This window comes from Micromonospora sp. DT43 (genome assembly GCF_049841645.1).
Lineage (GTDB): Bacteria > Actinomycetota > Actinomycetes > Mycobacteriales > Micromonosporaceae > Micromonospora.
In genome coordinates, this window is record NZ_JBNCKR010000001.1 from 822,381 (window position 1) to 875,941 (window position 53,561).

43 protein-coding genes and 3 pseudogenes (1 of these 46 only partly in view) are annotated in these 53,561 nt (G+C 71.0%); 29 read left to right on the plus strand and 17 right to left on the minus strand.

Features of this window, described 5'->3' with window-relative positions; genetic code table 11:
• A protein-coding gene (locus tag ACLQ26_RS03845; RefSeq protein ID WP_425743091.1) for a molybdopterin-dependent oxidoreductase crosses the window boundary here: on the plus strand, positions 1 to 1,059 show its 3' portion. Its footprint begins 591 nt before the window's first position; 1,059 of the gene's 1,650 nt are visible here — the last part of the coding sequence; its start codon lies beyond the left edge, outside the window; it ends in the stop codon at positions 1,057 to 1,059.
• A gap of 197 nt (positions 1,060 to 1,256) precedes the next feature.
• On the opposite strand, the gene ACLQ26_RS03850 is transcribed toward ACLQ26_RS03845, so the two are convergent.
• A complete protein-coding gene (locus ACLQ26_RS03850) occupies positions 1,257 to 1,640 on the minus strand; it encodes a WhiB family transcriptional regulator (RefSeq protein WP_266246147.1) in 384 nt (127 codons plus the stop codon).
• Between the two features lie 256 nt (positions 1,641 to 1,896).
• Here ACLQ26_RS03850 and ACLQ26_RS03855 point away from each other — a divergent pair.
• Both ACLQ26_RS03855 and ACLQ26_RS03860 read left to right on the plus strand, forming a co-directional pair.
• Positions 1,897 to 2,334: pseudogene (locus ACLQ26_RS03855) on the plus strand (helix-turn-helix transcriptional regulator); the annotation flags it as partial.
• Between the two features lie 183 nt (positions 2,335 to 2,517).
• Positions 2,518 to 2,715, plus strand: a pseudogene (locus tag ACLQ26_RS03860) (response regulator transcription factor); the annotation flags it as partial.
• A gap of 40 nt (positions 2,716 to 2,755) precedes the next feature.
• Here the strand turns inward: ACLQ26_RS03860 and ACLQ26_RS03865 are convergent.
• Positions 2,756 to 3,175 (minus strand): DUF5319 domain-containing protein, encoded by a 420-nt coding sequence (locus ACLQ26_RS03865; RefSeq protein WP_425743092.1) that lies wholly within the window; start codon positions 3,173 to 3,175, stop codon positions 2,756 to 2,758.
• A 194-nt stretch (positions 3,176 to 3,369) separates the two neighbouring features.
• Between ACLQ26_RS03865 and guaB the strand changes: the two genes are divergently transcribed.
• The 4 genes from guaB to ACLQ26_RS03885 all read left to right on the plus strand — a co-directional run bounded on the left by guaB (position 3,370) and on the right by ACLQ26_RS03885 (position 9,226).
• The gene (gene guaB / locus ACLQ26_RS03870) at positions 3,370 to 4,932 is read left to right on the plus strand and encodes an IMP dehydrogenase (RefSeq protein ID WP_425743093.1); all 1,563 of its coding nucleotides are present in this window, start codon (positions 3,370 to 3,372) and stop codon (positions 4,930 to 4,932) included.
• A gap of 27 nt (positions 4,933 to 4,959) precedes the next feature.
• Positions 4,960 to 6,078, plus strand: a complete 1,119-nt coding sequence (locus ACLQ26_RS03875) for a GuaB3 family IMP dehydrogenase-related protein (RefSeq protein ID WP_363680331.1) — start codon at positions 4,960 to 4,962, stop codon at positions 6,076 to 6,078.
• A gap of 157 nt (positions 6,079 to 6,235) precedes the next feature.
• Positions 6,236 to 7,657, plus strand: a complete 1,422-nt coding sequence (locus ACLQ26_RS03880) for a M1 family metallopeptidase (protein ID WP_425743094.1) — start codon at positions 6,236 to 6,238, stop codon at positions 7,655 to 7,657.
• 108 nt (positions 7,658 to 7,765) lie between these two features.
• Positions 7,766 to 9,226 (plus strand): M1 family metallopeptidase, encoded by a 1,461-nt coding sequence (locus ACLQ26_RS03885; protein WP_425743095.1) that lies wholly within the window; start codon positions 7,766 to 7,768, stop codon positions 9,224 to 9,226.
• Between the two features lie 49 nt (positions 9,227 to 9,275).
• Here ACLQ26_RS03885 and ACLQ26_RS03890 read toward each other — a convergent pair whose 3' ends face one another.
• On the minus strand, positions 9,276 to 10,394 hold the full coding sequence (locus ACLQ26_RS03890) for an LCP family protein (protein WP_425743096.1): 1,119 nt from the start codon (positions 10,392 to 10,394) through the stop codon (positions 9,276 to 9,278).
• Between the two features lie 146 nt (positions 10,395 to 10,540).
• On the opposite strand from ACLQ26_RS03890, the gene ACLQ26_RS03895 reads away from it, so the two are divergent.
• Together ACLQ26_RS03895 and guaA are read left to right on the plus strand one after the other, a co-directional pair.
• A complete protein-coding gene (locus ACLQ26_RS03895; RefSeq protein WP_425743097.1) occupies positions 10,541 to 12,238 on the plus strand; it encodes an FAD-dependent oxidoreductase in 1,698 nt (565 codons plus the stop codon).
• Positions 12,239 to 12,304: 66 nt separating this feature from the next.
• Positions 12,305 to 13,861, plus strand: a complete 1,557-nt coding sequence (guaA, locus tag ACLQ26_RS03900; RefSeq protein WP_425743098.1) for a glutamine-hydrolyzing GMP synthase — start codon at positions 12,305 to 12,307, stop codon at positions 13,859 to 13,861.
• A gap of 7 nt (positions 13,862 to 13,868) precedes the next feature.
• Here the strand turns inward: guaA and ACLQ26_RS03905 are convergent, their stop codons facing one another.
• Positions 13,869 to 14,225, minus strand: coding sequence for a PspC domain-containing protein (locus ACLQ26_RS03905; protein ID WP_425743099.1), 357 nt, complete (start codon positions 14,223 to 14,225; stop codon positions 13,869 to 13,871).
• A gap of 144 nt (positions 14,226 to 14,369) precedes the next feature.
• Here ACLQ26_RS03905 and ACLQ26_RS03910 point away from each other — a divergent pair, with 144 nt between their 5' ends.
• From ACLQ26_RS03910 to ACLQ26_RS03920, 3 genes are all read left to right on the plus strand, one after another.
• Positions 14,370 to 15,320 (plus strand): NUDIX hydrolase, encoded by a 951-nt coding sequence (locus ACLQ26_RS03910; protein WP_363680317.1) that lies wholly within the window; start codon positions 14,370 to 14,372, stop codon positions 15,318 to 15,320.
• Positions 15,321 to 15,415: 95 nt separating this feature from the next.
• Positions 15,416 to 16,351, plus strand: a complete 936-nt coding sequence (locus ACLQ26_RS03915) for an NUDIX hydrolase (protein WP_425743145.1) — start codon at positions 15,416 to 15,418, stop codon at positions 16,349 to 16,351.
• A gap of 346 nt (positions 16,352 to 16,697) precedes the next feature.
• Positions 16,698 to 17,636, plus strand: coding sequence for a CDP-alcohol phosphatidyltransferase family protein (locus ACLQ26_RS03920; protein ID WP_425743146.1), 939 nt, complete (start codon positions 16,698 to 16,700; stop codon positions 17,634 to 17,636).
• Positions 17,637 to 17,693: 57 nt separating this feature from the next.
• Here the strand turns inward: ACLQ26_RS03920 and ACLQ26_RS03925 are convergent, their stop codons facing one another.
• From ACLQ26_RS03925 to ACLQ26_RS03935, 3 genes and pseudogenes are all read right to left on the minus strand, one after another.
• On the minus strand, positions 17,694 to 18,947 hold the full coding sequence (locus tag ACLQ26_RS03925) for a phosphatidylserine decarboxylase (RefSeq protein ID WP_425743100.1): 1,254 nt from the start codon (positions 18,945 to 18,947) through the stop codon (positions 17,694 to 17,696).
• 526 nt (positions 18,948 to 19,473) lie between these two features.
• A pseudogene (locus tag ACLQ26_RS03930) lies at positions 19,474 to 19,767 on the minus strand (hypothetical protein); the annotation flags it as partial.
• Complete coding sequence (locus ACLQ26_RS03935; protein WP_425743101.1) at positions 19,764 to 21,689, minus strand: PspC domain-containing protein; 1,926 nt, start codon at positions 21,687 to 21,689, stop codon at positions 19,764 to 19,766. The gene ACLQ26_RS03935 and the pseudogene ACLQ26_RS03930, both read right to left, overlap by 4 nt.
• Before the next feature lie 159 nt (positions 21,690 to 21,848).
• Here ACLQ26_RS03935 and ACLQ26_RS03940 point away from each other — a divergent pair, with 159 nt between their 5' ends.
• From ACLQ26_RS03940 to ACLQ26_RS03975, 8 genes are all read left to right on the plus strand, one after another.
• Positions 21,849 to 23,114, plus strand: a complete 1,266-nt coding sequence (locus ACLQ26_RS03940; RefSeq protein ID WP_363680527.1) for a PspC domain-containing protein — start codon at positions 21,849 to 21,851, stop codon at positions 23,112 to 23,114.
• A gap of 2 nt (positions 23,115 to 23,116) precedes the next feature.
• Entirely contained in the window at positions 23,117 to 23,803 is a 687-nt protein-coding gene (locus ACLQ26_RS03945; protein ID WP_363680525.1) for a response regulator transcription factor, read from the plus strand.
• 190 nt (positions 23,804 to 23,993) lie between these two features.
• On the plus strand, positions 23,994 to 25,157 hold the full coding sequence (locus ACLQ26_RS03950) for a thioester domain-containing protein (protein ID WP_425743102.1): 1,164 nt from the start codon (positions 23,994 to 23,996) through the stop codon (positions 25,155 to 25,157).
• Positions 25,158 to 25,825: 668 nt separating this feature from the next.
• Positions 25,826 to 27,466 (plus strand): peptide ABC transporter substrate-binding protein, encoded by a 1,641-nt coding sequence (locus ACLQ26_RS03955; RefSeq protein ID WP_425743103.1) that lies wholly within the window; start codon positions 25,826 to 25,828, stop codon positions 27,464 to 27,466.
• 149 nt (positions 27,467 to 27,615) lie between these two features.
• On the plus strand, positions 27,616 to 28,542 hold the full coding sequence (locus ACLQ26_RS03960) for an ABC transporter permease (RefSeq protein WP_007465043.1): 927 nt from the start codon (positions 27,616 to 27,618) through the stop codon (positions 28,540 to 28,542).
• Positions 28,535 to 29,494: an ABC transporter permease gene (locus tag ACLQ26_RS03965; protein WP_007465041.1), complete on the plus strand. Its 960-nt coding sequence runs from the start codon at positions 28,535 to 28,537 to the stop codon at positions 29,492 to 29,494. The genes ACLQ26_RS03960 and ACLQ26_RS03965 overlap by 8 nt, the downstream gene beginning before the upstream one ends.
• Positions 29,495 to 29,519: 25 nt before the next feature.
• Positions 29,520 to 30,548 carry an ABC transporter ATP-binding protein gene (locus ACLQ26_RS03970; protein WP_039909015.1) on the plus strand — a complete coding sequence of 343 codons (1,029 nt, stop codon included), beginning with the start codon at positions 29,520 to 29,522 and terminating at the stop codon, positions 30,546 to 30,548.
• Positions 30,541 to 31,554, plus strand: coding sequence for an ABC transporter ATP-binding protein (locus ACLQ26_RS03975; RefSeq protein WP_425743104.1), 1,014 nt, complete (start codon positions 30,541 to 30,543; stop codon positions 31,552 to 31,554). The genes ACLQ26_RS03970 and ACLQ26_RS03975 overlap by 8 nt, the downstream gene beginning before the upstream one ends.
• A gap of 194 nt (positions 31,555 to 31,748) precedes the next feature.
• Here the strand turns inward: ACLQ26_RS03975 and ACLQ26_RS03980 are convergent, their stop codons facing one another.
• Positions 31,749 to 32,135, minus strand: coding sequence for a chorismate mutase (locus ACLQ26_RS03980; RefSeq protein ID WP_425743105.1), 387 nt, complete (start codon positions 32,133 to 32,135; stop codon positions 31,749 to 31,751).
• A 314-nt stretch (positions 32,136 to 32,449) separates the two neighbouring features.
• Here ACLQ26_RS03980 and pcrA point away from each other — a divergent pair, with 314 nt between their 5' ends.
• Positions 32,450 to 34,855, plus strand: coding sequence for a DNA helicase PcrA (pcrA, locus tag ACLQ26_RS03985; protein ID WP_425743106.1), 2,406 nt, complete (start codon positions 32,450 to 32,452; stop codon positions 34,853 to 34,855).
• An 86-nt stretch (positions 34,856 to 34,941) separates the two neighbouring features.
• On the opposite strand, the gene ACLQ26_RS03990 is transcribed toward pcrA, so the two are convergent.
• Together ACLQ26_RS03990 and ACLQ26_RS03995 are read right to left on the minus strand one after the other, a co-directional pair.
• Positions 34,942 to 35,709: a M23 family metallopeptidase gene (locus tag ACLQ26_RS03990; protein WP_425743107.1), complete on the minus strand. Its 768-nt coding sequence runs from the start codon at positions 35,707 to 35,709 to the stop codon at positions 34,942 to 34,944.
• A gap of 273 nt (positions 35,710 to 35,982) precedes the next feature.
• Complete coding sequence (locus tag ACLQ26_RS03995) at positions 35,983 to 36,690, minus strand: M23 family metallopeptidase (RefSeq protein ID WP_425743108.1); 708 nt, start codon at positions 36,688 to 36,690, stop codon at positions 35,983 to 35,985.
• Between the two features lie 427 nt (positions 36,691 to 37,117).
• Here ACLQ26_RS03995 and ACLQ26_RS04000 point away from each other — a divergent pair, with 427 nt between their 5' ends.
• The 3 genes from ACLQ26_RS04000 (at position 37,118) to sucD (ending at position 40,026) form a co-directional block, all read left to right on the plus strand.
• Positions 37,118 to 37,522 carry a cobalamin B12-binding domain-containing protein gene (locus ACLQ26_RS04000; protein WP_203178796.1) on the plus strand — a complete coding sequence of 135 codons (405 nt, stop codon included), beginning with the start codon at positions 37,118 to 37,120 and terminating at the stop codon, positions 37,520 to 37,522.
• A gap of 435 nt (positions 37,523 to 37,957) precedes the next feature.
• Complete coding sequence (gene sucC, locus ACLQ26_RS04005) at positions 37,958 to 39,136, plus strand: ADP-forming succinate--CoA ligase subunit beta (RefSeq protein WP_007465023.1); 1,179 nt, start codon at positions 37,958 to 37,960, stop codon at positions 39,134 to 39,136.
• A gap of 2 nt (positions 39,137 to 39,138) precedes the next feature.
• Positions 39,139 to 40,026: a succinate--CoA ligase subunit alpha gene (gene sucD / locus ACLQ26_RS04010; RefSeq protein WP_425743109.1), complete on the plus strand. Its 888-nt coding sequence runs from the start codon at positions 39,139 to 39,141 to the stop codon at positions 40,024 to 40,026.
• Positions 40,027 to 40,089: 63 nt separating this feature from the next.
• On the opposite strand, the gene ACLQ26_RS04015 is transcribed toward sucD, so the two are convergent.
• Positions 40,090 to 40,350, minus strand: a complete 261-nt coding sequence (locus tag ACLQ26_RS04015; RefSeq protein WP_363680290.1) for a DUF4190 domain-containing protein — start codon at positions 40,348 to 40,350, stop codon at positions 40,090 to 40,092.
• A 200-nt stretch (positions 40,351 to 40,550) separates the two neighbouring features.
• On the opposite strand from ACLQ26_RS04015, the gene ACLQ26_RS04020 reads away from it, so the two are divergent.
• Complete coding sequence (locus ACLQ26_RS04020; protein WP_425743110.1) at positions 40,551 to 41,870, plus strand: DUF6350 family protein; 1,320 nt, start codon at positions 40,551 to 40,553, stop codon at positions 41,868 to 41,870.
• A 166-nt stretch (positions 41,871 to 42,036) separates the two neighbouring features.
• Here ACLQ26_RS04020 and ACLQ26_RS04025 read toward each other — a convergent pair whose 3' ends face one another.
• The gene (locus ACLQ26_RS04025; RefSeq protein ID WP_344354619.1) at positions 42,037 to 42,624 is read right to left on the minus strand and encodes a DUF4190 domain-containing protein; all 588 of its coding nucleotides are present in this window, start codon (positions 42,622 to 42,624) and stop codon (positions 42,037 to 42,039) included.
• A 207-nt stretch (positions 42,625 to 42,831) separates the two neighbouring features.
• Here ACLQ26_RS04025 and purN point away from each other — a divergent pair, with 207 nt between their 5' ends.
• Positions 42,832 to 43,452: a phosphoribosylglycinamide formyltransferase gene (gene purN / locus ACLQ26_RS04030; protein WP_266246093.1), complete on the plus strand. Its 621-nt coding sequence runs from the start codon at positions 42,832 to 42,834 to the stop codon at positions 43,450 to 43,452.
• A complete protein-coding gene (gene purH, locus ACLQ26_RS04035) occupies positions 43,449 to 45,020 on the plus strand; it encodes a bifunctional phosphoribosylaminoimidazolecarboxamide formyltransferase/IMP cyclohydrolase (protein ID WP_425743111.1) in 1,572 nt (523 codons plus the stop codon). The genes purN and purH overlap by 4 nt, the downstream gene beginning before the upstream one ends.
• Positions 45,021 to 45,081: 61 nt before the next feature.
• On the opposite strand, the gene ACLQ26_RS04040 is transcribed toward purH, so the two are convergent.
• The 5 genes from ACLQ26_RS04040 to ACLQ26_RS04060 form a co-directional block, all read right to left on the minus strand.
• Positions 45,082 to 46,116: an ABC transporter ATP-binding protein gene (locus ACLQ26_RS04040; protein ID WP_425743112.1), complete on the minus strand. Its 1,035-nt coding sequence runs from the start codon at positions 46,114 to 46,116 to the stop codon at positions 45,082 to 45,084.
• A complete protein-coding gene (locus ACLQ26_RS04045) occupies positions 46,100 to 47,128 on the minus strand; it encodes an ABC transporter ATP-binding protein (protein ID WP_363680280.1) in 1,029 nt (342 codons plus the stop codon). Before ACLQ26_RS04045 ends, ACLQ26_RS04040 begins: the two co-directional genes overlap by 17 nt.
• A 66-nt stretch (positions 47,129 to 47,194) precedes the next feature.
• The gene (locus ACLQ26_RS04050; RefSeq protein WP_425743113.1) at positions 47,195 to 48,151 is read right to left on the minus strand and encodes an ABC transporter permease; all 957 of its coding nucleotides are present in this window, start codon (positions 48,149 to 48,151) and stop codon (positions 47,195 to 47,197) included.
• Positions 48,152 to 48,223: 72 nt separating this feature from the next.
• Positions 48,224 to 49,162, minus strand: coding sequence for an ABC transporter permease (locus ACLQ26_RS04055; RefSeq protein ID WP_425743114.1), 939 nt, complete (start codon positions 49,160 to 49,162; stop codon positions 48,224 to 48,226).
• A 201-nt stretch (positions 49,163 to 49,363) separates the two neighbouring features.
• Complete coding sequence (locus tag ACLQ26_RS04060; RefSeq protein ID WP_425743115.1) at positions 49,364 to 50,965, minus strand: peptide ABC transporter substrate-binding protein; 1,602 nt, start codon at positions 50,963 to 50,965, stop codon at positions 49,364 to 49,366.
• 444 nt (positions 50,966 to 51,409) lie between these two features.
• On the opposite strand from ACLQ26_RS04060, the gene ACLQ26_RS04065 reads away from it, so the two are divergent.
• Together ACLQ26_RS04065 and ACLQ26_RS04070 are read left to right on the plus strand one after the other, a co-directional pair.
• Positions 51,410 to 52,270: a bifunctional methylenetetrahydrofolate dehydrogenase/methenyltetrahydrofolate cyclohydrolase gene (locus ACLQ26_RS04065; RefSeq protein WP_344354624.1), complete on the plus strand. Its 861-nt coding sequence runs from the start codon at positions 51,410 to 51,412 to the stop codon at positions 52,268 to 52,270.
• Between the two features lie 128 nt (positions 52,271 to 52,398).
• A complete protein-coding gene (locus ACLQ26_RS04070; protein WP_425743116.1) occupies positions 52,399 to 53,349 on the plus strand; it encodes a malate dehydrogenase in 951 nt (316 codons plus the stop codon).
• Positions 53,350 to 53,561 lie beyond the last annotated feature (212 nt).

Sequence of the window (53,561 nt, forward strand, 5' to 3'; positions counted from 1 at the left end):
CGCCGGCGGTTCCTGACCGGTACCGGCGTGCTGCTCGGCACGGCCGCCGTGGCCGGTCTCGGCGGCCGCTGGCTGGCCGGGCGGCGCGGTGTGTCCGCCGCCCGGGACGCGATCCGGCTGCCCGCACCGGTCGCCCCCGCACCGGCCGTGCCGGCGGGCGCGGACCTGTCGCTTGCCCAGCTCGCCCCGTACGTCAGCCCGAACCTCGGGTTCTACCGGATCGACACCGCCCTGGTGGTGCCGCAGGTGAACCCGGACAGCTGGCGACTGCGCATCCACGGCCGGGTGGGCACCGAGCGCACCTACACCTACGCCGATCTGCTGGCCCGGCCGTTGGTCGAGCGGTACGTCACGCTGGCCTGCGTCTCGAACGAGGTCGGTGGGGACCTGATCGGCAACGCCCGCTGGCTGGGCGTGCCCCTGCGGGAGCTGTTGGACGAGGTCCAGCCGGAGGCGGACGCCGACCAGGTCGTCGGCCGGTCGGTCGACGGGTGGACCTGTGGCACCCCCACCGCCGCGCTGCGCGACGGACGGGACGCGCTGCTGGCGATCGGCATGAACGGTGAGCCGCTGCCGGTCGAGCACGGGTTCCCGGTCCGGATGGTGGTGCCCGGCCTCTACGGCTACGTGTCGGCCTGCAAGTGGGTTACCGAGCTGGAGCTGACCCGGTTCGCCGACTTCGACGCGTACTGGGTGCCGCGTGGGTGGTCCGCCCAGGGCCCGATCAAGACCCAGTCGCGCATCGACACGCCGCGACGGCGCAACCGGTTGACAGCTGGTTCGGTGACGGTGGCCGGTGTGGCCTGGGCGCAGCACCGGGGCATCAGCCGGGTCGAGGTACGCGTCGACGGCGGCCCCTGGCAGGAGGCGGAGCTGGCCCCGACGGTGTCCGTCGACACCTGGGTGCAGTGGTCGTGGCGCTGGGACGCCACGCCTGGTGAGCACCAGCTCCAGGTCCGGGCGACCGACGCGACAGGTGCGACCCAGACCGAGCGCACGCAGAGCGTCGCCCCGGACGGCGCCACAGGCTGGCACACGGTCGCGGTCAACGTCCGCTGACCCACCCCACCCGTCCCCCACCCCCACCCGTCCTCTGGGTGATCATGGAGTTATTGCCTCCGCCGACGGCGTGTCGGGGCAATAACTTCATGATCGACGGGGCTCTGGGTGGGTGGGGTGGGGTCCGTGGGGACGCGGGAACCGCGCTCCCGGTGAGCGGGAGCGCGGTTCGCGGTTCGTCCGGGTTCGGTGTGGGGTCAGGCGACGTTGCGCTGAGCCGGGACCGTCGACTTGTGCGGGCGGCCCAGTCGCGCCTCCAGCCGGGCCACGTCGACCCGGATCTGCCGGCGGTCGGCCAGGTCCTCCCAACCGACGGCGAGCAGGCGCAGCCGCTCGGACTCGCTGAAGCCACCCCACACGCCGTACGGCTCGCGGACCGCCAGGGCGTGCGCGGCGCACTCGGCACGGACCGGGCAGGCGCGGCAGACCGACTTGGCGGCGGACTCCCGCCGCAGCCGGGAGGAGCCCCGCTCCCCGTCCGGGTGGAAGAACTGGGCGCTGTCCCGGCCTCGACAGGCACCGAGCCGCTGCCAGTCCCAGAGATCGACGATGGGTCCGGGCAGTCTACGTACGTTCGACATCAGCACCCCTCCTCCCGCGCGGCACCGCGAGAATCCTTGTGGCCGGCTTCCGGGCGGCGGGCCGCGCAGGCGCACCGTTCCCGGCCTGGACCTCCCGGTACCCGGGCCGTCGCCCGCTCACACGTCTGTGATCCAAAACGCCCGACAAGATGCGGCTTTTGCCCCATCTGTCGGAAAAGTTCAGATGATTGCCGGGAACCCCCTCCCCAGCCGACGCCGTCATGGTCTGCTCGTGTGCGGAGAGGAGACCACCACAGTGCGTACCGTTCTTGTGTGCGTTCGGACACCGCTCGCGGCTCAGCACCTCGCTTCTGCTGCCGCCCGGCTGGGGTTGTCCGCGATTGTCCGTACCGCCGTCTCCGATCCCGAGGTGATGCTGCGACTCGCCGAACGGCCGGCCGACGTGATCCTGGCCGACACGGCCCTCACCCGGCCGGACAGCGCGGGTTTCGTCCGCCGGGTGCTGGCCCGCGCGCCGCAGGCCGCGGTCCTGCTGCTCGGCGCCGAGGAGTCCGAGGCCGCCGCCGCCACCATCAGCGCCGGCGCCCGGGGTCTGATCCAGAATGCCGACCACGACCTGACCAGCGCGGTGGCCAAGGCCCTGCTGTTGCTCACCGCACCTGGCCGGGCCTCCCGGCAGCGGGTCACCGACCCGGCCCGGGACACGGCGGCGGTCGGTGGCTCGGGCCGCTCCGCGCCATCGGTACGCGGCTCGGCCGAACCCGGCTGGACGGCCGCGAACGGCGACGGGTCGTCGGGCGTGGCATCGGTGCCTGTGCAGCGCGGTGACGACGAGGTCGAGTCCGGAACCGAAGGGTCGGGTACCAGTCAGACCGACCCGACCCGGCCCACCCCGAACGCCCGCCCCAACCGGGCCTCGATCGGGCTCACCGAACGGGAACTCCAGGTGCTGCTGGGCATGGCAGAGGGCAAGAGCAACGCGGAGATCGGCCGGGAACTGTTCGTGTCCGAGGACACCGTCAAGACACACGCGCGCCGGCTGTTCCGCAAGCTCGGCGCCCGGGACCGCGCCCACGCGGTGGCCGCCGGCTTCCGCGCCGGCCTGGTCTCCTGACCACCCCCGCGACCAAGCCCCGGGCGGCGTCAGCCAGCGATCATTCGGCGCTGGTGGCGGCGCCCGGGTCGTCCTCGGTGCCCTCGGTCAGGGTGTCGTGCACCCCGTCGGCGTACCCGCGGGCGTAGTCCCAGGTCACGTAGTGGTCCGGATCCGGGTCGTACGCCGGCTCGTGCACCCGGGGCCGCCCCGAGTTGAGCAGGTGCCGCAGGTTGCCGCGCAGCAGGTCCCAGTCGAAGTAGTGCGGTTCCCGGCAGTCCTCGCATTCGATGACCAGGCCGCGCACCCCGATGGGCGCCAGCAGGGCCTGGTAGATCTCCAGGTCGGCGAGGTCCTCAAGCACATCCTGCCGCTCGACGTCGGTCAGCGGATCCGGCGTCGCGTCGTCGCCCGGGTCGTCCAGGCCCGCGGTCGGGTCGGCCGGGTCACCGTTGAACGGGTCGATGGGCTCGTCGTGCACCCCCTCACCGTAGACCCAACCCCCGCGCGCCGCGTCCCCGCGCCGCTCCTGGTGGCCTCGCGGACCCGCGCCGGCACCGACCGGGGCGGCGCAGCTCAGTGGGTACGATGAACGCACATGCCGTCAGCCCGGCGTGCGCCGGTGCCCGCGCGCCACCTCGCTGAAGCCCGTCCGAGCAGCTCATGGGAGCAATCGTGGAGAATTCGCCCAGCGCCGACCAGCTGACCGGGGCCGACCCCGGCGAGATCGGCGGCCACCTGCCGGAGCTGCCGGCCGGCTCGGCGCGGGTCATCCCGCTCGGGCTCACCTTCGACGACGTTTTGCTCCAGCCCGCCGAGTCGGACATCGCGCCGAACGACATCGACACCGGCACCCGACTGACGCGCGAGATCGACATCGCACTCCCGCTCGTCTCCAGCGCGATGGACACCGTGACCGAGGCCCGGATGGCGATCGCCATGGCCCGGCAGGGTGGCATCGGCGTGCTGCACCGCAACCTCTCGATCGAGGACCAGGCCCAGCAGGTCGACCTGGTCAAGCGCTCCGAGTCCGGCATGATCACCAACCCGGTGACGTGCTCACCTGAGGACACCGTGCGGGACGTGGACGTCATCTGCGGCCGGTTCCGCATCTCCGGGCTGCCCGTGACCGACGCCGCCGGCAAGCTGGTCGGCATCATCACCAACCGCGACATGCGCTTCGTCACCGACCTGAACACCCCGGTCCACGAGGTCATGACCCGGACTCCGCTGATCACCGCGCCGGTCGGGGTGAGCAAGCCCGACGCGCTGGAGCTGCTGCGCCGGCACAAGGTCGAGAAGCTCCCGCTCGTGGACGCCGACGGTCGGCTCCGGGGCCTGATCACCGTCAAGGACTTCACCAAGAGCGAGCAGTTCCCGCTCGCCAGCAAGGACGACTCGGGTCGGCTGCGGGTCGCCGCCGCGATCGGCTTCGGCGACGAGGCGTACAAGCGGGGCCGGACCCTGATCGACGCCGGGGTCGACGTGATCGTCTGCGACGTCGCACATGGCCACAGCCGGGCCATCATGGAGATGATCTCCCGACTCAAGCGGGAGACCCAGGTCCAGGTCATCGGCGGCAACTCGGCCACGTACGCAGGCGCGAGGGCGCTCGCCGAGGCCGGCGCGGACGCGGTCAAGGTGGGGGTCGGCCCCGGGTCGATCTGCACCACCCGGGTCGTGGCCGGGGTCGGGGTGCCGCAGATCACCGCGATCATGGAGGCGGCCCGGGCCTGCCGGCCGCTCGGTGTGCCGGTGATCGGCGACGGCGGCATGCAGTACTCCGGGGACATCGCCAAGGCCATGGTGGCCGGCGCCGACTCGGTGATGCTCGGCAGCCTGCTGGCCGGTTGCGAGGAGAGCCCCGGGGATCTGATCTTCATCAACGGCAAGCAGTACAAGTCGTACCGGGGCATGGGCTCGCTCGGCGCGATGCAGACCCGCGGCGCGCAGAAGTCGTACTCCAAGGACCGTTACTTCCAGGGCGACGTCAGCTCGGATGACAAGCTGATCCCGGAGGGCATCGAAGGTCAGGTTCCCTACCGCGGCTCGCTCGCGCAGGTGGTCCACCAGCTCGCCGGCGGTCTCCGTCAGGGCATGTTCTACAGCGGCGCGGCCACCATCGCCCAGCTGCACGAGCGCGGTCAGCTCATCCGGATCACGGCAGCCGGGCTCAAGGAGAGCCACCCGCACGACGTGCAGATGACCGTCGAGGCGCCCAACTACCACACCCGCTGACCATCCCCCAACAACCTGGAGTCCCCCATGCGTGACGTGGTCGAGATCGGGCTGGGTAAGACCGCGCAGCGCGGTTACCACCTGGACGACATCGCCATCGTGCCGAGCCGCCGGACCCGGGACGTCGATGACGTCTCGACCGGATGGCAGCTCGACGCGTACCCGTTCGGCATCCCCTGTGTCGGGCACCCCTCGGACGCCACGATGAGCCCGTCCTCGGCGGTCCGGCTCGGTCAGCTCGGCGGTCTCGGCGTGCTCAACGTCGAAGGGCTCTGGACCCGCTACGAGAACCCGACGAAGGTGCTGGAGGAGCTGGCCGGCCTCGACGAGGAGGCCCGCGCCACCAAGCGGCTCCAGGAGGTGTACGCGGAGCCGATCCGGCCGGACCTGATCGCCGAGCGGGTGCGGGAGCTGCGCGCCGGTGGCGGCACGGTGGCGGTGCGGGTCTCCCCGCAGCACACCCTGGCGCTGGCCCCGGTCATCCTGGACGCCGGGGTGGACATCCTGGTCATCCAGGGCACCATCGTGTCGGCCGAGCACGTGTCGACGACCGACGAGCCCCTGAACCTCAAGGAGTTCATCGCCGACCTCGACCTGCCGGTGATCGTCGGCGGCTGCACCGACTACAAGACGGCGCTGCACCTGATGCGTACCGGCGCGGCCGGCGTGATCGTCGGGATCGGCGGCGACGAGTGGTCGACGACCGAGTCGGTGCTGGGCATCCGGGTCCCGATGGCCACCGCGATCGCCGACGCCGCGGCGGCCCGCCGGGACTACCTCGACGAGACCGGCGGCCGGTACGTGCACCTGATCGCCGACGGCGACATCCAGACCTCCGGCGACATCGCCAAGGCCCTCGGCTGCGGCGCGGACGCGGTGATGCTCGGCGAGCCGTTGTCGCTCTGCGACGAGGCGCCCGCGGGCGGTGCCTGGTGGCACTCGGCGGCCAGCCACCCGTCGCTGCCCCGGGGCGCGTTCGAGGTCGCCGGTGAGCCGCTCGGGTCGATGGAGCAGCTGCTCTTCGGCCCTGCGGACGAGGCCGACGGTCAGCTCAACCTGTTCGGCGGGCTGCGCCGGGCGATGGCCAAGTGCGGTTACCGCGACCTCAAGGAGTTCCAGAAGGTCGGCCTGGTCCTCGACCGCTGAGAAGTCCTCATTGACGCTGAAAGGCCGGCCCCGCGATCCCGCTGGGCCGGCCTTTCGTCGTCCGCCGCGAGCGGGGGTCGCCCCCGATACGGGCATCGGACGGCGTCTCGCTGGCTACGCTCGTCCTGACCCGGGGATGGCGCAGAAGGAGTCGTGCATGGTCCTGAGCGGACGCGCACCGTCCCGCCGCCGGCTGGCCGCCGCCCTGGTGCTGAGCTGCGCCGTCACCCTGACCGCGGCGGGCTGCACGGGCGACGACGACGGCGGGTTCCGACCCGGCGCCGCGGACGCCGGTGACCCGTACGTGCCGGGCCACGGCAACGGCGGCTACGACGTCACGCACTACGCGCTGGACGTCCGCTACGACCCGGTGACCGACCGGCTCACGGGTCGGGCGACCATCACGGCGACGGCCACCCAGGATCTGTCCCGGTTCAACCTGGACCTGGTCGGCCTGGACGTCGGTGCGGTCACCGTCGCGGGCGAGCGCGCCAGGCATCGCCGCGACGAGGGCGAGCTGGTGGTGACCCCGCGCGACGGGCTTCCGCGCGGCCGGTCCTTCACGGTGGCGATCGAGTACGCGGGCGTGCCCACCGCCGTCACCGACGGTGAGCTGGGCGGCGGAGGCTTCCTGCACACCGACGACGGGGCGATCGCTCTCGGTCAGCCCGACTCGGCGGCCACCTGGTTCCCGGTCAACGACCACCCGTCGGACAAGGCCAGCTACGACGTCGCGGTGGCCGTCCCCGACGGACTGTCCGCGCTGAGCAACGGGGTGCCCGGCCCGAAGAGCAGCGCCGACGGGTGGACCACCTGGCGCTGGTCGGAGCACACCCCGATGGCCAGCTACCTGAGCACCCTCGTGATCGGCAACTATCGGGTGGTCACCGGCGAGCACGCCGGACGACCCCTGGTCACCGCCGTCGCGGCGGGCCTGCCGGCGAACGGTGGGGCGGCCGGCTCACTGGCCCGCACCGGCGAGATCGTCGACTTCCTGGCCAGCCGCTTCGGCCCGTACCCGTTCGACTCGTACGGCGGGATCGCGGTCGCCGACGACCGGATCGGGTACGCGTTGGAGACGCAGTCCCGCCCGGTCTACGGACCCGCCTTCTTCACCGACGACCACCCCAACCCGGGCGTGGTGGCACACGAGCTGGCCCACCAGTGGTTCGGCGACAGCGTGTCGCTGCACCGGTGGAGCGACATCTGGCTCAACGAGGGCTTCGCCAGCTACGCCGAGTGGCTGTGGGAGGAGCACGACGGCGGCCGGACCGCGCAGCGCAACTTCGAGCTGCAGTACGCGTCGACCGACTGGTCACAGCCGTCGGTCGAGCCGGGACGGGAGCGGATGTTCGGCACTGCCGTCTACAAGCGTGGCGCGCTCGCCGTGCACGCCCTGCGCCGGGCGGTCGGCGACGACACCTTCTTCCGCATCCTGCGCACCTGGACCTCCGAGCGGGCGAACGGCACCGCGACCACTTCGGACCTCGTGGCGCTGGCCGAGCGGGTGGCGAACCGACAGTTGCGGCCGCTCTTCGACGCCTGGCTGGTGGGCGGCGCGGCGCCCACCCCGCCGTGACGACGCCGTGATCATCTGTCGATAGGCTGCCGCCTGCGATCGGCCAGGAGCGCCGGTCACGCGGGGCGGCCGAGGCCACCCGCACCGGGTGTACGGGGAGGGTTCGTGATGCGGGGAACGCGACACAGGCTGCGGATGGGCGCCGGTCTGTTGGTGACCGGGGCGCTCGTGCTGTCCGGATGTGACTCGTCCACACCGGAGGCGGCGTCGCCGTCGCCGAGCGCGTCCCCGACGCCCTCGCGGAACTTCACGGCCGGGGCGGCCGGGGTCGGCGACGCGTACTTCCCGACGTACGGCAACGGCGGGTACGACGTCGGGAAGTACACGGTCAAGGTGCGCTACGACCCGGCGAAGGACACCCTCACCGGTACGGCCACCGTGCAGGCCACGGCGACGGCCGACCTGTCGACGTTCAACCTCGACCTGGCCGGTCTGACAGTCAAGTCGGTAACCGTCGACGGCACGTCGGCCACCCACAGTCGTGACAAGAACGAGCTGGTGATCAAGCCGGCCGCCGGCCTGATCACGGGCAACGGGTTCGTTGCGGAGATCGTGTACGAGGGGGTGCCGAAGCCGCTGAAGAACGAGGTGCTCGGCGAGGGCGGGTTCCTGCACACCAGCGACGGTGCGATCGCGCTGGGCCAGCCGGAGTCGGCGAGCACCTGGTTCCCGGTCAACGACCACCCGTCCGACAAGGCCGCGTACGACTTCGAGATCACCGTCCCGCAGGGCCTGACCGCCGTCAGCAACGGCGTGCCGGGCGGCAACACCACCACTGACGGCTGGACCACCTGGAAGTGGTCGGAGAAGTCCCCCATGGCCAGCTATCTGAGCACTGTGGTGATCGGCAAGTTCCGGATCACCACCGGCACGCACAAGGGGAAGCCGGTCTACAGCGCGGTCACCACCAAGGTGGCCAAGGGCGCCTCGGACGCGTCGATCGCGCAGACCGTCAAGGTGACCGACTACCTGGAGAGTGTCTTCGGGCCGTACCCGTTCGACGCGTACGGCGGTGTGGTCGTCTCGGACAGCCGGATCGCGTACGCGCTGGAGACGCAGAGCCGCCCGGTCTACTCGGCAGGCTTCTTCCGCCGTGGCGAGAACACCGAGGTGGTCGCCCACGAGCTGGCCCACCAGTGGTTCGGCGACAGCGTGGCGCTGGCCAAGTGGGAGGACATCTGGCTCAACGAGGGCTTCGCGACGTACGCGGAGTGGCTGTGGGCCGAGCACACCAAGCAGTACACCGCCAAGCAGGCGTTCGACATCCGCTACCAGCGGGTGCCGGCCACGGTGTGGAAGACCCCGCCGGGAAAGCCGGGGATGAAGGACCTGTTCAGCGAGTCGGTCTACCAGCGTGGCGGGATGACCCTGCACGCGCTGCGGGTGGCGGTCGGCGACAAGGCGTTCTTCCAGATCGTCAAGACCTGGGCGGCGGAGAAGCGCAACGGGACCGCCACCACCGCCGAGTTCGTGGCCCTCGCCGAGCGGATCTCCGGCAAGCAGCTCGACGCTCTCTTCGAGGCGTGGCTCAACGGCACCAAGAAGCCCGCCCAACCCAAGAAGCTCTAGGACCTCGGGCCAGGGTCCTCGGTCGAGCCGAGGACCCTGGCGCGCTGGGTCAGGTCTTGACGACCAGCTTGGGGTGCGCCGCGAGGTACGCGTCGGCGCGGCCGGCCCGGAGTTCGCCGAGGAACTTCCGGCCCTCGCTGGTGAGCTGTTCACCCTGGTACGCGCTGCCCTTGCCGACACCCGAGCCGGGCAGGCCGACGAGCACGAACTTGTTCTCCGGCACTGCGCCGAGCGCGTACGCCAGGTCGACGATCCGGTTGCCGCCCACGTAGACCAGCGTGTCGCCAAGCGCGGCGACCACCTGGTCGACGCGCTCCGGCTGCCGGGCCAGGCCCTCATCGAGGATCTTGCGGGTCAGGGCCCGCACCAACTGCTGCTGGTGGCGTTGCCGGGCGTAGTCGCCGCCGGTGATGTAGCGCTGCCGCGCGTAGTCCAGCGCCTGCCACCCGTTGAGGTGCTGGTTGCCCTTCTCGTAGACCTGCTGCGGCCCGGTGTATCCGCCGGGGGCGCTGTCCCGGTACTTGCCGTCCGGCTTGCGGTGCAGGGAGGCGACCCGCTGGTCGACGTAGATGTCCACCCCGCCGAGGGCGTTCACCAGCTTGTCGAACCCGGTGAAGGTGAGCACCGCGCCGGCGTCGATCCGCAGCCCGGTGTAGCCGCTCACCGTGCTCCGCAGCAGCTCGTACCCCTGGGCGGTGCTGGGCTGTTTGGGCTTGCCGGGCACCCGGCTGCCGAAGCTCATCGAGTGGGTGAGCTTGGTCCGGCCGCCCTTGTAGCCGGACTTGGGAAACGCCGGGATGTCCACGAGCAGGTCGCGGGGGAGCGAGAAGAGGTACGCCCGGCCCAGCCCCTTCGGCACGTGCAGCACCAGCACGGCGTCGGAGTGCGGCTCCCAGCCGGGCACGCTGACCCGGGTGTCCACACCGACCAGTAGCAGATTGAGCGGGCCGGTGATGGTGGCGCCCGGCGGGGGACCGGTCGGGCTGGGGGTGGGCGTGCCGATCGGCGACGGGCTCGGCGAGCCGGCCACCGGAGTGCCGGCGGGCGAGTCGTCCCCGGTCAGCCGGGTGATCACCACCGCGCCGCCCGCGATCAGCGCGACGACGGCGAGGGCCGCCAGCCCGAGCACCAGCCATCGCCGACGCGGTTCCATCGACCCCAGGATCATCGTGGTTTCCTTCCCACCCGTATTCGGAACAACGCTCCGACGGGTGCTCCGGGTTGCGGCCAGGAGGCGCCGGGTCGGACGGCCGGTGCATGATCGCGCGAAAACTGCCGCTGGCGCGAGCGCTACTCGCGAGTAATGATGCGTCCATGCGGTACGACGTGCTCGTCATCGGGTCCGGCTTCGGTGGCAGCGTCACCGCGCTCCGCCTGGCCGAGAAGGGCTACTCGGTAGGCGTCCTGGAGGCCGGCCGCCGCTTCGCCGACGACGAGTTCCCGCAGACGTCCTGGCGGGCCCGCCGGTTCCTGTGGGCGCCGAAGCTGGGCTGCTACGGCATCCAGCGGCTCACCCTGCTCCGTCCGGCCACCCGGCGATCCGGCGGCGGCGTGCTCGTGCTCTCCGGCGCCGGGGTGGGCGGCGGGTCGCTGGTGTACGCGAACACCCTCTACGAGCCGCTGCCGGCGTTCTACGCCGACCCGCAGTGGCGTGACATCACCGACTGGCACGACGAGCTGGCCCGCCACTTCGACCAGGCGAAGCGGATGCTCGGCGTCACCACGTACCCGATGGACACCGGGGCGGACCGCGCCATGCGGGCGGTGGCCGACCGGATGGGGGTCGGCCACACCTTCCACGCCACAGCCGTCGGCGTGCACATCGGCCGCCCCGGTCAGCGCGTCGCCGACCCGTACTTCGGCGGCGTCGGCCCGGAACGCACCGGCTGCCTGCACTGCGGCTCGTGCATGACCGGCTGCCGGCACGGGGCCAAGAACACGCTCGTCAAGAACTACCTGTGGCTCGCCGAGCGGCTGGGCGTCACCGTGCACCCGCTGACCACGGTGACGGCCGTCCGCCCGGCCGCCGACGGCGGGTACGAGGTGCACACCGAGCGCACCGGCGCCTGGTTGCGCCGACGGCGGCAGGTGATCCACGCCGACCAGGTGGTCTTCGCCGCCGGGGCGCTCGGCACCCAACGCCTCCTGCACGCCATGAGGGCCGGCGGCGCGCTGCCGAAGCTCTCGTCCCGCCTCGGCCAGCTGACCCGGACCAACTCGGAGGCGATCCTGGGCGCCTCGGTGGACCACCGACGGGCCCGCTCCGAGCGGCTGGACTTCACCGAGGGGGTGGCGATCACCAGCTCGTTCCACCCCGACCCGCAGACCCACATCGAGCCGGTCCGCTACGGGCGCGGCTCCAACGCCATGGGGCTGCTCCAGTCGCTGCTCGTCGACGGCGGCCCGCACCGCGTCCGGCGCTGGCTGGGCAGCATCGTGCGTCAGCCGGGGCTGGCCGCCCGCATGCTGTCGGTGCGCGGCTGGTCGGAGCGGACGGTGATCGCCCTGGTGATGCAGTCGGCGGACAACTCGCTGACCACCCGCTGGCGGCGCGGCATCTTCGGCCGTCGACTGGTCACCGGGCCGGGCCACGGCACCCCGAGCCCGACCTGGATCCCGGCCGGTAACACCGCCACCCGGCTGCTCGCCGAGGAGATCGGGGGCACCCCTGGTGGCTCGCTCACCGAACCGTTCGACATCCCGATCACCGCACACATCCTGGGCGGCGCGGTGATCGGCGCCACCGACGCCGACGGGGTGATCGACCCTTGGCACCGGGTGTACGGCCACCCGGGGCTGCACGTGGTGGACGGCGCGGCCGTGTCGGCAAACCTCGGCGTCAACCCGTCGCTGACGATCACCGCGCAGGCGGAACGGGCGATGTCCTTCTGGCCCAACAGGGGCGAGGAGGACTCGCGTCCGCCCCTGGGTGAGCCGTACCGCCGCCTGTCACCCGTACCCCCGCGGCAGCCGGCGGTGCCGGCGGACGCCCCGGGCGCGCTGCGGCAGTGACCCCCGCGGGCCCGGCGGGCGAGCCGGTGCCCGACGCGGCCGTGACACTCGGTAGGCTTTGCGCACATGAGCCTGCCTCGCCCCGTCCTCGTGGTGGACTTCGGAGCCCAGTACGCCCAGCTCATCGCGCGCCGGGTCCGCGAGGCGAAGGTCTACTCCGAGATCGTGCCGCACTCGATGCCGGTCGCCGAGATGCTGGCGAAGAACCCGGCCGCGATCATCCTCTCCGGCGGTCCGGCAAGCGTGTACGCGCCGGACGCCCCGCAGATCGACGCCGGCTTGTTCACCGCCGACGTGCCGGTCTTCGGCATCTGTTACGGCTTCCAGGCGATGGCCCAGGCGCTCGGCGGCACCGTCGCGCACACGGGCAACCGTGAGTACGGCGGCACGCCGCTGCGCCCCCGCCTCCTCGACCCCGGCGTGCTGCTGCGCGACCTGCCGGCGGACCTGCCGGTCTGGATGAGCCACGGCGACTGCGTCACCGAGGCCCCCGGGGGCTTCACGGTGACCGCCGAGTCGGCGGGCGCGCCGGTGGCGGCCTTCGAGGACGTGGCCGGACGGCGGGCGGGCGTGCAGTTCCACCCGGAGGTCGGGCACACCGCGCACGGTCAGGAGATGCTTACCCGCTTCCTGTACGACATCGCCGGCATCGAGCCGACCTGGACGCCCGAGAACATCATCGACGAGCAGATCGCCCGGATCCGCGCCCAGGTCGGCGACAAGGAGGTCATCTGCGGCCTCTCCGGCGGGGTGGACTCCGCGGTCGCCGCCGCACTTGTGCACAAGGCGGTCGGTGACCAGCTCACCTGCGTGTTCGTCGACCACGGTCTGCTGCGCGCGGGCGAGGCCGAGCAGGTCGAGAAGGACTACGTGGCGGCCACCGGCATCAAGCTGAAGGTGGTCGACGCCGCCGACCGGTTCCTCGGCGCGCTGGCCGGGGTGATCGACCCGGAGCAGAAGCGCAAGATCATTGGTCGGGAGTTCATTCGGGTCTTCGAGGCCGCGGCCCGCGAGATCGCCTCGCACGGCGACGTGGAGTTCCTGGTCCAGGGCACCCTCTATCCGGACGTGGTCGAGTCCGGCGGCGGCACCGGCACCGCCAACATCAAGAGCCACCACAACGTCGGCGGCCTGCCGGAGGACCTGAAGTTCGCGCTTGTCGAGCCGCTGCGCACCCTGTTCAAGGACGAGGTCCGGGCGCTCGGCCTCCAGCTGGGCCTGCCCGAGGCGATGGTCTGGCGGCACCCGTTCCCGGGTCCCGGCCTGGCCATCCGGATCATCGGCGCCGTCGACCGCGAGCGGCTGGACCTGCTGCGCCAGGCGGACCTGATCGCCCGGGAGGAGCTGACCGCCGCCGGGCTCGATCGCGGTGTCTGGCAGTTCCCGGTGGTGCTGCTCGCCGACGTGCGCAGCGTCGGCGTGCAGGGTGACGGGCGCAGCTACGGGCATCCCGTGGTGCTGCGCCCGGTCTCCAGCGAGGACGCGATGACCGCCGACTGGTCCCGGCTGCCCTACGAGGTGGTGGCCCGGATCTCCACCCGGATCACCAACGAGGTCGCCGAGGTCAACCGGGTGGTGCTGGACGTGACCAGCAAGCCGCCGGGCACCATCGAGTGGGAGTGACCGCGGCTCACGCGGCCGGCGGCGCCTGCGGCGGGGTCGTCGGCGGGTAGGGCTGCGTCGGCGCGTACCCCGGCTGGGGGCCACCGGGCGCGGACCCGGCGGGAGGCTGCGGCGCGACGCCCGCCGGGTGCGGCCAGGCGGGTGCGCCGGCGGGCTCCTCGGGCATCAGGAACCACATGATGGGGTACGCGAGCAGCGCGAGCCCGCCGGTGAGTAGGCCGGTGACCGCGAAGGCCACACGGACCAGCGTGGGGTCGACGTCGAAGTAGCGGCCGAGGCCGCTGGCGACCCCCGCCACCATGCGGTCGGTGGTGGGTCGCCGGAGCTGCTTGTACGGGGCGTGGGGAGCGGCGGTGGATGTCATGTCTCCACGGTCCGCGCCGGCGCCGAGCCCGCCCTCGGTGACCGCCCGGATCCCTACCCTGATCGATCCCTGAGCGGGTAGCAAAGAGTCAGGAATCCGACTCTTTTCCGTCCCGGTAACCCGGCCCGGGGAGAATTTGGTTCCGTGACCACCTTGCTGGAGCCGCTTCGCAGGATCGCGGCATACGCAGTTTGTGCTGATTCAGACGGCCGAGTGTTGCTGGTCCGCGCATCGGAGCGCTCCGGCACCCCCGGCACCTGGTCGCTGCCCGGCGGCGCTGTCGACCACGGCGAGGACCCGCACCACACGGTCGTCCGCGAGACCGCCGCCGAGACCGGCCTCTCGGTCGCCGTCTCGGGCCTGGCCGACGTGCTCGCCGACATGCGGGCGCTGCCCGAGCGGGGCATCACCATCCACACCGACCGGCTGATCTACCGGGTCGCGGTGCGCGGCGGCACCCTCGCCGACCGGGTCGGTGAACGCCCCACCGACCTCGCCCGGTGGTACACGCTCGACGAGGCACGCGAGTTGCCGCTGCGCTCGTTCACGGCGCGTGCCCTCGGCCTGCCCGCCTCCTCGGCCGACGTGGTGCCCGACGAGGTGCCCGAGTTCCCGTCCTTCTACGCGGTGCCCGGCCCGGACGGGCTGCACCGGGCGCAACGCTTCGCCGCGTACGCGGTGTGCACCGATCCGGCCGGTCGGGTGCTGCTCACCCGCATCTCCGACGGCTACCCGGGCGCCGGCTGTTGGCACCTGCCCGGGGGTGGCACCGACTACGGCGAGCAGCCTGGCGCGGCGCTCATCCGGGAGCTTGTCGAGGAGACCGGCCAGTCCGGCCGCCTGGTCGAGCTGCTGGGTGTGGCGAGTCATCGCGACGCCGCCTCGCTCGGCCCGGAGGGCTACCCGATCGACTGGCACGGCGTACGTGCCTTCTACCGGGTCGTCGTCGACGAGCCGAACGCGCCGACGATCACCGACGTGGGCGGCTCCACCTGCGAGGCCCGCTGGTTCGCCCGCGAGGAGCTGGGCGCCCTCCCCGCCAACCGCCTGACCGAGGTAACAGCAGAAGCAGTCCAAGCAGCCCACCTAACCTGACCCACCCCCCGGCCCCCCGCCCCCCCGGCCCCCCCTTCCTCGCGGTGATCATGAAGTTATTGTCAGGACACGCCGAGATGGATGGCGATAACTTCATGATCACCGGTCTTGGGGCGGGTGCGGGGGAGCGGGGGCTGGGTGTGGAGCTGGTGCGGCAGGTTGCTGTTTATGGTCAGCTGTGGGTTTCCGGGCGGGTTCTGGTTGTTCGGGGGCCTCTGGCGGCCGTTTGGTCGTTGCCGGGGGGATCGGTCGTGCACGCCGAGCATCCTGAGCACGCGGTCGCGCGCGCGGTGAGCCAGCAGACCGGGCTGACCGTGTCGGTGGGTCGGTTGCGGGCCGTTGTCGCGGACGTCAGCACCCTGGCGCAGGACGACGTCTCGCTGCACACCGACCGGTTACTGTTCGAGATGACCGTGGACGGCAATGTGTCGGGCGACACGGGCGACGGCACGCTCGAGGCGCGGTGGGTCAGCCTCGACGAGGCGGCCGGGGTGCCGTTGACGCCGTTCAGCGCCGAACTGCTCGGGCTGCCGGTCACCCCGCTCCCGGCCGGCGCGCAGCCGTCCGCCGAGCCACTTCCGCAGTCGCATCCGGATCGCCGGTTGCGCTTCGGGGCGTACGGGCTGGTCACCGACCCGGCCGGGCGGGTTCTGCTCACCCAGATCGCGGACGGCTATCCCGGGGCCGGCAAGTGGCACCTGCCCGGCGGCGGCACCGATCACGGCGAACAGCCGACCACCGGACTGCTCCGCGAGCTGGTGGAGGAGGGTGGCCAGGTGGGCCGGGTAGTGGAACTGCTCGGCGTGGACAACCTGCACAACCCGGCCGCGCTCGGTCCCGAGGGCCGTCCGCTGGACTGGCACGGCGTCCGGGTGATCTATCGGGTGCTGGTGGACGTACCCACCGATGCGGTGGTGACCGAGTCCGCCGGTGGCTCGACCGCCCGGGCGGGCTGGTTCACCGTCGCCGAGACGGCTGACCTGCCACTGAGCGGCATCGCTGCTTCGGCAATCGGACAGCTGGGTCGATAGCACCCGGCTCGACGAGCCGAGATGGTGACCCTCCGGTACAGTCGGAGACGGGAATGATGGAGGAAACGGGCGATCAAGCCCGGGATGGGAATAACAAGGCGGTTCGCGCGGTTTGTACCAGATAAGTACCGCCGGCAGCTATCGCCAAGCCACGTTCCCCTATGCGATGGTGTACTCCGCAAAACGGCTGCCGGGCCACGCAAGGTCCGGCACGAGACAGCCGGACATCCGCCCCCAAACGGCGGCAAGCCGATCCGGTGATGGAGGAAACGTGCCGAGAGCCCCATGGCGCCGGCGTCGTACGACTGACAGTCCGCGCCCCGCAGGGCGTCGCTGGGCGGGCCCGTTGCGCCGCAGCAGCACGTTCGCCCGCCAGGTGCTGCTGGTCCGGGTGGGTCGCCGTGACGGTGACCTGCGGACCACCGACCTGACACTGCCTGAGCACCGGTACGCCGACCGCCAGCGCCGTCGTTACGGCCTGGACCGGCTCAGCCGGCCGCCGATCGACGCCACCCGGGCGGAGATCGAGGCTGTCATGCCCGTCAGCCCGGCGCTGCCGCCGATGGCGTACGCCGACGAGGCCACTGCCGGGTCGATCCCCCTGCTCCCCGGCGAGCGCACAGTCGCCCGCCGGATGAAGTTCGGCGTGGTCAACGCCTGCACCCTGGCCAGCCTCATGCTCGGCATGCTGGCCATCTTCCTCGCCATGCAGGGCGAGGTGCGGCTCGCAGCCCTCTGCCTGATCGCCTGCGTCGCCTTCGACGGCCTCGACGGTGCGCTGGCTCGCCGGCTCGGCGTGGCCAGCCCGTTCGGCGCCCAGATGGACTCGCTTGCCGACATGTGCTCGTTCGGCCTCGCCGCGCCCGTTGTGGTCTACGCCTCGCTCGCCGGCTCGGTGTCGACGGCTGCGGCAGCGGTGGCGTGCTTCCTGGTCGCGGCGTGTGCGGCGATCCGGCTGGCCCGCTTCAACGTCTCGCCGAAGGACGGCCGCTTCTTCTGCGGTGTCCCCACCACCATGGCCGCGGCCGTGCTCGCCGTGACCGTGGCGATCGGCCTGCCGGTGCCCGGCCTGGTGCTTGTCGCCGGTGTGGCACTGCTCGCCTTCGCGATGGTGTCCAGCTTCCCGTACGCCAAGCTCGCCCGCCTGGTGAAGCTGCCGCCATGGCTCTGGCTGGCCCCGGTGCTCGGCGCGCTCGTCGACATCCGGCTCACGTTCGCCCTGATCGTGGTGGGCTACCTGGTCAGCGGGCCGGTGCTCTGGCTGCGTCAGCGTCGTACCGCCTGATCCGACACACGAAACGGGGCGCCGCGGACAGCGGCGCCCCGTTTTCGCGTCCCGGTGTCAGCGCCAGCGGGCGATGACCGTGGAGCCGCCGACCACCTTGTCGCCCGGCCCCACCAGCGGGTCCGCGGCCTCGGCCGGCAGGTAGACGTCGGTCCGCGAGCCGAACCGGATGAGCCCGAAGCGCTCCCCCTTGGCCAGCAGCGCGCCGATCGGCGCGCGCTGCACGATGCGGCGGGCGATCAGGCCGGTCCGCTGTGCGACCACCACCGTGCCGCGGCTGGTGTCCAGGACGGTGTACGCGGCGACGTTGTGCTCGGCGTCCGGCTTCATCGCGTTGACGAAGCCGCCGTCGGCGACGAAGTAGTCCACCACCTTGCCGGCGACCGGAGACCGGTTGACGTGCACGTCCAGCACGGAGAGGAAGACCGCGACGCGCAGCCACTCGCCGTCGCCGAAACGCTCGTCGTGCAGGCGCTGCACCGACAGGACCTTGCCGTCCGCGCTGGCCACCACGGCGTTCGGATCCTCCGGCACGTCCCGCTGGGGATCACGGAAGAACGCGGCGACCGGCCCGGCGGCCAGCGCCGGCAGCAGCCACAGCTTCGACGACGGACGCGCCACGCGGGCCAGCGCCGCCAGGCCCAGCGTGATGCCCGCCGCGGCCACCCCGTTGGAGTCGATGTGCATGCCCCGGGTCAGCGGCACGCTCGACGGCCGGTACGCCGGGGCCAGCCGGTCGGCCGCCGCCGGACTGGCCGGGGTGAACCGCAGCCGGTAGACCCGCACCGGCGGCGTGTTGCGAAGCACCAGATCCCCGCCGACGCCGTAGAGGGCGTCCTGCCGGGCCAGTTCGGTGGCCGCGCCTGTCGTCCGGCCCGGCGTCGCGGTGGTCGCCACGCTCAGCACCGCGCCGTCGGTCAGGTACTTGGACAACCCGTTGATGGCGCTCCGGGTCTCCTCGGCGGTGCCGGTGAACGCCTCGACGGCGATGACCGCGGCGGCGGCCTCGGCGTCGGCGAGCGAGTCGACGACGCGTACCCGATCGGCGACCCACCGGCCCTGGGCGGTGATGTGCTCGCGGAGCACTGTGGCACCGGACGACTCGGCGGGCACCACTGTGAGCTGGTCACCGGGGAGCAGCGCCTCGATCGCCGCGGCCAGCACCGGGGACTCCGGGCTCGCGCCGACCAGCAGGGCGGCCTTCGGGTCGTTCATCCGGGCCAGCTCGGTGACGAGGGTACGGGCGGCTCGCTCGCCGATGCGGACCGGACCGGACCGGCCGGTGGTACGCACGGCGGGGGACTGCGTCATGTCGGGCGGGCTCCTGACGGGGTAGAGACGGGAATCGCGGCGGGGCCGCCACGGCGGGACGGGCCGGCCGGCGGAGGCGAGATCTCCACCGGCCAGCATATGCGCCTGCCCGCGCCGCCCGCATCGCCGTGGTATCGGCGCGGGCCGGCAACCAGGGTCAGGACTCCCGCCGTCGGCCCTCCCGCTCGTCCGCCGCCTCGTCCGCCGACGCCGTGCTCGGGTGGTCGGGCCGGGTCGGCGCGTCGGCCCCGTCGGAGCTCGGCGCGGCCTCCGACTCCGACTCCGACGCCGGATGGGCCAGCCAGGCCGGGTGGATCGCGTCCGACGACGCCTCCGGTGCCCGCATCTCGGCGGTCGGCGCCTCCGGCAGACGCATCTCGGCGGTCGGCGCCTCCGGTGCCCGCATCGCCACGGTCGGTACCGCTGACGCCGTTTCCGGCACGGGAGCGTCCCAGGCGGAGTGATCGGCGGTCCACGTCGGAAGGCCCGCGCCGGAGGCCGGGGTGGGCACCCCCGACGTCGGCACGCCCGGTTCGGCGGCGGCCGCCACCGGCCCGGCCGCCGAGGCCGGTGCGCCGGCCCCGTGGGCCGCGATCGTGGCCGGGTCGGCGACATCGTTCGGTTCCGAGCGGCCGGAGCGGCCGGAGCGCAAGGCGCCGACCAGACCGAAGACACCGATCAGGATCAGCGCGCCGGCCAGGAACCAGCCGACCGGTGGCAGTGCGAGCCCGAGAATCTGGGCGAGCAGCCACCAGGCCGACAGCGCCAGGAACACCAGCCCGAAGGCGAACGAGAGCAGGTCCGTGCGGTGAGCCTTCACCGGGTCACCTCCAGGTTGCCGGCATTGACATGGATGTACAGGCGCAGCTTTCCGCCGCCGGGACCGTCCGCGCCCAGGTCGGTGGACTCCCGCAGGCGGCCGTCGATCCCGCCGGAACGGTTGCCGAAGACTGTGGCGTCGCCGGCGTTGACGTCGGCCACCGTGGTGACGTCCACGTTCGGCGGTACGACAACTGTCGCCTGACCGAAGTTGATCGCGACGGTCACCTGGCTGTCCCGCTTCGTGAAGTCGATGCCCCGCAGGTCGAGCACGGCGTCACCGAAGCTGTTCTCGTACCTGTCGGCGAGGTCGCGGTAGTCGGTGGGGGCCCAGGTGACCGCCCCGTCCACGCCGCGGATGCGGTCGTAGGACTCGGCGACCGTGGCGGTGCCCAGCGCCGCGGCGGTCACCAGGCCGAGGGCGATAAGCCAACGGGCCCGGCCGAACCAGGTGCCGACCAGCAGCCCCAGCCCTATCGTGGCCAACGCGGCCGCGAAGTACGCCGACGCGGTGACGGCGAAGACGTCCAGCAGGTCGAGCAGGGCGACCATGCCGAGGGCCAGGAAGATCAGCGAGAAGGTCACCGCGCCGAGCGGCGAACGCTCCCGGGGCCGCTTCGGTGGCTTCGGCGGTTTCCGCGGCGGGTACGCGGCCGGGGCCGGCGCGGCGTACGGGCCGTGCGGCGCGAACGGGGGACGATACCCGCCCGGCGTCGCCGCGACCGGGTAACCGGACGGACTGGCGGGCACTGCGGTCACCGGTGCCGACGGCCAGTTGGCGGTGGGTGTGGCGTCGGTGGCGGTGGCCGTCCAGCCGTGCTCGGGTGCGGGCCAGGCGGCCTCCTGCTGCCCCGTCGTGGCGATGGACGGCTGCCCGGACACCGGCCCGGACGACATGGCTGCCCCGGACACCGGCTGTGCGCCGACGAGCGGCTGCGGGACGGTGGCCGGCTGGGGGCCGTGGATGGGTGCGCTCGGCGTTTCACCAGGCGCCGCCGAGGCGTACGCCGGAGCGCCGCCCGCCAAGGGCGCGGTCGCCAGCGGACCGGTGGACGGCACCGCGCCGTGCGTCGGAGCGGGCCAGGCGACCGGCGGAACCGGCCCGGGTGGCGTACCGGTCGGGGTGGGCGGCACCGGCCCGCCCGGGGCACCGGGCTGTGGCCCACGGCTGTCCCGGTTGAGCAGCAACGCGCCGCCGATCAGGATGGCCGCGCCGAGCAGCACCGCGCGGAAGGCGTCGGTGACGATGTAGCCGAAGCTGGCCGCCACCAGGATGCCCAGCACGATCACTGTCACCGGGGACATGCTGGAACGGCCGCGCCCCAGCATCGACTCCACCGGGGAGGCCGTGTCGCCCTCGTTCGGGATGATGAGCCAGGCGGCGACGTACACGAGGATGCCGATGCCGCCGAAGAACCCGAGCACCGCGAGCAGCACGCGCCAGAGCACCGGATCGGTGTTTGTGGCGCGTCCGATCGCCGCGCAGACCCCCGCCAGGTAACGGCCGTCGCGCGGCCGGACCAGCCCGTACCGCGATGTGAAACCGGTGCCGCCAAGCGGCCCCGCGGACGGCCCCGGCCCGCCGGGCCCCGGGGGCGTACCCCCGCCCCCGCCGGGTCCGTAGCCCGCGCCGGGTCCGTAGCCCGCGCCGGGCGCGAAGCCGGCGCCGGGCCCGTGGCCCGGGGCGGTCGTACCCCCTCCGGGCGCGTGGTCCGTGCCGCCCGCGGAGCCGGCGTCGGGTCCGTAGCTCGGGCTCGGAGGCTCGTACGCGCCCGGCGTCGGTCCGGCGGTCGGGTCGGTGCCGGTCGGGCCGAACGTGGTGGGCTCGGTCCAGCCGGCAGGTGTCTGGGCTGGTGCGGGCGGTGCTGAACCGCCCGGCTGTGCCGACCCGGGGCGGGGCGGCGGGGCAGCTTCCTCGGTCATGCCTCGATCCTGCTGCCCGTCTCGCCCGAGCGACCTCAGGACCCGACCCTGACCCCACCCTGAGATCCGAGCGGCCGGAATGTCGGGGGCGTCACCCGTGGTCGGCGGACGCCGCAGCGTGTGACGATCGAACTCACCGACCTCGCCCCGCCCACCACCGTGACCAGGGAGCTTCCAATCAGCACCGTGACCCCACCTCCGCGCCTCTACCGTGCGCCCGAGCATCGGATGGCCGCCGGTGTCGCCGCCGGTATCGCCGACCATCTCGGCATCTCGGTGCTGCGCGTGCGGGTCGCGTTCATGGTGCTGCTCGGGCTGAGTGGGCTCGGGCTGCTGCTCTACGCGGCCTTCTGGGCGGTGGTGCCGCTGCGCCCCGGCGACACCGCCGTGCCACCTCGGCGCGACGTGGCCCAGCTCCTCCCGTTCGTCGGGATCGGGCTCGGTGTCCTGCTCATCCAGGTGATGGTCTTCGACTCGGTCGGTGCGGCGGGCACCGCCGGCTGGCTGGTGGCGATCATCGCCGTCGGCGCCGGGGTGATCTGGCACCAGTCGGCGCCCGAGCGGCGGCGGCGCTGGGGCGACACGATGCCGGTCCCGTGGCTCGGGGCGGTGGTGGAGGAGAGCGACAGGCGGGCCTTCGTGCTCCGGTTCATCGGCGGCGGGGTGCTTGTCGCGGTCGGCATCATCGGCGTCGCGGCTGTCTACTCGCCGGCACAGAACTTCGACGCGGTGATCAACGGGGTGATCTTCGCGCTGGTTGGGTTGGCCGGGGTTGGCGTGGTCGCCGCGCCGGTGCTCTGGCGGACGTACAGCCAGCTCCGCTCGGAGCGCGAGGGGCGGATCCGCGAGCAGGAGCGGGCCGAGCTGGCCGCGATGGTGCACGACCAGGTGCTGCACACCCTCGCTCTGATCCAGCGCAACGCCAGCGACGTCAAGACGGTGCAGCGGTTGGCCCGTGGGCAGGAGCGTTCGCTGCGCAACTGGCTCTACAAGCCCACCGCGTCACCGAGTGAGCGCTTCGCCGCAGCTCTGGAGCAGGCCGCCGCCGAGGTCGAGGACACCTTCGCGATAACTGTGGAGACCGTCGTGGTGGGTGACCGGGAGACCGACGAGAAGGTCGGGGCGCTTGTCGCCGCCGCGCGGGAGGCGCTGGTGAACGCGGCCCGGCACGCGGGCGTGCAGACCGTGTCGCTCTACGCCGAGGTGGAGCCCGATCAGGTAAGCGTCTTCGTCCGGGACCGGGGGAAGGGCTTCGATCCGGATACGGTGGAGGACCACCGGCACGGCGTACGTGGTTCGATCATCGGACGGATGAAGCGGCACGGCGGACGGGCCGAGATCCGGTCCGGCCCGGGGGAGGGGACCGAGGTCCGGCTGATCCTGCCGATCTCCCGGGACTCGTCCGCAGCGGAGAGGAACAAATGACCATGGCCGAGCAGCCGATGGAGCACCTCGACCCGGCGACCAGCCGCCCCGAACGCCTGCGGGTGTTCCTCGTCGACGACCACGCCATGTTCCGCGCCGGGGTGCGTGCCGAGCTGGGCGCCCACGTCGAGGTGGTGGGTGAGGCGAGCACGGTGGCCGAGGCGGTCACCCGGATCGCCGCCACCGGTCCGGACGTGGTGCTGCTCGACGTCCACATGCCCGATGGCGGTGGTCGCGCCGTGCTGGAGGCGATGCGCCGCACCCACCCGCAGGTCAAGTTCCTGGCGCTGAGCGTCTCCGACGCGGCGGAGGACGTGATCGGGCTGATCCGGGCCGGCGCGCGGGGTTATGTCACCAAGACCATCTCCCCGGACGAGCTGGCCGCGGCGGTCCGTCGGGTCGCCGACGGTGACGCGGTGTTCAGCCCTCGGCTCGCCGGGTTCGTGCTGGACGCCTTCGCGGCCCGACCGGACGCCCCGGTTGCCGACCCGGAACTGGACCAGCTCACCAACCGGGAGCGGGAGGTGCTGCGTCTGCTGGCCCGGGGGTACGCGTACAAGGAGATCGCCAAGGAGCTGTTCATCTCCATCAAGACGGTGGAGACGCACGTGTCGAACGTGCTGCGCAAGCTCCAGATGTCCAACCGCTACGAGTTGTCCCGCTGGGCGGCGGACCGCCGGCTCGTGTGATCTATTCCTCCGCCCCCGCATTTCGGGCAGATGCCACGGATGCCACCGGGCGGGGCTGACAAACGATCAATCGTCGTCCCATACTGCCCCGGTCCCGTTTCCGCGCGTGGGTGTTGGCATCCCGCGGAGGCGGCGGCTCACGCGTACCCGCGGTCGCGGGTCACCCCTGGGGGAGAGGTACACACTCTTGATGTTCGGACAACGAGGACGACACTGGGCGCGGGTCGCGCTGGCGGCCGTCGCCGGCGGCGCGTTGGCGCTCGGCGTGGCGGGTGCGGCGGCCGCCGCTCCGGCCACCGGTGTGGCCAAGGCGGTCGAGGGCAGCCAGGTCACCCTGAAGCTGGACGGCAAGACGCGCACCACGTCCGCGCTCGCGCTGAAGATCGACGGCAAGCTGGTGCCGGCGTTCTGCATCGACTACCACACGAACGTGAAGCTCGATGGCAAGTACGAGGAGGGCACCTGGGACAAGTCCGAGGTGCAGAACCTCGGAAAGGTGCAGTGGGTGCTCACCCACGGCTACCCGAACGCCGACTCCACCAAGCTTCTCGCCGCCGCCGGCGTGCAGACCAAGATCGGTAAGAAGCAGCTCGACAACCTGCTCTACTTCGGCACCCAGACCGCCGTCTGGCACTTCAGCGACGGCATCGAGCTGGGCGCCTGGGAGAAGGGCCTGCAGGCCCCCAACCAGTACGAGGTGATCACGAAGGTTCGTGACTACCTGGTCGCGAACGCCACCGACCAGCCGGAGCCGCGTGCCGAGCTGGCCGTCGACCCGGCCAGCGCCACCGCGACTGTCGGCGGCAAGGCCGGTCCGTTCACGGTGAAGGGCCCGGCGGGCGCCATCACCCTCGCGGTCACCGGCGGCACCGCCGTCGACGCCGAGGGCAAGCCTGTCACCGCGACCACCAACGGCGGGCAGTTCTGGCTGGCCGCCGAGGCCGCCGGCACGGTGAACGTGACCCTGACGGCGCAGGACTCGGTCTCCTTCGGCCGGGTGTTCCTGTTCACCGGCGCCAAGGCGGCGCAGAAGCTGATCCTCGGCGGCAGCACCGGCGCCACCGTCACCGCCCGGGCGGCGGCCACCTTCACGGCCACCCCCACGACGCCGCCGGCCACCTCGTCGCCGACCCCGAGCGCGTCGCCGTCGCCGACCACCCCGGCGGCCACGCCGTCGGAGTCGGCGCAGCCGGCCAGCCCGGCGCCGTCCACCTCGCCGGTCAGCAACGGCGGCGGCCTGCCGCTCACCGGTTCGCCGATCGCGACGGCGGCGACCGCCGGTCTGCTGCTGCTCGCCGCGGGTGCGGTGACCGTCCTTCTGGTGCGTCGCCGCAAGGTCCGCTTCACCGCCTGATCCATCCCCGCCACACCACCGGCCCCGGCTCCGCCTCGCGCGGTGCCGGGGCCGGTGTCGTCGTACCAGCCGTGGTCGTCCTTCCATGATCAGAGAACCGGCCGCGGCACCCTCGTCCACCCAGCCGGCGATGGTGCCCGTGCAGCCGACGCCGACCTCGTCCGGACGGGCAAAGAAAATCGAGCCCCGGATGGACGTCGTGGCGTGCGCTCGTCAAGCGGAATAGCTCACAGAAACCGAGCCTGAGCGCGGCGCGGAGCGTGCCAGCAGGCCGTGTCCCTCCAGGTCAGGGACGTTGATCGCGCCCGTTTTATGATCATTTTTCAAGTATCGGCAACGTGGCGGGCAACTAACGGCTTGATAACGGCACCTTCACGGAAGAGGCCAGTGGGTGTCACAGTGGCAGCACCTCACCCTTGGTGTGTGGCACTCCGCACGGCCCGACGACCACGACCTTCGCTGTTTACCGGCGGGTTCGTGGCTGCGCCGCCTGCGTAGGGTCGTGCATCGTCGGGTGAGGGAGCCCGGCGGATCGGAACATCAGGGGTGTCCCCAAACTTCCCTGTGGTCCCGGCGACCCCCGCCCCGGGGTGGTCGGGCGGTGTCACCCCCCAAACGTGCGTGAAACCCACGACGGAACCAGGTTTAGAAAGAGGAGGCCCCTCGGAATGAGAGTCTCGAAGCGGGCGACGAGCGCTATCGCGCTCAGCGCGGCTGCCGCGCTTGTCGCGAGCGGTTGCTCGAGCGGTGACGGCGACGGCGACGCCGCCGCCAGCAAGGATGGCGCGATCGTCATCCACGGCGTCCAGCCGGAGAACCCGCTGGTTCCGTCGAACACCACGGAGACCGGCGGTGGCAAGGTCATCGACTGGCTGTTCACCGGCCTGGTCGAGTACCCCAACGACGGTGGGGCCCCGCGCAACGCGCTGGCCGAGTCCATCGACACCAAGGACTCGAAGGTCTTCACGATCAAGATCAAGAAGGGTACCAAGTTCCACGACGGTACCGAGGTGAAGGCGAAGAACTTCGTCGACGCCTGGAACTGGGCCGCGTACTCGCCGAACGGCGCGCAGAACGGCTCCTTCTTCTCGGACATCGCGGGCTTCGACAAGACCTACACCGAGGACCCGGACGGCGCCGACGGCCCGCAGAAGGCCCCGGTCCCGACGGCCAAGGAGCTGTCCGGCCTGAAGGTCGTCGACGAGCAGACCTTCGAGGTCACCCTCGCCGCTCCGACCGCGGTCTTCCCGACCAAGCTCGGCTACAGCGCGTTCATGCCGCTGCCGGACGCGTTCTTCACCATGAAGCCCGAAGAGTTCGGCAAGAAGCCGATCGGTAACGGCCCGGTGAAGTTCGTCTCGTGGCAGGACAACGTCCTCATCAAGCTGACTCGTTTCGACGACTACAGCCTGCGCGACAAGATGAAGATCAAGGACGTCGACGTCAAGCTGTACCAGGACGAGACGGCGGCCTACGCCGACCTGCTCGCCAACAACCTGGACTTCATGGAGGTCGTCCCCACCTCGGCGCTCGCCGGCGACAAGTGGAAGACCGACCTCGGTGAGCGTGGCCTGAACACCGTCACGCCGTCGACCGCGCTGATCGCGTTCCCGATCTACGACAAGCGCTTCCAGAACCCGAAGCTGCGTCGTGCGGTCTCGCTGGCGATCAACCGGCAGGAGATCTCGGACAAGATCTTCTTCGGTACCCGTAAGCCGGCCGACAGCTGGGCGAACCCGCTGACCCCGGGCGCCAAGCCGGGTAACTGCACCGCCTGCAAGTTCGACCCGACCACGGCCAAGCAGCTGCTGACCGAGGCCGGCGGCTTCACCGGCGAGATGGTCTTCTACTACAACTCGGACTCCAGCCACAAGGACTGGATGGACGCGGTTGCGCAGCAGGTCAAGACCAACCTCGGCATCGACGCTCGCGCCGAGGGCATCCCGACCTTCGCGGTGTTCCGTCAGAACATCAACGCGCACAAGATGACCGGCCCGTACCGTGCCGCCTGGCAGCAGGACTACCCGGACGTGGAGAACTGGGTCAACCCGCTCTACGTCAAGGGTGGCTCGTCCAACGACGGCCTGTACAGCAACCCCGAGGTCGACACCCTGGCCAAGCAGGCCAGCTCCGCGCCGAGCCTCGAGGCTTCGCACGACGCCTTCGCCAAGGCCATCGAGAAGGTCGACCAGGACGTCCCGAGCATCCCGATCTACTTCTACGGCCAGCAGTCCGGCCACTCGGAGAAGATCAAGAAGCTCGAGCTGAACAACGTCGGCGAACTCGACATCACCTCGGTCGAGCTCTGATCCGAACGGTCTGACCCCGGGTCGGGCTCGCCACATCCGGTGAGCCCGACCCGGGGCCGTTCCGCGAGTGGGTGCTACAACACTCCACTCGCCACGTTGTCACCACCGTGTCGGCCGTCCGACGCGCCCCCTGTCTGGAGGACCACCCCATGGGCCGTTATCTGTTGAGACGGCTGCTCCAACTCGTGCCGGTCTTCATCGGCTCGACCTTCCTGATCTACTGGCTCGTCTGGTCCGTCCCCGGCGATCCGTTCGCCGGCAAGTGCGGCGAGCGCCGCTGCCCCGACCAGTACGTCGCGTACATGACCGAGAAGTACCACCTGGACCAGAACGTCTTCGTGCAGTACGGCAACTACATGAAGAACCTGCTCCAGGGCGACTTCGGCCAGACGTTCTCGCAGCGCGACATCGGCGACATCATCGCCACGGCGTACCCGAACACCCTGAAGCTGGCCCTGGTCGCGCTCGCCATCGAGGCCGTGATCGGCCTCGGCGCCGGCATCCTGACCGGTCTGCGCCGCAACGGCTTCCTGGACAACCTGGTCCTCGTCTCGACCCTCTTCCTGCTCGCGCTGCCGGTGTTCGTCGTCGGCTTCGTGCTGCAGTGGCTGCTGGGCGTGCAGTGGGGCATCGTCAAGCCGACCGTCTCGTCCGAGATGCGGTTCTCCGAGCTGATCGTGCCGGGCTTCGTGCTCGGTAGTGCGTCGGTGGCGTACATCGCCCGGGTGGCCCGAACGAGCATCGCGGAGAACCGCCGTGCCGACTACGTGCGCACCGCCATCGCCAAGGGCCTGCCGATGCGCCGGGTCGTGGGTGTGCACCTGCTGCGCAACTCGCTCATCCCGGTCGTCACCCTGCTCGGCACCGACCTCGGCGCCCTGATGGGCGGCGCGATCGTCACCGAGGGCATCTTCGGCATCAACGGGATCGGCCGCGAGGTCTACCGCGCGATCGTCACCAAGGAGAGCGCTACCGTGGTTGGCATCGTAGTGGTGCTGGTGGTCGTCTATCTGTTGATGAACCTGCTGGTCGACCTGCTCTACGCCGCCCTGGACCCGAGGATCCGTTATGAGTGACCCAAGCACCGCATCGATCGTCAGCACCCCTGCCGCGCAGCCGACCGACACCCCCGCCACCCCCGGGCCGCAGGGCAACGAGAAGCCTCGTGGCCTGCTCGGTGACGCCTGGCGGGACCTGCGCCGCAAGCCGCTTTTCTGGATCTCGGCGACGATCATCGTCATCTTCCTGTTGATGGCGGCCTTCCCGTCGCTGTTCGCCCCGGGCGACCCGGTCAACGGAGCGCTCTCGCGCAGCCTCAACAAGGCGTCCGGCGACGCGTGGTTCGGGTACGACCTGCAGGGCCGGGACGTCTACGCCCGGGTCATCTACGGCGCCCGTGCCTCCATCGTGGTCGCCGTGCTCTCCGTGGTCGGCACCCTGCTGGTCGGCGGCTTCATGGGCATCATCTCCGGCTATCTCGGTGGCTGGGTCGACACGATTCTCAGCCGGGTCGCGGACGTGTTCTTCGGAGTGCCGTTCGTGCTCGGCGCGATCGTCATCCTGACCACGTTCAACGGTTCGGGCAGCAGCAACAGCAAGGCCGAGATCATGGGCCTGGTGATCATTTCGTTGATCGTGCTGAGCTGGCCGGTCGTGATGCGGTTGATGCGCTCCTCGGTGCTCTCCACCAAGGAGGCCGACTACATCGTGGCGGCGCGCGCGCTCGGTGCCGGCAGCGGCCGGATCATCCTGAAGCACCTGCTGCCGAACTGCCTGGCCCCGCTGCTGGTCTACGGCACGATCATGGTCGGCTCGTTCATCGGCGCCGAGGCAACCCTGTCGTTCCTGGGTGTCGGCCTGAAGTCGCCGGTGGTGTCCTGGGGCATCATGATCAGCGAGGGCAAGGATTTCATCCGGGTCGCGCCGGGGCTCGTGTTCTTCCCCGCCGCATTCCTCGTCGCCGCGGTGCTGAGCTTCGTGATGCTCGGTGAAGCGGTCCGCGAGGCCCTCGATCCGAAACTCCGCTAGGGGAGATCCAGTGTCCGACATTCTCGTGTCTGAGCAGTCCGCGCCGGGATCCGGCGGGTCCGGGCGCCCCTCCGGCCGGCTGCTCGAGGTCGACGACCTGCGGGTGGAGTTCCGTACCCGGGACGGCGTCGCAAAGGTCATCAACGGGGTCACGTACCACGTCGACGCGGGGGAGACCCTCGCCGTGCTCGGCGAGTCCGGCTCCGGTAAGAGCGTCACGGCGCAGACGATCATGGGCATCCTCGACACGCCCCCCGGCTTCGTCACCGGTGGGCAGGTCCGCTTCCACGGAAAGGACATGCTCCGCATGTCCGCCGAGGAGCGCCGCCGCATCCGCGGTGAGGGCATCGCGATGATCTTCCAGGACGCGCTGTCCGCCCTGAACCCGGTCTTCACCGTCGGGTTCCAGATCGCCGAGCAGTTCCGGGTTCGGCGGGGCCTCGGTCGCGCGGAGGCCAAGAAGCGCGCGATCGAGATGCTCGACCAGGTCAAGATCCCGAACGCCAAGGGCCGGTACAACAACTATCCGCACCAGTTCTCCGGCGGTATGCGGCAGCGCGCGATGATCGCGATGTCGCTGGCGCTCGACCCCGAGGTGCTGATCGCGGACGAGCCCACCACCGCGCTCGACGTGACCGTGCAGGCCCAGATCATGGACCTGCTCGCGGAGCTTCAGCGTGAGCGGCAGATGGGCATGATCCTGATCACCCACGACCTCGGCGTGGTCGCCGACGTCGCGGACCGGATCGCCGTCATGTACGCGGGCCGGATCGTCGAGGAAGCCGACGTGTACGACCTGTACGCCAAGCCGGCGCACCCGTACACGCTGGGTCTGATCGACTCGATTCCGCGTCTTGACGAGAAGGGGCAGCAGCTCCGGACGATCAAGGGCCTCCCGCCGAACCTGATGAACATCCCGCCGGGCTGCCCGTTCAACCCGCGCTGCCCCATGGCTCAGCCGGTGTGCCGGGAGAAGGTGCCCCCGCTGCTTCAGGTGGGCCCCGCCCGGGCCAGCGCCTGCCACTTCGCCGAGGAGCTGGTGAACCGTGTCTGAGAACATCCTCGAGGTCACTGACCTGGTCAAGCACTACCCCGTCACCCAGGGTGTGGTGTTCAAGAAGACCGTCGGTCAGGTCAAGGCCGTCGACGGGGTCTCGTTCGGTCTGCGGTCCGGAGAGACGCTCGGCGTCGTCGGCGAGTCCGGCTGCGGCAAGTCGACCCTCGCCCGGGTTCTGATGAACCTGGAGAAGCCGACCGCCGGCAGCGTGGTCTACAAGGGCCAGGACATCTCCAAGCTCTCCGGTGGAGCGCTGCGTCGGCTGCGTCGGCAGATCCAGCTGGTCATGCAGGACCCGTACACCTCGCTCAACCCCCGGATGACTGTCGGCGACCTCATCGGGGAGCCGTTCGAGATCCACCCGGAGGTGGCACCCCGGGGCAGCCGTCGGGCCAAGGTCCGCGAGTTGCTCGACCTGGTCGGGCTCAACCCGGAGCACATCAACAGGTACCCGCACCAGTTCTCCGGCGGTCAGCGTCAGCGCATCGGCATCGCCCGTGCGCTCGCGCTGCGGCCCGAGGTGATCGTCTGCGACGAGCCCGTCTCTGCGCTTGACGTCTCCATCCAGGCGCAGGTGATGAACCTGCTGGAGAAGCTGCAGACCGAGTTGGGGCTCTCGTACATCTTCATCGCCCACGACCTGTCGGTGGTCCGCCACCTGTCGGACCGGGTGGCGGTGATGTACCTCGGCAAGATCGTCGAGATCGGCACCGAGGACGAGATCTACGAGCGGCCGACCCACCCGTACACCCAGGCGCTGCTCTCGGCGGTGCCGGTGCCGGACCCGACCCAGCGGAACAACAAGACGATCATCCGGCTCACGGGTGACGTGCCGTCGCCGATCAGCCCGCCCTCGGGCTGCCGGTTCCGGACCCGCTGCTGGAAGGCGCAGGAAGTCTGCGCCGAGCAGGTCCCACTGCTGGAGATCCGGCGCGACTCGGACCACCCGAGCGCCTGCCACTTCGCGGAGCGGCGAGAGATCGTCGCCACCCACGAGGCGTGAGTCACCGGAACCGCCTGCCGACGTCACCACGACGACGGCAGGCGGTTTCGTCTGTCCGGGGTGCCTGAGCAGGCCGCCACGCTCCCGCGCCGCCGGTCGGCCCGCCCGAGCCGCCGGCGGCCCACCGGGGCGTCAGAGCGGCCCGCGGTCCACCGGCGGGGCGTCAGAGCGGCCCACGGCCCACCGACGGGGCGTCAGAGCGGCCCGCGGCCCGCGCGCAGAAGCAGCAGCGCCAGTTGGGTGCCGTCGGCTCCCAGCGCAACCCGGAAGCGCTCCAGGATGTCCCGTTCCCGGGAGAGCACCAGGCGGGTTCCGCCGGATGCCATCCGGGTCGCCCCGACCTCCTGCGACAACGCGGCCCGCTCCTGCCAGAGCGCGATCAACGCGTGGTCGATCTCGTCGATCCGTTCCCTGATCTGCACGATCCGCGCGGCGGCGGTCGGCTCCACGGTGCCGGTCCGTGCCTCGGCCGGGTCGTCGCTTCGCGTCGAAGGGACCTCCGGTGCGCCACCGCCCACCGAGGGCTGGCCCGCCTCCGGGCCGGCCGGACCGCCGTTCTGCTCCACCACGTCTGTCATCATCGGGTACCTCTCGCGCTGTGGTGCCCGGTGCCCGGAACCCGGGACGAAAAAGCCCCGGGCTCCAGGAGCCCGGGGCATTTCGTAGGTCTGTCGATCAGGCGCGACCTACGGCAGCCGGACTCCCGGTGCCGTAGTAAAAGTAGTAGCGCGCAGCGATCACGCCGTCGAGTATGCCCACGCCGATGGCCGGTGCGCAAGGATTCACGCGCAAAAGGGCGGCTCGGCCCCGCACCCGGAGGCACCGGCGAGACGGCCCGCCCCGGCGGACGGCGCGGTCGGGAAGTGTCCGGCCGGCGGCATAGACTTGTCGCGCGATGCATCCTCTCTTCGACATTCCCGCGTCCCCGCCCGCGCCGGAGTCCGCGCCGGCCCGTCCGCACCGGCCCGGGTCGGCCTCCGCCCGCCTCGACCCGCAGCAGCTCCTGGCCGGCCTGAACGGGCCGCAGCGCGACGCCGTCAGCCACGCCGGTTCCCCGTTGCTGATCGTTGCCGGTGCGGGGTCCGGCAAGACGCGGGTGCTCACCCACCGGATCGCCTACCTGCTCGCCGCACGGGACGTGCATCCCGGTGAGATCATCGCCATCACCTTCACCAACAAGGCGGCCGGCGAGATGAAGGAGCGGGTCGCCGCGCTGGTCGGGCCACGGGCCCGACTGATGTGGGTGTCGACGTTCCACTCGGCGTGCGTCCGCATCCTGCGCGCCGAGCACGAGCACGCCGGCCTCAAGTCGACGTTCTCGATCTACGACGCGGACGACTCCCGGCGACTGATGCAGCTGGTCACCCGCGAGCTGGATCTCGACCCGAAGCGCTACCCGGCGCGTGGTCTGGCCGCCCAGGTCTCCAACCTCAAGAACGAGCTGGTCGACCCGGAGCAGTTCGCCGCGCGGGCCAGCGGGCCCAATGAGCGGGCGCTCTCCGAGGCGTACACGCTCTACCAGCGCCGGCTGCGCGAGGCCCACGCGCTGGACTTCGACGACCTGATCATGACGACGGTGCACCTGCTCCAGTCCCATCCGCACGTCGCGGAGAGCTACCGGCGACGGTTCCGGCACGTGCTGGTCGACGAATACCAGGACACCAACCACGCCCAGTACGTCCTGATCAAGGAGCTGGTCTCCGGCACCGACGGGCTGGAGCCGGCCGAGCTGTGCGTGGTCGGTGACGCCGACCAGTCGATCTACGCCTTCCGGGGCGCGACGATCCGCAACATCCTGGAGTTCGAGCGGGACTTCACCGACGCGCGGACGATCCTGCTGGAGCAGAACTACCGCTCCACCCAGACCATCCTCAACGCCGCCAACGCGGTGATCGACCGGAACACCTCCCGCAAGCCGAAGCGGCTGTGGAGCGAGGCCGGCGACGGCGAGCGGATCGTCGGCTACGTGGCCGACACCGAACACGCCGAGGCGGACTGGGTGGGCCGGGAGATCGACCGGCTGGTCGACGCCGACGAGACCCGGCCCGGCGACGTCGCGGTCTTCTACCGCACCAACGCCCAGTCCCGTGTCTTCGAGGAGGTGTTCATCCGCGCCGGCCTGCCGTACAAGGTGGTCGGCGGGGTGCGCTTCTACGAGCGCAAGGAGGTCCGCGACGCTCTCGCGTACCTGCGCTCCGTGGTCAACGACGACGACACGGTGAGCCTGCGGCGGGTGCTGAACACTCCCCGCCGGGGGATCGGCGACCGCGCGGAGGCGTGCGTCGAGGCGCTGTCCAGCCGTGATCGGATCTCCTTCGGCGCGGCGCTGCGCCGGGCCCGGGAGGCGCCCGGCATCTCCACCCGGGCGGCCAACGGCATCGGTGACTTCGTGGCGCTGCTCGACGGCGCGCGGGAGCTGGCCGAGACCGGCACCCCGGAGGAGGTGCTGGAGGCCCTGCTGACCCGCTCGGGCTACCTCACCGAGTTGGAGGAGAGCCTGGACCCGCAGGACGCGGGCCGGGTGGACAACCTCCAGGAGTTGGTAAGCGTCGCCCGGGAGTACACCGAGCGGATCGAGGCGACCGGCGCCGACGGCGAACGGGCCACCGTGGCGGGTTTCCTGGAGCAGGTCGCGCTGGTGGCCGACGCCGACCAGATCCCCTCCGACGATCCCGACCACCAAGGCGTCGTCACGCTCATGACGTTGCACACCGCCAAGGGCCTGGAGTTCCCGGTGGTCTTCCTGACCGGGCTGGAGGACGGCGTCTTCCCGCACCTGCGCTCGCTCGGCGACACCCGCGAGCTGGAGGAGGAGCGCCGACTGGCGTACGTCGGCATCACCCGCGCCCGGCAGCGGCTCTACCTCTCGCGGGCCGTCACCCGCTCGGCGTGGGGGCAGCCCTCCTACAACCCGCCGTCGCGGTTCCTGGAGGAGCTGCCACCGGAGCTGGTGCGCTGGGAGCGCACCGAGGGGTCGTACACCTCGTGGGCCGGCGGGGGCGGCGGCGTCGGCGGGCGCGCGGACCGCGCGCCCGGCGGACGCGGCACCTTCACCGGGGGTACGCCGAAGGCGGCGCAGCTTGCCCAGCGGCTCGGCGTGGACGCCAGCCGGTTGACCACGGCCAGTGAGCTGCCGCAGGGGCCGAAGGTGGCTGCTGGCGACCGGGTCAACCACCAGCGCTACGGGCTGGGGCGGGTGCTGGCCGTGGAGGGGCACGGCCCGGGCGCCCGCGCGCAGATCGACTTCGGCGACCAGACCATGTGGCTGGTGCTGCGCCACGCCCCGGTCGACAAGCTCTGACACCGAGGAGGCGGTCCACTCCACATCGCCGACATGGGGGCATCCGAACTCCCGGACACCCCCACATCGGCGACTTGACGCCAGGCTCAGCAGCCCAGGTCGACGCCGTGCGCGCGCATGAAGGGCGCGGGGTCGATCTGGTTCCACATGCCCTGGTGCACCTCGAAGTGCAGGTGCGGGCCCGTGGCGTCGCCCGTGGCGCCCTCGTAGCCGATCACCTGGCCGGCCTTGACCTTCTGCCCGACGGTGACCGCGATGCGGCTCTGGTGGGCGTAGTGGGTCAGGTAGCCGTTGCCGTGGTCGATGAAGACGGAGTTGCCGTACCCGTCGGCGGCGTCACCGGCCTGGGTGACCGTGCCTGCGGCCGCGGCGTGGATGGGGGTGCCCGAGGGCAGCGCCAGGTCGATCCCGGCGTGCAGGGTGCCCCAGCGCTGGCCGTAGCAGGAGGTGACCGAGGCGCCCGGCATCGGGTCGACCCAGGCGGCCGTCGGCCTGGTGGTCTTCTTCGGCTTCGGCTTCGGCTTCGCGGTGGCCGTCTTCGTCGGTGTCGGGCTCGCGCTTGCCGTCGACGGGCTCACGGTCGGGCTGGCGGACGGGGAGGCCGGCGCGCTCGACTCGCGGACCGAGCGGTCGGCCCGGCCGGCGGCGTCGGCGCGGGACTGGGCGTCGAGCGAGACGGCGGTGGGCGCCGGCCGGTCGGGGCCGGAGGTGGCGACGGCGACCCCGCCCAGGCCGAGGGCGACCAGCGCGGCCGCGCCGGCCACGATGAGGCGGTTCCGTCGGCGGCCACCTCGCGGCTGCTCGACGGTGGTGTCGGGGGTGTTCTCGTTCTGGACGGGGCTGTCTTCCTGCACGGCGGACCTTCACAGTCGAGGGGCACTTGACCTCGAAATATTGGTGTCGGGCCGAGCCGGACGACAGCCCGGGACCCGGTACCGGGATCGTGGGCCGCAGACCGGCTGACCGGGTATACGCCGGTCTGATGCGGTCCGTCCGGAAAAGTGATCATGTGTTGCCGTGCCGTCGGTCACAGTCCGTCCTGTGATCCAGCAGACATCCGTCGGACGGGGACAACGAAAAACCGCCCGGATCGGCAGATCCGGGCGGTCAACGATCAGTACGCAGAGTCAGGAAGCCGCTGCGTCGGGGTAGATTGCCTCGACTTGCAGCTTGATGTCCACTCCGCGGTCCTGCAGGTACGGAACGGGGTCGATCGGCGCGCCCTTGACATGCAGCTCAAGGTGCAGGTGGGTGCCGTACGCGTGGCCGGTCTGACCCACCAGGCCCAGCTGGTCGCCCGCCTTGACCTGCTGGCCCTCCTTGACGCTGAGCGCGGAGGAGTGGCCGTAGATGGCCTCGCTGCCGTCGGTGTGCTGGACGATGACCGCGTAGCCGTAGCCACCGAACCAGCCGGCCTTGGTGACCAGCCCGTCGTGGACCGCCACGTACGGCGTGCCCTCGGGGACGACCAGGTCGACGCCTGTGTGCAGCTTGCCCCACCGCATCCCGTACGGGGAGTTGAAGTCGTAGCCCTGCAGCGGCAGCATCCAGACCTCGGGCTCGGCCGCAACCTTGGTGCGGCTGTCCCGGGAGGCGCGCTCGGCGTTGTCCGCGCGGGCCGCGACGTCCTGACTGGTGACCGACGCCTGCTTGAGCTCGTCGAGCACCGTCGGGCTGACGTCCTTGGCGTCCGGCAGGGCCGACGCGCCAAGCGCGACGATGCCCGCGCCGACGAAGGCGGTGGTGACGACGGCCGCGTAACGGCTACGCGGTGGGGTGGGTACGCGGCGGCGACCGCGATATCGATCGGGCTCAGACGACAGGCGCTGGCGCACGCACACCCTCCGTTGTCGGGGTTCCGAGGCGGCCGATGGACGTCCGTGAAGCTCTGGTGAACGTCTGCCGACCGCGTCGTCACCCGTCCATGGACCTGATGACAACCGTGGACACGTTAGCCAACCACCAGGCGAGTCACAAGCCAGAGCGCAGAATTGGCGTGTCGATCTGTCCGTTTGCGTCCAAGATTGTCATGCATCGCGCCGTCGAACGGTGCCCCCGTAACCACCCGTTCGTCGCCGAGCGTGACCGATCCGGCGGAGTCGTCCGGCTTGACGCCGGGACCCGGCTAAGGAGGTGAAGCAGGCGACACCCCGACGTCGGCGGAATGTCGGACGTGTTTCCGGCCCGGATTTCCCGGCTCCGGCCGGCCGGGTTACCGTTCGTTCAGGTGAAGGCCGTGGAGCCGGTGAAAGGTGTGCGCTGATGAGCTCTCGTATTCGGGTCGTCGTCGCGAAGCCCGGTCTGGACGGCCACGACCGTGGCGCGAAGGTCGTCGCACGTGCCCTGCGCGACGCGGGGATGGAGGTCGTCTACACCGGCCTGCACCAGACGCCCGAGCAGATCGTGGAGACGGCCATCCAGGAGGACGCCGACGCCGTCGGTCTCTCCGTCCTCTCCGGCGCGCACATGACGCTCTTCCGTCGGGTGTTGGAGTTGCTCGGTGAGCGGGACGCCCGCGACATCGTGGTGTTCGGCGGGGGCATCATCCCCAACGGCGACATTCCCGAGCTGGAGAAGCTGGGCGTCGCGAAGATCTTCACGCCGGGCGCCACCACTCAGGCGATCGTCGAGTGGGTCCGGCAGAACGTGGCGCAGCCTGTCGCCTGAGGCCGCGGCCGATCCGCTGCGCTGACCCGGATTTTGGGCACGGGGGAGGGGCCGGACGCACCCCTCACACGTCCGGCCCCTCTATGCACGATGCCCCGCCGCCACCCCTCGACCGACAGGGCATCGGCCGTATCCCGTCTTTGCGCTGCTCAGCGCGCCGACACCTGACTCAACGACGCCCCGACGGGCGGGTTACGGACCCCCGGCAACATCGCCCGGACGGTTGATGCCGCCCGCGGCGCGGCCGGAATCGGCCGCAGTCGGCACCCGGTTGTGCATTACCGCACACCGTGCACCCGCTCGGTTGCCGGCGGTGCCCGCATCGCTAGGCTGCCGCCAATGGCCTGTTTCAACTGATGACAGGCGTCAAACTGTTTTCTGAACGCTGGTGGCGGCGCGACGGCGCGCCGCGGAGACGGGACGGGACGCGCAATCGTGGACCTGTACGAGTACCAGGGGCGGGACCTGTTCGAGCGGCACGGCTTGCCCGTGCTGGCCGGCGGCGTCGCCACTACCCCGGAAGAGGCCCGTGCGATCGCCGAACGCCTCGGCGGTCGCGTGGTCGTCAAGGCGCAGGTGAAGGTCGGCGGCCGAGGTAAGGCCGGCGGCGTCAAGCTGGCCGAGGGCGCCGAGGAGACGGTGGCTCGCGCCACCGACATCCTCGGCATGGACATCAAGGGTCACACCGTCCACAAGGTCATGATCACCGTGACCGCCGACGTGGCCGAGGAGTACTACTTCTCGTACCTGCTCGACCGAGCGAACCGCACCTTCCTCTGCATCGCCAGCGTGGCCGGCGGTATGGACATCGAGCAGGTCGCCGCCGACACCCCGGACCGGGTCGTGAAGGCGCCGATCGACGCCAACACCGGCGTCGACGAGGCCAAGGCGCGGGAGATCGTCACCGCCGCCGGCTTCCCGGCCGAGGTCGCCGACCAGGTCGTCGAGGTGGCCGTCGGCCTGTGGCAGGCGTTCGTCGCCGAGGACGCCACCCTGGTCGAGGTCAACCCCCTCGCGAAGAACGGTGACGGGCGGCTGCTGCTGCTCGACGCCAAGATCACCCTGGACGAGAACGCCGCGTTCCGGCACCCGGACCACGAGGCCCTGGTCGACCAGGCCGCCGTGGACCCGCTGGAGCAGGCCGCCAAGGCCAAGGACCTCAACTACGTCAAGCTCGACGGCGAGGTCGGCATCATCGGCAACGGCGCGGGTCTGGTCATGTCGACCCTCGACGTCGTCGCGTACGCCGGTGAGCGGCACGGCAACGTCAAGCCTGCCAACTTCCTCGACATCGGCGGCGGCGCGAGCGCCGCGGTGATGGCGAACGGGCTGGAGATCGTGCTCTCCGACCCGGCAGTGAAGAGCGTCTTCGTCAACGTCTTCGGCGGCATCACCGCCTGCGACGAGGTCGCCAACGGCATCATCCAGGCGCTCGCCCTGCTGGAGCAGCGCGGCGAGAAGGTCACCAAGCCGCTCGTCGTCCGGCTCGACGGCAACAACGCCGAAGCTGGCCGGGCGATCCTGGACGGCGCGAACAACCCGCTCGTACAGCGGGTGGACACCATGGACGGCGCGGCCGAGCGGGCCGCCGAGCTGGCAGCTGCGGGGGTCTGATCATGGCTATCTGGCTGACCAAGGACTCGAAGGTCATCGTTCAGGGGATGACCGGCTCCGAGGGCTCCAAGCACACCCGGCGGATGCTCGCCGCCGGCACCAACGTCGTCGGCGGCGTCAACCCGCGCAAGGCGGGCCAGAAGGTCGACTTCGACGGCACCGAGCTGCCGGTCTTCGCGTCCGTGGCGGACGCCATGGCCGAGACCGGGGCCGACGTCACGGTCATCTTCGTACCGCCGCAGTTCACCAAGGCCGCCGTGGTCGAGGCGATCGACGCCGCGATTCCGCTGGCCGTGGTGATCACCGAGGGCGTACCGGTGCACGACACCGCCGCGTTCTGGGCGTACAACCTCGCGCAGGGCGAGCGGACCCGGATCATCGGGCCGAACTGCCCCGGCATCGCCTCGCCGGGCGCCTCCAACGCCGGCATCATCCCGGCCGACATCACCGGCACCGGCCGCATCGGCCTGGTCAGCAAGAGCGGCACGCTTACCTACCAGATGATGTACGAGCTGCGTGACATCGGCTTCTCCACCTGCGTCGGCATCGGCGGCGACCCGATCATCGGGACCACGCACATCGACGCCCTGAAGGCGTTCGAGGCCGACCCGGAGACCGACGCCATCGTGATGATCGGTGAGATCGGCGGCGACGCCGAGGAGCGGGCCGCCGAGTTCATCAAGGGCAACGTCACCAAGCCGGTGGTCGGCTACATCGCCGGCTTCACTGCGCCTCCCGGCAAGACCATGGGTCACGCCGGGGCGATCATCTCCGGCTCGGCCGGCACCGCCGAGGCGAAGCAGGCGGCGCTCGAAGCCGTCGGCGTCAAGGTCGGCAAGACGCCTACCGAGACCGCGAAGCTGATGCGGGAGATCATGTCCGGCAGCTGAGCCGGCACGACAACAGCGAAGGGGTCGACCAGAACTGGTCGGCCCCTTCGTCGTACCGCCGGGTCAGTCGTTGTTCCAGAACGGGTAGTTGCCGGTGAGACGCAGGATCGAGCCGCCGATGATGTTGATCACGCCGAACACGATGGCGAGGTACCCGAGGACCGGCGACTGGCCGTTGCGCCGCGCGTCGCGCAGCGACAGGTAGCCGAAGATGATGCCCAGGATGCCGCAACAGATCAGGCCCAGGACGATGCCCAGCACGCCCCAGAGGGTGGTGCGGTCGCGGCCCCTGGCCGGCGGGGGTGGCGGGTATGCGGACGTCACGGGTGCCTCCGGGCGGTCGTGGGCGGCGGGCCTACCCGGGCCGCGACCGGTGGATGCGACCCGGTTGGCGCGACGGCCACCCCCTCTGGCCCGACGCTAGACCCGACGGGGCCACCCCGACCCCGGTTCGCCCAACTCGCCGCCGTCGGGGGCGGGTTAACGGACTGCCACCGCCCGCGCGACGTGCCAGAGTAGAGCGGATGTCCCCCGTCACCCCTGACCCACCCCGCCGTGCCGGCGGCGTACGCGCCGACGACCGGCCGGTCGACCGCGCCGCGCCGCGCCGGCGGGTGCCCGCACCGCGCGCCGGTGAGTCGCCGCGTGGGCGCGCGCCACTGCCCGTCGCCGCCGGGGTGGCAGCCGTCGGGGCGGCCCTCACGTCGTACCTGCCGGTCGCCATCGTGCTCGGCCTGGTCCAGCTCGGCGCGGATTCCACCACGCTGGGCGGCACTCTGCGCACCGCGCTGGCCGGTTGGCTGGTGGGGCACGGCGTACCGCTGCACACCGAGGCGGGCCCGTTCGGGCTCGCCCCGCTGGCGCTGACCGTCCTCGCGATCTGGCGACTGACCCGGGCCGGCGTGCACGTGAGCCGCGCGATCGGCGCCCGCGACACCCGCTCACCGCGCCGCGCGCTGCTCGCCGCCGGAGCGGTGGGCCTGGCGTACGCACTGCTCGGCGCGCTCGCCGCGGTGCTGATCGGCGCGGGCGGGCCGCAGGTGTCCCCGGTGCGGGCGGCGGCCACGTTCGCGGTGGTCGGCACGCTCGGCGCGCTGGTCGGCGCGATCCGGGTCACCGCCGTGACCCGACTGCTCGTCACCCGGATACCCGGCCCGCTGCGCGACGGCGTACGCACCGGGCTGGTGGCCGCGCTCCTCCTGCTCGGGGCGGGCGCCGGGGCGGCCGGCCTGGCCGTGGCCACCGGTGGCGGTGACGCGGCGGACATGATCGGCGCGTACCGGACCGGGGTGGCCGGGCAGGCCGGGATCACCCTGGTCAGCACGGCGTACGCGCCGAACGCCGCAGTGTGGTCGACAAGCTATCTGCTCGGGCCGGGCTTCGCGGTCGGCGTCGATACGGCCGTGCGTACCAGTGAGGTGTCGGTCGGCGCGCTGCCGGCCGTACCGTTGCTCGCCGGTCTGCCGCGCGGCCCGGTGGACGGGCTCGGCGCCCTGCTGCTCGCGGTGCCGGTGCTGGCCGGGATGGTCGCCGGCTGGTTGCTCGCTCGCCGGCTGGCCCGGTCCGACGGGCCGGAGCGCCCACCGCGGCGCTGGGCGGAGCTGTTGGCGCCGGCGGCGCTGGCCGGTCCGGTGGCCGGCGTGCTGCTCGGCGTCGCCGCCGCGGCCTCCGGTGGCCCGCTCGGCGGGGGGCGGCTGGCGCAGCTCGGGCCGGTGGCCTGGCAGGTCGGCGCCGTGGCGGCAGGTGTCGTCGCGGCCGGCGCGCTACTCGGTGCCGCCGCCACCCGGGCGCTCGCCCGGAGCCCGCGCCCCGCCGCGACACCGCCGGTCCGCCCCGGCGCCTGACCCCCGCCGGCACGACGGCCAACGGCGAACAGCGGCCCGTTGAACGGCGGCGGCCCGGCGAACGGCGGCGGCCCGGCGAACAGCGGCGGCCCGGCCGACGGTGGTGCGGAGACGGCGCGGGGCGCCCCGGACGGATCCGGAGCGCCCCGTCGGGAGCAGAGTTGACTCAGGGCTCGGTCGGCAGGCTGAAGGTCCCGACGATGTTCAGGACGAGCAGCAGGATGCCCAGGCCGACACCGACCGCGCCGCAGATCAGGCCGGCCTTGGCCTGGCCGGCGTTGCTGGCCTGGCCCTGGGCGACCTTCTGCTTGGCGAGGTAACCGGTCACCACACCCGCTATGCCGACTGGAATGCCCAGGAAGACGCAGCAGACCAGCGGGATCGACGCGATGCCGAGGATCATCGACACCAGGCCCAGGGTGTTGTTCTGGCCCTGCTGCTGGGGGTAGCCGGCGTTCGGGTACGTCGGGGCGCCGTAGGGCTGCTGCTGGCCGTACGGGGCCTGCGGTGCGCCGTACGGGTCCTGCGGCTGCTGGCCGTATGGAGCGCCGGGCTGCTGGCCGTACGGCGCCGCCGGCGGCTGGCCGTACGGCTGGCCCGAGGTGGGCTGGCCGTAGGGCTGACCCGAGGTGGGCTGCTGGCCGTACGGGGCGGCCGGCGGCGGGGCGTACGGGTCGTGCGGCGGCTGGGGTGCGGTCGGGTCCTGGTTGGGCTGCTGGCCGTACGGGTCCTGACCGGGGTTGCCGGGCTGCATTCGAGAAGCTCCTTGGACTGGTTCCGTCAGTTGCTGCTGTTGTTCCCATCCATGATCGCGGTCAGACCTCCTCAGGCACAGCACAGCAGTGCGACGACATACCACGCAATATCCCTGATAACCGCCCACTTCGCCCGTCGGTCACTGTCACAGATCGGCGAACCGCCCAACCGAGGGGCGTCCTGACCTGCCCGATAGGGTGGCCCGGTGACCGAGCCCGCGTCTGTCGCCCGCATCGTCGTTCTCATCTCCGGCTCCGGGAGCAACCTGCAGGCCCTGCTGGACGCCGCAGTCGACCCCGCGTACGGCGCGCAGGTCGTCGCGGTAGGCGCGGACCGCGACGGCATCGCGGGCCTGGACCGGGCCGACGCGGCGGGGGTGCCGACGTTCGTCGAGCGGGTCCGCGACCATGACACGCGGGAGGACTGGGACGTCGCGCTCACCGCGCACGTCGCCAAGCACCAGCCCGACCTGGTCATCTCCGCCGGTTTCCTCAAGCTGGTCGGCCCGCACTTCCTCGCCGCCTTCGGTGACCGCTACCTGAACACCCACAACACCCTGCTGCCGGCGTTCCCCGGCATCCACGGTCCGCGTGACGCCCTCGCCTACGGCGTGAAGCTCACCGGGGCCACGCTCTTCTTCGTCGACGCCGGCATGGACACCGGGCCGATCGTGGCGCAGGTCGCGGTGCCGGTGCTCGACGACGACGACGTCGACGCGCTCACCGAGCGCATCAAGGAAGCCGAGCGCCGCCAGCTCGTCGAGCAGGTCGGTCGGCTGGTCCGCGAAGGCTGGACCATCACCGGAAGGAAGGTCACGGTTCCGTGAGTCCCACTCAGGACGGGCGCCGCCCGATTCGGCGGGCGCTGGTCAGCGTCTACGACAAGACCGGGCTGGTCGAGCTGGCCCAGGCCCTGCACGCGGCCGGTGTGGAGATCGTGTCCACCGGCAGCACGGCGAGCACCATCGGCGCCGCCGGGGTTCCGGTGACGCCTGTGGAGACGGTGACCGGCTTCCCCGAGGTGCTCGACGGCCGGGTGAAGACCCTGCACCCGAAGGTGCACGCAGGTCTCCTCGCGGACCTGCGCAAGGACACCCACGTGACACAGCTCGACGAGCTGGGCGTGGCCGCGTTCGACCTGCTGGTCTCCAACCTCTACCCGTTCCAGGCGACAGTCGCCTCCGGCGCCGGCGTCGAGGAGTGCGTGGAGCAGATCGACATCGGTGGCCCGGCCATGGTGCGGGCCGCCGCGAAGAACCACGCCTCGGTGGCGGTACTCACCGACCCGGCCGCCTACCCGGCGCTGCTCGGCGCGCTCGACGAGGGTGGCTTCACGCTGGCCCAGCGTCGCGCGTTGGCCGCCCGAGCGTTCGCCGACATCGCCGAGTACGACGTCGCGGTGGCCCAGTGGTGCGCCCGGGAGCTGGCGCCTGCCGACGACTCCTGGCCGACGTTCGTCGGGTCGGCGCTGCGCAAGTCGACGGTGCTGCGCTACGGGGAGAACCCGCACCAGCCCGCCGCGCTCTACACCGACCCGGACGCCCCGGCAGGGCTGGCCCAGGCCGAGCAGCTGCACGGCAAGGAGATGTCCTACAACAACTACGTCGACGCCGACGCCGCCTGGCGGGCCGCGAACGACTTCGCCGACCAGCCGGCCGTGGCGATCATCAAGCACGCGAACCCGTGCGGGATCGCGGTGGGCGCGGACGTCGCCGAGGCGCACCGCCTGGCGCACGACTGCGACCCGGTGTCGGCGTTCGGCGGCGTGATCGCGGTCAACCGCCCGGTCTCGGTCGAGATGGCCCGGCAGGTGGCCGACATCTTCACCGAGGTGGTGGTCGCCCCCGGCTTCGACGAGGGTGCGGTCGAGGTGTTGCAGGGCAAGAAGAACATCCGACTGCTGCGCGCGCCGGCCTGGACCCCGTCGCTCGTGGAGTTGCGACAGGTGACCGGGGGCGTGCTGGCCCAGGTGGCCGACCGGGTGAACGCCTCCGGCGACGACCCGGCGAACTGGCAGTTGGCCACCGGCGAGGCAGCCGACGAGGCGCTGCTGCGCGACCTCGCGTTCGCCTGGCGGGCCGTCCGCGCGGTGAAGAGCAACGCGATCCTGCTCGCCAAGGACGGCGCCACCGTCGGGGTCGGCATGGGTCAGGTCAACCGGGTCGACTCCGCGCAGCTCGCGGTCACCCGCGCCGGCGCCGACCGCGCGCGGGGTTCGGTAGCGGCCTCCGACGCGTTCTTCCCGTTCGCCGACGGCCCGCAGATCCTCATCGACGCCGGCGTCCGCGCGATCGTCCAACCCGGCGGCTCGATCAGAGACGAAGAGGTAATCGAAGCGGCCCGAAAGGCAAGCGTCACGATGTACCTAACGAAAACCCGCCACTTCTTCCACTGACCTGGGTTGATCATGGGGTTGACGGGCCCGAGCCGGACGAAACGGCCCGTCAACCCCATGATCACCGCGCGGTTGTGGGGCGGAGTTCGGCGAAGTGGCAGGCCGACGGGTGCGGGTCGGCTGCCCGGGGAACCGTCTGGGGATCTTCCTTGGCGCAGATGTCCTGGGCCTTCCAGCAGCGGGTCCGGAAGTGGCAGCCGCTCGGCGGGTCGGCCGGGCTCGGCACGTCGCCGACCAGCCGGATCATGTTGCGCTGGTCGCGTACCTCCGGGTCCGGCACCGGCACCGCCGACAGCAGTGCCTGGGTGTACGGGTGGGTGGCACGCTCGTAGATCTCGTCCTCGGTGCCGATCTCGACGATCCGACCGAGGTACATGACCGCCACCCGGTCGGCGATGTGCCGGACCACGGACAGGTCGTGCGCGATGAAGATGTACGACAGCCCGAACTCGTCCTGGAGCTGCTCCAGCAGGTTGATCACCTGGGCCTGGATGGAGACGTCAAGCGCCGAGACGGGCTCGTCGCAGACGATCACCTCGGGCCGCAGCGCGAGCGCGCGGGCGATGCCGATGCGCTGACGCTGACCGCCGGAGAACTGGTGCGGGTACCTGTTGATGTGTTCCGGGTTGAGCCCGACGACGTCCAGCAACTCCTGGACCCGCCTGGCCTTGCTGCCCTTCGGCGCGGCGTCCGGGTGGATCTCGAACGGCTCGCCGATGATGTCGCCGACTGTCATCCGAGGGTTCAGCGAGGTGTACGGGTCCTGCATGACCATCTGCATGTTGCGGCGCAGCCGGCGTAGCTCCGACCCGGAGGCCTTGAACAGGTCCTTGCCCTCCAGGGTGGCCCGCCCGGAGGTGGGCGTCTCCAACCGCATCAGCAGCCGGGCGAGCGTGGACTTGCCGCAGCCGGACTCGCCGACCACGCCCAGCGTCTCGCCCCGGCGCAGCTCGAAACTCACGCCGTCGACGGCCTTGACCGCGCCGATCTGCCGCCGGAACAGCACGCCCTGACTGATCGGGAAGTGCTTCACCAGGTTGTCGACGGAGAGGATGGTCTCGCCCCGGACCTTGGTGGAGCTAGCGGGCGCTGTCATCACGAACCTCCTGCGCGAAGTGGCAAGCGCTGGTCCGGCCGTCGCCGAGGACCAGGTCGTGCGGCACCACGTCCACGCAGACCTGCTGGACGTACGGGCACCGGGGGTGGAAGGGGCAGCCGGAGGGGATGCGCATCAGGTTCGGCGGCAAACCCTTGATCGTCGACAGTTCCTGGCCGCGGACGTCCATCCGCGGGATCGACTCCAACAACCCCTTGGTGTACGGGTGGGCAGGCGCCCGGTAGAGCGAGCGGACGTCGGCGTGCTCGACGATCCGGCCCGCGTACATGACGGCGATCCGGTCCGCGACACCGGCGACGACACCCAGGTCGTGGGTGATCAGGATCATCGCCATGTTGAGGTCCCGGCGCAGGTCGGCCAGCAGGTCCATGATCTGGGCCTGCACGGTGACGTCGAGCGCGGTGGTGGGCTCGTCGGCGATCAGCACCTTCGGGTCCAGCGCCAGCGCCATGGCGATCATGACGCGCTGCCGCATGCCGCCGGAGAACTGGTGCGGATAGTCGCCGATCCGCTTGGCGGCCCCCGGAATCTTGACCAGGTCCATCAGCTCGACGGCCCGCCGGCGGGCGTCGCCCCGGGACATGCCGGAGCGCTGGCGCAGCGTCTCGCCGATCTGCCAGCCGACCGGGAAGACCGGGTTCAGCGCGGAGAGCGCGTCCTGGAAGATCATCGCGATCTCCTTGCCGCGGACCTGCCGGCGCTGCTCCTCGGACGCCGTGAGCAGGTCCTGACCCCGGTAGAGGATCTGGCCGGAGCGGACGAACGCGGGCGGGGTGTCCAGGATGCCCATGATCGCCTGCGCGGTGACCGACTTGCCGGAGCCGGACTCGCCGAGCACCGCGAGGGTCTCACCGGCGTCCAGGTGGTACGACACGCCGTTGATGACCCGGGCCACGCCCTCGTTGGTCCGGAACTCGACGTGCAGGTCCCGCAGTTCCAGCAGGTGGCCGCCCTCGGGCGTGGCGGAGGCGGGCGTCGGATCAACGGTCATGGCTGTGCCTGCCTTTCGCTCGCGACTGTGGGGCCCGCTTCAACCACTCCTCGTGCTCGCATGAGGTCACCGCAGCTTCGGGTCGAAGGCGTCACGGATCGCGTCGCCGAGCATGATGAACGCCAGCACGGTCAGCGCGAGGAAGGCCGACGGGACGATCAACGGCGTGGCCGCCTCCCGCATGTGGATGCGGCCGGTGTCGATGTCCTGGCCCCACGAGATGGTCGGTGCCTTGAGGCCGATGCCCAGGAAGGAGAGCGTCGCCTCGGCGGCGATGAACGAGCCGAGCGCGATGGTCAGCACGACGATGGCCGGGGCGAGCGAGTTCGGCAGGATGTGTCGCCACATGATCCGGCCGTTGCCGGCGCCGAGCATCCGGGCCGCCGCCACGTAGTCCTGCTCCTTGGCGGTGATCACCGAGGAGCGCACCACCCGGGCGGCGGTGGTCCAGCCCAGGATGGCCAGCACGAAGATCACCGCGGCGATGCGCGCGTTGTCGCTGTCGCTGGACACCCGCTTGAGCAGCACGATCGCGGCCAGCAGCAGCGGGATGCCGAGCACCACGTCGATCACCCGGGAGAGCACGGCGTCTACCCAGTGGCCGAAGTACCCGGCCAGCATGCCGACGACAAGCGCGATGATGCCGGTGCCGAGCGCGGCGAGCGCGCCGACCAGCAGCGAGGCCCGCGTGCCGTAGACGGCCCGGGAGTACGTGTCGCAGCCCTGGAAGTCGTACCCGAAGATGGCCCCGCCGGACGGCCCGGCGTGCTGCCGGGACAGTAGGCAGTCGTTCGGGTTGTTGGCGGTGAACACACCGGGGGCCAGCGCCATCGCGGTGAAGATGACGACAAGTGCCAGCGAGATCCAGAAGATCGGGTTGCGGCGCAGGTCGCGCCAGGCGTCGCCGGCCAGGCTGCGCGGCTTGTTCGCGGCGCCTACCTGGTTGGGCGTGCCCGGCTCGCCCGAGGGGCCACGCCGGGCGGCCTGGTTCTCGCTGGCCGCCACCGTTTCAAAGTCACTCATGCCGGCACCTCGCTGCGCTCGGCGCCGGCATGAGAGCCCAGGCACGCTGCGCTGATGATTCGTTCGCTGCGCTCACTCATAGCGGATCCTCGGGTCGAGTACGGCGTACAGGACGTCCACCACCAGGTTCGAGACCAGGTAGACCACGACGAGCACGCTGACGATGCCCACCACCAGGGGGCCGTCCTCGGTGCGGATGCCGCGGAAGAGGTTGAAGCCCACGCCGGGGATGTTGAAGACGCCCTCGGTGATGATCGCGCCGCTCATGAGGTTGCCCAGTTCGACACCGAGGAAGGTGACCACCGGGATGAGCGAGTTGCGCAGCACGTGGACGGTGACGATGCGGCGCTTGACCAGGCCCTTGGACCGCGCGGTCCGGACGTAGTCGGCGCGCAGGTTCTCGGCCACCGAGGTACGGGTCAGCCGCAGCGCGGTCGCCAGGGACAGTGATCCGAGCACGATGCCCGGCAGCAGCAGCGCGTAGAACGTCGGCTGGGAGCCGGCGGTGGGCGGGAAGAGCTGCCACTTGACGCCCAGGAAGTACTGGGCGAGCGGCGCCAGCACGATTGTCGGGATGCCCAGCACCAGCAGGGTCAGCACCAGCGTCGAGTTGTCGAAGATGCTGGCCCGGCGGATGCCGGCGACCACACCGGCGCTGACTCCGAAGATGATCGCCACGGCGAGCGCGATGAGCGCGAGCTTGAGGGTGACCGGCCAGGCCGCCTGCAGGATGTCACCGATCGAACGGCCGGTCAGTGACTGGCCGAGGTCGCCCTGGAGCAGGCTCTTCACGTAGTCGAAGTAGCGGTAGAAGAAGCCGCCGACGCCTGTCGCGTCGAGGTGGTACTTCTCCGTCAGGTAGGCCCGCTGGGCCGCGGTCACCGGTCGTTCGCCCGCGAGGGCCTGGATGGGGTCGCCCTGGCCGGCGAACATCAGCGCGTAGACGATCAGGGTGGTCCCGAAGAACGCCAGGACCATCTGCAGTAGGCGCCGCAAGATGTAGCGGAACATGCTTAGCAGTCTCTCCGGAAATATGCGAAAGGGTCGCAGGACGGCATCTCTGGTCGTACCCGAAATATCTCCAGACGTGCCGTCCGGCCCGGGGGAGGCCGGCGCCACCGACGCGCCGGGCCGCATGCGGGCCCGCGCCGGATAGCGCGGTCCGGGCCACCCGGGCGTCGTCGCCCGGGTGACCCGCAACCGTTGGTCAGCTCAGCTGGCCGCTTCGATCTTGACGAGGTTGACCCGCTGGAACAGGTCCATCTGCACGTTCTTGACCTTGGACGAGTGGCCGAACACGTTCTCGCCGAAGCGGAGCGGGATCACCGGCATGTCCTTGGCCAGGATGTCCTCCGCCTGCTGGTACTTGGCGATCGCCTCGTCCTGCGTCTTGGCGGCGGAACCCTCCTTGACGAGCTTGTCGAACTCCGGGTTGCTGTAGCCGTAGTAGTTCGACGAGCCGTTGGTGCTGTACAGCGGGCCGAGGTAGTCCTCCATGGTCGGGTAGTCCATGACCCAACCCATCCGGAACGCACCCACAGGCGTCTTCTTCTCGACCTTGGTCAGCAGGTCGGCGAACTTCGGCTCGGCGACACCGACGGCGTCGACACCCAGGTTGGCCTTGAGCTGGTTGACCGTGGCGTCGACCCAGTCCTTGTGACCGCCGTCGCCGTTGTAGGAGATGACGATCTTCTTCGGGCCGCCGGCGGCCTGGTAGAGCTTCTTGGCCTCGGTCGGGTTGAACTCGCCCGCCTTGCCCGCGGTGTTCTCCCGGTAGCCCGGCAGGACCGGCGAGACGAAGGAGCGCGCCGACTGCTGCGAGCCCTTGAAGACCGACTTGGTGATCTCGTCACGGTCGATCGCCATCGAGATGGCCTTGCGCACGTCCGGGTTGGCGTAGTCCTTGTCGAACGTCGGGAACGCGAGGAACTGGAACGACGACATCGGGCTGGTCTGGTACCGGTCGCCCAGGTCGGTCTGCGCGGTGCTCAGGCTCTCGCTCGGGATCGTGGGCAGCACGTCCAGGTTGTCCGCCAGGACGTCCGCGTAGGCCGCGGTGAGCTGCTGGTAGATCCGGAACTCGATGTCCTTCACCTTGGGCTTCTCGCCCGGGTACGCGTCGTAGCGCTCGACGTCGATCTTGCTGTCGTGCTGCCAGGTGCCCTTCATCTTGAAGGGGCCCTGCCCGATCGGCGCCTGCTCGTAGGAGTCCTTGAGCACGCCCGGGGCCGAGAACGCGGCCTCCGGCATCGGGTAGAAGGCGGTGTAACCGAGCATCGTGCGGAAGTCGATGTACGGCTCGGCCAGCGTCACGGTGAAGGTGAGGTCGTCGACCTTCTTCAGGCCGGTCATCTCCTTGGCCTTCGGCTCCTTGCCCTGCAGGTCCGGGTAGCCAGCGATCTTCTCGAAGAAGTAGTTGCTGTCCTGACCGTTGGGGGCGTACGCGCCGTAGTTCCAGGCGTTGATGTAGTCCTCGGAAGTCACCTTCTGGCCGTTGTGGAAGGTGAAGCCGTCCTTGAGCTTGATCGTCCAGACCTTGTTGTCGGACGAGGTGATCGACTGCGCGGCGACCTCGTACGGCTTGTTCTGGGCGTCGTAGTCGACGAGCGGGCTGAACAGGCCGGTGAGCACCTGCGCGCCAGCCGTCTCGGTGGTGTTTGTGGGAACCAGGTGCTTCGGCTCGCCGATCTGGATGCTGACCGCCGAACTGCCGCTGCCGCCGGATCCACCATCTCCGCCGCTGCCGCAGGCCGCGAGGCCCAGCGTCACCGCGAGCGGGAGGGCGGTCCAGGCGGCGAGTCTACGAACTCGCATTGAGCCTCCTCATCTCCTCACGCTGCGCAGTCAGGCCCGACGCTGGGTTTACGCTGCGCAACAAGCGGTAACGGTAGGTCGCGTTACCGGCCGTCGACAACGACCCGGTTGCGGGTGCGTAACGGTCCGAGGACGCCTTCCTTGCCGGGTGCCGCCGCGCGTGCTACCCCAAACGGGACGATCGGCGCTGAGCTGCACATTCACCGACGGCAAGAGGGTGGCGTGTGGCTGCCTGGGATGGTTTCGGCGGCCTCGGGTCAGCGGTCCGGTCCCGGCTGCGTTCGTGGGGTCCGACCGTTTTCCCGGTGAGGGATTACACAGAGTGTCACGCACAGTGATGAGAGACACGTGACTCATCGTTATCGTCGGCGATGATGGGGCCTCGGCGGCTGGCCGGAGCGAGGTCGCCGGATCGGCAGGTGCCGGACATGAGACGATCTGGTGGTGACGGCGACGGTTCTGGACGGCAAGGCGACCGCGGCGGAGATCAAGGACGAGCTGCGGATACGGGTGAAGGCTCTCGCGGAGCGCGGCATCACCCCCGGGCTCGGCACGGTCCTGGTCGGGGCCGACCCGGGCAGCCAGGCGTACGTCAACGGCAAGCACCGTGACTGCGCCGAGGTGGGCATCGCCTCGATCCGCCGGGAACTGCCGGCCGACGCCACGCAGCAGCAGGTCGACGACGTCCTGGCCGAGCTGAACGCCGACCCGGCGTGCCACGGCTACATCGTCCAGCTGCCGTTGCCCGCCCACCTGGACACCCAGCGGGTGCTGGAGCTGATCGACCCGGCCAAGGACGCCGACGGCCTGCACCCGGTCAACCTGGGTCGCCTCGTCCTCGGCTACGACGGTCCGCTGCCCTGCACCCCGCGCGGCATCGTCGAGCTGCTCCGTCGCCACGACGTGGCGCTGCGCGGTGCCACCGTGGCGGTCGTCGGCCGGGGCAACACGGTCGGCCGCCCGCTCGGTCTGCTGCTCACCCGCCGCAGCGAGAACGCCACAGTCACCCTGTGCCACACCGGCACGCTCGACCTCGCCTCGCACACGCGGGCCGCCGACATCGTGATCGTCGCGGCCGGCGTACCGGGGCTGTTGACCGCCGACATGATCAACCCGGGCGCGGTGGTCGTTGACGTCGGCATCACCCGGGTCATCGGCCCGGACGGCAAGGGCCGCTACACCGGCGACGTCGACCCCGAGGTGGCCGAGACGGCCGGCGCGCTGGTGCCGATGCCCGGCGGCGTCGGCCCGATGACCCGCGCCATGCTCCTCACCAACGTCGTGGAGCGTGCCGAGCGCGGCTGAGGCGTCGCGGCCGTCCCACGAGTGCTGTTCGCGTCCGTCCGGTCATAACTGTCCGCCCCTGGCCGGATCGGTGCCAGGATGGCTGATACGGTCCGGAAAACCGACTGGTATCAGGGAGTGGGACGACCATGGGTAAGAAGGTCACTGTCGTCGGGGCTGGCTTCTACGGCTCCACCACCGCACAGCGCCTGGCCGAGTACGACGTCTTCGACACCGTTGTGATCACCGACATCGTGGAGGGCAAGCCCGCGGGCCTCGCACTCGACCTCAACCAGTCGCGGGCCATCGAGGGCTTCGAGACCACTGTCGTCGGCGTGACCACCGGCCCGAACGGCGAGGGCTACGAGGCCATCGAGGGCTCCGACGTCGTCGTGATCACCGCCGGCCTGGCGCGTAAGCCGGGCATGAGCCGGATGGACCTGCTGGAGACCAACGCCAAGATCGTGCGGCAGGTCTCCGAGAATGTCGCCAAGTACGCCCCGAGCGCAGTCGTCATCGTCGTCTCCAACCCGCTCGACGAGATGACCGCCCTGGCGCAGATCGCCACCCAGTTCCCCAAGAACCGGGTGCTCGGCCAGGCCGGCATGCTCGACACCGCCCGGTTCAGCAACTTCGTCGCCGAGGCGCTCAACGTACCGGTGGCGTCGGTCCGCACGCTGACCCTGGGTTCGCACGGCGACACCATGGTCCCGGTGCCGTCCAGGAGCACCGTCAACGGCAAGCCGCTGCGCGACGCGATGCCGGCCGAGCAGATCGAGGAACTGGTCGTCAAGACCCGCAACGGTGGCGCCGAGGTGGTCGCGCTGCTCAAGACGGGTTCGGCGTACTACGCCCCGTCCGCCGCTGCCGCCCGGATGGCGAAGGCGGTAGCCGAGGACTCCGGCGACGTCATGCCGGTCTGCGCCTGGGTCGACGGCGAGTACGGCATCTCCGGCGTCTACCTGGGTGTCGAGGCTGAGATCGGCGCCGAAGGTGTTCGTCGGGTCGTCGAGACCGACCTGGACGCCGACGAGCGGGCCAGCCTCCTGGCCGCCGCCGAGGCCGTCCGCGCCAAGCAGGGCGACGTCGCCAGCATGTAGTGCCCGAACCAACCACGCGAAGGGCCCGCCGGCCAACCCGGCGGGCCCTTCGCTGTCCCCCAACCCCCACTGGTCCGTCTACCCACGGTTGATCATGAGGTTAACGAGGGTGATGGAGAGGTGGTTTCTAGGCTTCAGTGCAACTGATCTTGGTTGTGGTGGAGGTGCTGGTGGCGAGGCCTGGTGTGGTGACGTTCGGGCATCGGCAGGTG

Excerpts from the sequence above, each read along its gene's own strand:
- guaA (WP_425743098.1), top strand. The coding sequence starts at position 12,305 with ATGAGCCTGCCTCGCCCCGTCCTCGTGGTGGACTTCGGAGCCCAGTAC.
- ACLQ26_RS04025 (WP_344354619.1), bottom strand. The coding sequence starts at position 42,624 with ATGCAGCCCGGCAACCCCGGTCAGGACCCGTACGGCCAGCAGCCCAAC.
- ACLQ26_RS03965 (WP_007465041.1), top strand. The coding sequence starts at position 28,535 with ATGAGTGACCCAAGCACCGCATCGATCGTCAGCACCCCTGCCGCGCAG.
- ACLQ26_RS04055 (WP_425743114.1), bottom strand. The coding sequence starts at position 49,162 with ATGTTCCGCTACATCTTGCGGCGCCTACTGCAGATGGTCCTGGCGTTC.
- ACLQ26_RS03875 (WP_363680331.1), top strand. The coding sequence starts at position 4,960 with ATGCGTGACGTGGTCGAGATCGGGCTGGGTAAGACCGCGCAGCGCGGT.
- sucD (WP_425743109.1), top strand. The coding sequence starts at position 39,139 with ATGGCTATCTGGCTGACCAAGGACTCGAAGGTCATCGTTCAGGGGATG.
- ACLQ26_RS03945 (WP_363680525.1), top strand. The coding sequence starts at position 23,117 with ATGGCCGAGCAGCCGATGGAGCACCTCGACCCGGCGACCAGCCGCCCC.
- ACLQ26_RS03905 (WP_425743099.1), bottom strand. The coding sequence starts at position 14,225 with ATGACATCCACCGCCGCTCCCCACGCCCCGTACAAGCAGCTCCGGCGA.
- ACLQ26_RS04020 (WP_425743110.1), top strand. The coding sequence starts at position 40,551 with ATGTCCCCCGTCACCCCTGACCCACCCCGCCGTGCCGGCGGCGTACGC.
- ACLQ26_RS03895 (WP_425743097.1), top strand. The coding sequence starts at position 10,541 with ATGCGGTACGACGTGCTCGTCATCGGGTCCGGCTTCGGTGGCAGCGTC.
- ACLQ26_RS04045 (WP_363680280.1), bottom strand. The coding sequence starts at position 47,128 with ATGACCGTTGATCCGACGCCCGCCTCCGCCACGCCCGAGGGCGGCCAC.
- ACLQ26_RS03880 (WP_425743094.1), top strand. The coding sequence starts at position 6,236 with ATGGTCCTGAGCGGACGCGCACCGTCCCGCCGCCGGCTGGCCGCCGCC.
- ACLQ26_RS04000 (WP_203178796.1), top strand. The coding sequence starts at position 37,118 with ATGAGCTCTCGTATTCGGGTCGTCGTCGCGAAGCCCGGTCTGGACGGC.
- ACLQ26_RS04060 (WP_425743115.1), bottom strand. The coding sequence starts at position 50,965 with ATGCGAGTTCGTAGACTCGCCGCCTGGACCGCCCTCCCGCTCGCGGTG.
- ACLQ26_RS03960 (WP_007465043.1), top strand. The coding sequence starts at position 27,616 with ATGGGCCGTTATCTGTTGAGACGGCTGCTCCAACTCGTGCCGGTCTTC.
- ACLQ26_RS03955 (WP_425743103.1), top strand. The coding sequence starts at position 25,826 with ATGAGAGTCTCGAAGCGGGCGACGAGCGCTATCGCGCTCAGCGCGGCT.
- ACLQ26_RS03885 (WP_425743095.1), top strand. The coding sequence starts at position 7,766 with ATGCGGGGAACGCGACACAGGCTGCGGATGGGCGCCGGTCTGTTGGTG.
- ACLQ26_RS03915 (WP_425743145.1), top strand. The coding sequence starts at position 15,416 with ATGATCACCGGTCTTGGGGCGGGTGCGGGGGAGCGGGGGCTGGGTGTG.
- pcrA (WP_425743106.1), top strand. The coding sequence starts at position 32,450 with ATGCATCCTCTCTTCGACATTCCCGCGTCCCCGCCCGCGCCGGAGTCC.
- ACLQ26_RS04070 (WP_425743116.1), top strand. The coding sequence starts at position 52,399 with ATGGGTAAGAAGGTCACTGTCGTCGGGGCTGGCTTCTACGGCTCCACC.
- ACLQ26_RS04040 (WP_425743112.1), bottom strand. The coding sequence starts at position 46,116 with ATGACAGCGCCCGCTAGCTCCACCAAGGTCCGGGGCGAGACCATCCTC.
- ACLQ26_RS03980 (WP_425743105.1), bottom strand. The coding sequence starts at position 32,135 with ATGATGACAGACGTGGTGGAGCAGAACGGCGGTCCGGCCGGCCCGGAG.
- ACLQ26_RS03890 (WP_425743096.1), bottom strand. The coding sequence starts at position 10,394 with ATGATCCTGGGGTCGATGGAACCGCGTCGGCGATGGCTGGTGCTCGGG.
- ACLQ26_RS04050 (WP_425743113.1), bottom strand. The coding sequence starts at position 48,151 with ATGAGTGACTTTGAAACGGTGGCGGCCAGCGAGAACCAGGCCGCCCGG.
- ACLQ26_RS03950 (WP_425743102.1), top strand. The coding sequence starts at position 23,994 with ATGTTCGGACAACGAGGACGACACTGGGCGCGGGTCGCGCTGGCGGCC.
- ACLQ26_RS03925 (WP_425743100.1), bottom strand. The coding sequence starts at position 18,947 with ATGACGCAGTCCCCCGCCGTGCGTACCACCGGCCGGTCCGGTCCGGTC.
- ACLQ26_RS03850 (WP_266246147.1), bottom strand. The coding sequence starts at position 1,640 with ATGTCGAACGTACGTAGACTGCCCGGACCCATCGTCGATCTCTGGGAC.
- ACLQ26_RS03935 (WP_425743101.1), bottom strand. The coding sequence starts at position 21,689 with ATGACCGAGGAAGCTGCCCCGCCGCCCCGCCCCGGGTCGGCACAGCCG.